This window comes from Maritalea mobilis, assembly GCF_019800885.1.
Classification (GTDB): domain Bacteria; phylum Pseudomonadota; class Alphaproteobacteria; order Rhodobacterales; family Rhodobacteraceae; genus Roseibacterium; species Roseibacterium beibuensis.
In genome coordinates, this window is sequence record NZ_JAHVKE010000005.1 from 55,786 (window position 1) to 111,013 (window position 55,228).

Consider the following 55,228-nt stretch of genomic DNA (forward strand, 5'->3'; position numbering starts at 1 on the left):
GTCATGGCGCAGGTCCAGATAGGCCAATGCGCAGGCGACCGCGATCTGGCCCATGTCGAGTGGGCCGCTGAGATGGCTTATCCATTGCCGCTCCAGCGCGTCGAGGGATCGGGCGATCTTGGCCCATTGCCCGTCCAGCCACGGCGCGAACCAGATGTCCTCGGGGCGGTGCCGCTTTTCGTAGGTGATGTTGACGGCGGCATCCATGATGCCGTCGGCCGTCGCCTCAAGCGTCAGGGTCTCCCACACGCGGGTCGGGGGGTAGAGCCCAGCCTGGTAGCGTGCATCAAGAAAGCGGGTGACGACGCGGCTGTCATAGATTGTCGGGCCATCGTCGCGGGTCAGTGCGGGGATCTTGCCCAACGGGTTGGCTGCATTCAGTACCTCCTCACCGCCAAGCGGCGACGCGGTCACCTCGACGAAGGGGACATCCTCGATGCCGGCTTCGATCATCATGACCCGCGCTTTGCGCACGAAGGGCGAGGCGGGCGAACCGAGAAGTTTCATCATGCGATGCGCTCAACCTTCAAGCGCCCCAGAAGGGTCGCATCCACGCGCACTCCGCTGCCATTGCGCCCCAAGCGGACGGCGCGCCGCCAGCGGGCAGATGCGTTCACCTGCTCCTCGGTCTTGCGCAGGGTCAGGCCCTCGGGCGTGGCGTCCATCTCGTCTTCGACCGGTTGGGCCAGGCGGCCCGGAGCGATGGCGCGGGTCGCAACGTAGGTGGCCAGGGCCACGGCGCCGTAGCGCAGGGCGATGGCCCCGATGGGGGCGAATTGCAGGGCCATGGTCATCCTCCCGTTTCGACCGTTTCGGCCTAGATGTAGGTGACCGGTGCGTCCTTGTCTATTTCCGGCACGCCGCCCTTCATCAGCCACGACAGTGTTTCGACCTCGTGCCCGATGGGCGAGTGCCGGATCGCCTCGGCGGCGCTTTCCCGCGCGCTGTCCGTCTTGTTCTGGTTCAGCTTCCAGGTGCCATCGACCTCCTCGATCTCGAACCGAAACGGCAGGATCTGCCGCATCATGCGTTCAAGCGTGTCCTCGGGCATCTTGCCGACGGTCCAGGGGCGTTTGGGCAAACGCTCTTCGAACTGGGCGGAGACCTTTTCGAGGTGGTCGCGCATCGTCTGGGGGTCGCTCGGGATGAGTTTCCCGCGCAGGTGGACCGCTACGTAATTCCAAGTCGGCACCTGTGCCGGGGCGCCGTACCAGTCGGGCGAGACGTAGCCATCCGGGCCCGAGACCGCGATAACGGCAGGCGTGGCTTCGGTCACGGCGCGCGCGATGGGGTTCGACCGCACGAGGTGCAGCTCGGCCTCCTTTCCGGCGTCGTCGAGGGCGAAGGGCACGTGACTGACCAGCGGCAGGGGATCGCCGTTCAGAACCAGCGTCCCGAAGCCGCGTTTTCGGGCGAGGTGCAGGTTCAGGAATTCCGGTTCCTGTCGAAAGGCGGGGTTTGGATGCATGGCGCGTCTCCTTGGCGGTCGATCAGACCCGGAGCTGTCGCCCATCCTGCCCGGTGATCCGCGCGGTGACGATCTGCCCCTCGGCCTGATCTACCGCAAAGGTCACCTCGGTGAACTGTTCCGTGCGCCCCATGCGCGGGTTTTCCATCAGGATGTGGTGTTCGCGACCTATCTGTTCGGACAGGTGCCGCGCGACTGCCGCATCACCGGCTTGGCGCAGACGCGCCGCGCGCGCCTTGATCGTGGCCCCGTCGAGTTGGGGCATCCTGGCCGCTGGCGTGCCTTGCCGCGCCGAGTAGGGGAAGACGTGCAGCCATGTCAGCCCGCATTCCTCGACCAGCTTCAGCGAGTTTTCGAAATGCGCCTCGGTCTCAGTCGGGAAACCGGCGATGATGTCGGCGCCATAGGTCATGTCGGGGCGCAGGCGGCGGGCCTCTTCGCAAAAGCGGATGGCATCGTCGCGCAGGTGGCGGCGCTTCATCCGTTTCAGGATCAGGTCGTCACCATGCTGAAGGCTCAGGTGCAGATGCGGCATCAGGCGCGGTTCGGTCGCGATGGCCTGCATCAGGTTTTCATCCGCCTCGATCGAGTCGATGGAGCTGATCCGCAGGCGGGGCAGGTCGGGCACCAGTTTCAGGATGCGCATGACCAGATCGCCGAGGCGCGGCGCCCCCGGCAGGTCGGCGCCCCAGCTTGTCAGGTCGACGCCCGTCAGCACCACCTCGTTATAGCCACGATCCACCAGCCGCTTGATCTGGTCGACCACGACACCGGCGGGCACGCTGCGCGAATTGCCCCGGCCATAGGGAATGATGCAAAAGGTGCATCGGTGATCGCAGCCGTTTTGCACCTGCACATAAGCGCGCGAGCGCGTGCCGAACCCGTCGATCAGGTGGCCCGCTGTTTCGGTCACCGACATGATGTCGTCGACCTGCACCTTTTCCGTCTCGCCGATGAAATCCGGCCCCATGCGCGCCCATGTCTCGGGCTGCATCTTTTCAGTGTTGCCGATCACCAGGTCGACCTCGGCCATGTCGCGGAAGGTCTCGGGCTCGGTCTGCGCCGCGCAGCCGGTGACGATCACCTTGGCGTTCGGGTTCTCGCGGCGCAGCTTGCGGATTTCCTGCCGGGCCTTGCGCACCGCCTCGGCGGTGACGGCGCAGGTGTTGACCACCACGGCGTTCTCGACCCCGGCGGCGGCCGACAGCTCGCGCATGGCTTCGGTCTCGTAGGCATTCAACCGACAGCCGAGCGTATGAAAAACGGGGGCGCGGCGGTCCATCACAGCCCCCTCAGGAACTCGGGCGTCAGCACGCCCGTAAAGACATGCGCCGTCGGCCCGGTCATCCAGACCCCGTCGTCGCGCCACTCGATCTGGATGTCCCCGCCGTCGAGTGTCAGCCGCACCGACCGCCCCGTCAGCCCGCGACGGGCGGCGGCGACGGCCACGGCGCAGGAGGATGACCCCGAGGCCAGCGTGATGCCGGTGCCCCGCTCCCACACCCGCATCCGCAGATGATCGGGGCCGATGACACTGGCGAATTGGACATTCGTGCGCTCGGGGTAGAGGGGATGGTGTTCGATCTCGGGGCCGCGCGTGGCAAGGTCCACCGCTTCGGCGTCTTCCACGAAGAAGGTGCAATGCGGGTTGCCCATGCCGGTGGCGACCGGGTCGCCCGCGATCGGGAGGTGCAGCGGGTCGACATCCTCGGCCAGCGGGATCTCGCGCCAGTCCAGAACCGGCGGCCCCATGTTGACCGAGGTCAGCCGCCCGCCTGCGTCCCGGGCGATCAGGATGCCGCGTTCGGTTTGCAGCGTGACCTTGGATGCGCCGGTTCGGTTCATCTCGTGACGCGCGATGCAGCGCGTGGCATTGCCGCAGGCCGCCGACAGAGACCCGTCCGCGTTGAAGAAGGTCAGCCGCAGGTCGGCAGCTTGGCCTTCCTCGATCACGGCCAGTTGGTCGAATCCGACGCCACGGTGACGATCTGCCAGCGCACGCGCCAAGGGCGCGGTGACGGCGGCATCGGTTTCCCGCGCGTCGATCACCACGAAGTCATTGCCAAGCCCGTGCATCTTCATGAAGGGCAGGCCGCTGGTCTGGCTCAGGTCGGACATGCGCGCGCGTATACAGGCCGTGCGGCGTGCTGGAAATCCCTTCTTCGAGAAAGTGCCGGATTTCCGCTTGACGCCCCGGGCCTCCCTGCGTAGGTAGCCCGCCTGAGTGGGCCCGTAGCTCAGTTGGTAGAGCAGTTGACTTTTAATCAATTGGTCACAGGTTCGAATCCTGTCGGGCTCACCATTTCCAACCCAAGATGAAATGCGTACCGACGCCTTACGGATCAGTCGTCATGCCGACGGTTCGGTGTGTCGATCCGGTGATGTGACCTAGGCGGCTGCATCGGTATCCCTCCCCTTGAACACATAGGCCTATGGTCTTGCATTTCGTGCAGGCCCAACGCTTGATGGCCTCAGGCTCTGAGGTTTCATGGCTTCGGTGGCCCCCTCAACCGACATGTGCCACAACCAAGCTAGGGAATCACGATCAGCCCCCTTGTTTGGCAGGCTGGTTCAAACTTGGAAGCAACGATGCAGCGCCGTTCCAAATCCAAGCCCCAGAGCAAGAAAAAGACGATGAAAGGCTCGGCGGACAGGGGGCACGCGACTCGTTTGCTCATAGCCGCGGTGAAAAACGAGGCGCCATTCCTCCTGGAGTGGGTCGCCTATCATCGTGCGCTTGGGTTCACTCGACTTGTCGTGTTCTCCAGCGAAAGCGACGATGGCTCCACCGGATTGCTCAACGCATTGGCCGCGAACGATATCATCGCGCATGTCGAGCACGCACCCGCGCCCGGCGTTGAGCGGCTGGCCGATGCGGCGCGCCTCGCGAATGAATCGGCCATCCTCGAAGGCGCCGATTGGGCGATGTGGCTGGATGCGGATGAGTTCCTGGTGATCTCCACAGGCAACGGCACGCTGGACGCCCTGATCGACATGCTTGCGGATCGCGACGGAATACTGGTTCCCCGCCGCATGATGGGCGATGGCGGCAACGACCGCTTTCCGGGGCACCTGGTTTCCGAGGATTTTGTCGACGCTGCCGCCGCTGATGGTGGCAGCAACCTGGAAGCCAAGACGCTTTTTCGTTGCTCGGACAAGATCGAGGGCTTCTCCCTTCACGGAACGCACCGCCCCAAGATTCGCGCGGGCATGGATGCGTCCGACCTTTCATTCGTGATGGCGAGCGGTAATGCGCTTGACCTGCGTCACCGCGCGCATCGGCGGTGGATGAGCGGCGAGGATTTCAGCCGAACCAGACAGGTTCAACCTGACGAACACGGTTACGCCCTGGCTCAGATCAACTGCTACGCCGTGCGAACGCCCGAGCATTTCGTCCTGAAACACAACCTCGCGCATGGGGTGGAGGCCGGCCAAACGGCACAGAGCCTCGATCAGACCGCCAGCGACCTGTATCGTGCACAGAATTACGCCGCGACGCAGGACCGCCGGATCCTGCGCCTTGCCGATGCGACGCGGGATGAGCTGGAGTATCTTCGGTCCCTGCCAGGCGTGGCCGAGGCCGAAGCTGAGGCTCGGACGCGTCTCGATGCCCGGCTTGCAGACATCCCTGCGCATGTCCTTGACGCCTGTAGGGCAACCCGCCCAGCCCGTGTCGAGCCGCGGCATTTCCCGTTGACCTTGCCAGACGAGGAAGCCGCGCTTTTGCGCGCGGAATACGCAAAAGCCGACACGATCCTGGAATATGGCAGCGGCGGGTCGAGTTTCGTGGCGCTCGAGGGTGATGCCAAGACGCTCTTCGCGGTCGAGTCCGACCGCGCCTGGGCGCTTGCGATCTACGACAGCCTGCAAGCCGCACATCCACATGCCGACTTCACGGTGCAGTATGTCGACATCGGGCAAACAAAGGCGTGGGGCAAACCCGCAGGTTGCGAAGGCTATGCGCAATATGCCCGGTACCCCGCCAGCGTCTGGGATCTGATCCAGTTCAAGCAACCTGACATTGTGCTTGTGGACGGGCGTTTCCGAGTTGCCTGCGTCCTCACGACTCTCTTTCGGACACGAAAGCCCGTTACGCTACTGTTCGATGACTATACCGGCAGGCCCTACTACCATTGGATCGAGAAATATGCGCGACCGTCCCAAATCGCGGGCCGCATGGCGCGCTTCGACCTGGAGCCGATGGCAATCCCTCCCCAGGATCTAACTCAAATCCTGTCGGCCTATGCCGACCCGCAGTGACAGCCAGGAGGCCCACGTCATGCCACCGGTGGCACAGGCACCACGCGGTGTCAGGAGGCTATCCAGCCGGGGCGATTGATCGGCGTGATGGAAACCTCTTGCTGAACCTCTGCTTGCGTCAAAGCCCCTTGTGTGTGAGCGTCAATGTGACGGGCAGAAAAGCGAGGAAAAGCGTTGCGGGTTGCTGCGGTTACCCATGTCAGGAAAGATGACTTCTTCCTCGATATCTGGGTGCGATATTACGGTCGGCTGCTTGGCCGCGAAAACCTGTACGTCATGCTCGATGGCGACGATTGGCAGACCGAGGTTGATCTCAGCGGTGTGAACGTCAGCCTCATGGAGGGCCGGTCTGGCCATCGCATTGCTGACAATGAACGCTTCATCAAGGCGCATTGGGATCTCCTGACGGCATTGAAGGGTCAGTACGATTTTTTCGTGCGCGGGGACTGCGATGAACTCGTCTGCGTTGATCCGCAGAGTGGACGCAGCTTTCACGAAGCCATCCAGGATGCCGCGGATGTCGGCTATCGATATACGAAGGGCATAGAGATCGTCGAAGTTCCGGGCGAGAAGCCGCTGGCCCCCTCGAAACCGTTGATGGCGCAGCGCTCCGTCGGGGCGATCAGCAAGCTCTATGTCAAACCGAACATCGTGAGCGGGCCAACCGAATTGACGATCGGCGGACATGTGGCAGTCGGAAAGCCGGTGGCGCTGTCGCACGACCTTCTGATGTTGCACATGGCCAACGCCTCGCTGCGTCATCTGGAGATGAAAGTCGGCGTTCGGACATCCGAGCAGGTGGGCGTCACCTTTACCAACCACACGTCGGGTCGCTTGAGCCTTACCCGCAATGTCGCGGCGTGCCGGGATATCGTTCCTTATGACGATGTTGCCGACAAGGTTTACACCGAGATCGGAAAGCGCGGCGATCGCGGCGCAACGCGCCCCCGCGATCTCAGGACCTACAACGCGATCTACGGGCACGATATCGAGAATCCTTGGGAAAACAGGATCATGGTGGTCAGCTTGCCCGACCGGTTTGACGATATCATTTGATTGGGCTAGCGGGCCGTCCTTCGCCGGCGCTGCGATGCAGATCAGTGCATCTTGGCCTGCACGCCCTTGAGGGCGGGGTAGAGCGCACGGAAGGCCGCGAGGCGCGGTTTCAAAGCGTCGCCGTGATCGCTCGAAGGCTCGAACCATCGACGGACATCGGGCTTGGTCATCACCTCGGATACCTGACCATCGCCAGCGGCCACCCAAGCCAGGCGCGCGGCCCCGAGGGCTGGGCCAAGGTCCGCCCCTTCGCTGCGCCCAAGTCGGCAGCCCGTGACATCGGCGATGGTCTGCATGAGGAAATCGCTTCTGGTGCCGCCACCGATGGCCAGCAACGCCTCGGGCGCTTGTCCGGAGTCGGACAGCGCGGCAATGGCGTCGGCGAAGGTAAAGGCGACGGCTTCGACCACGGCGCGCATCAGGCTGCCTTGCGACGTGGTTTCGCCGAGGCCTGCGAAGCCGCCGCGGATGTCCGTGTCGCCATGGGGTGTCCGCTCTCCGGTCAGGTAGGGCAGGAAGAGGGGGCCGGACGGCGCGGCCTCGGCCTCGGCAAGGAGGGTTTCGATCGGGCGTTGCAACAGGTTCGCGAGCCACGCCATCGGGCGCGCGCCGTTCAGCATGGCCGCCATCTGGAACCAGTAGCCGGGCATCGTGTGGGCATAGGCGTGGATGCGGCTTTCGGGGTTTGGCCGGTAATCGGGGGTCGTGAAGAAGAGCTGTCCCGACGTGCCGAGCGAGATGAACCCGTCCCCGGCCTCGACAGCGCCGATTCCGACCGCCCCTGCGGCGGCATCGCCAGCCCCTGCCGCGACGGGAATGCCAACCGGCAGGCCAAGCTCTGCGGCGGGGTCCGGCAACAGGTGGCCCGCGATCTCGGTGCCATGTTTCACCTCGGGCAGCCAGGACGGGTCGGTCGCGCTGATCTCGCACAGGCGGTCGGACCAGGCGCGCCGCTCCTCGTCGAACCAGGATGTGCCGGCCGCATCGGACGGATCGGTGACCATCTCTCCATGCAGGCGCAGGCCGATATAGTCCTTCGGAAGAAGGATATGCGCGATACGGGCATGAGCCTTTGGGTCGTGGCGAGAGAGCCAGAGCACCTTGGGCGCGGTGAAGCCCGCCATCGGAAGCACGCCGGAAAGCGCGCCCGCGTCGGGTTCCGCGGCCAGCATCACGGCGCATTCCTCGGTCGCGCGGGCGTCGTTCCAGAGGATGACCGGGCGCACCGGGCGCTTGTCCCTGTCCAACAGTACCGCCCCGTGCATCTGCCCGGATAGTCCGATGGCCTTCACCTGCGCGCGCAGGTCGGCGGACAGGCTGCCGACGGCTGTGCAGGTGGCGGCCCACCAATCGGCGCAGTTCTGCTCGCTGGCGCCGTCGAACGGGTGGGAAACAGACAAGGCCGTTGTTGCCGTTGCGGCGACCCGGCCATCGGGTTGCAAAGCGCAGACCTTTACCGCAGACGTCCCGAGATCGATACCGAGATACATTTCGTGTCCTCCCAAATTCGGACGGGTTCGCCAGTCTCGGGCTTGGTCCGCACCTTTCCATGGTAAAGTAAAACTTTACTCGCGTAAGGTTTGCGGGAATTCTGGTTCGGGACGCAAGGGGTATTCCGGAGCACCGTCGTTTCGACGACACAGGAGGTCCGCATGGGCGAACAGAAGATCAGGAACATGGAGGAGTTCGCGGCGCTCAGCGGCCTGTCCCGGCCGACCGTGTCGAAATACTTCAATGACCCTGACAGCGTCCGCCCGTCCACCCGCAAGCGAATCGAGCAGGCGCTGGAGCAATACGATTTTCGTCCGAACATCTACGCGGTGAACCAGAACAGGCGCCTGACCAAGAATATCGGGATCGTGGTGCCCTACCTTGCCGATCCGTTCTTTGCCGAGATTGCCCGGAATATCGAACAACTCTGCATCGACACAGGGTATCGGCCGATCCTGATGAGTTCGCATGGCCAGACCGACCAGGAGAATGACAACCTCGACACGCTCCGCGCGCTGAAGCCTGCCGGCGTGTTGCTTGCGCCCTTGGGGCGGATCTCGGACAAGGGCGTGATCGAACGCTTCTGCCGCGATGTGCCGACCGTCCTGTTCGACAGCAATATCGAAGGCATGGGAGAGGCGTTCATCGGTTCCGACAATGCCAGTTTCGTGGATCAGACCGTCGATTACCTGTGTCGCAGCGGGGAGCCGCCCTGCTTTTTCGAGATGCGCACACCTGCCAACCCGAACGCGAACAAGCGCCGGATCGCCTATCTCGAGGCGATGGCGCGGCACGGCGAATCGCCCGTCGTGGTCAGCGTCGAGGGCGATGGCTGGGGGTTCGAAGAGATCGGCCGGCGCGGTGCGCATAGCGCCATCGCGGCGGGTGATTTCAAGACGAACACGATTCTTTGCAGCAACGATCGCCTTGCGATCGGGGTGCTGTCGGCCTGCTATGAGCGCGAGTTGCGTGTCGGGCGCGGACCCGATTGCGACCTGCGCGTGGCCTCGCATGATGACCACCCGTTTTCCCGATTCACCTGCCCCGCGCTGACCACAGCGGCCCATGATTACAAGGCGGTAGCCGGGCGCAGTGTCGAAACCCTGTTCGAGATGATCGAGCATGGTGGCCGCTTCCGCGAGCGCACGGAAACGCTTTTCAAGCCTTACCTGGTCGTGCGGGCGTCGGCGTGATCCGGACCTAAAATTGACGCGCGTAAAAATTTTGTTGACCCGCGTATGATTTGAAAGCAGGGTGCACGCGTCACATCCAACCAGGGAGGATACGGATGTCTCTCAAGACCGTGCTTCGCGCGTCCGGTGCTGCTGCACTCTGCGCAATCGCCTCGGCCGCCACGGCCCAGGACACCACCATCACCATCGCGACCGTCAACAACGGCGACATGATCCGGATGCAGGGGTACACCGACCTCTTCACCGAGCAGACCGGCATCGCCGTCGAATGGGTCACGCTGGAGGAAAACGTCCTGCGTCAGCGCGTGACGACCGACATCACCACCAATGGTGGCCAGTTCGACATCATGACCATCGGCATGTACGAGACGCCGATCTGGGGCGCGAACGGGTGGCTTGTGCCGCTCGATGGCCTGTCCGACGAGTATGACGTCGACGACCTGCTGCCCGCGATGCGTGCCGGCCTCAGCCATGACGGCACGCTCTACGCCGCGCCGTTCTACGGCGAGTCGTCGATGATCATGTATCGCACCGACCTGATGGAAGCCGCGGGCCTTGAAATGCCCGATGCGCCGACCTGGCAGTTCATCCGCGAAGCTGCCGCCGCGATGGATGATCCCGAAAATGGCGTCAACGGTGTCTGTCTGCGCGGCAAGCCCGGCTGGGGCGAAGGCGGGGCCTTCATCACCGTGACTGGCAATTCCTTCGGCGCGCGCTGGTTCGACGAAGACTGGAACGCCCAGTTCGATCAGCCCGAATGGGCCGAGGCGCTGAACTTCTACGTCAACCTGATGAACGACTACGGCCCCGACGGCTACGAGAACAACGGCTTCAACGAGAACCTGTCGCTGTTCCAGCAGGGTCTGTGCGGCATGTGGATTGACGCCACCGTGGCCGCATCCTTCGTGACCAACCCCGAGGAATCGGAAGTGGCGGACAGCGTCGGCTTCGCACTGGCCCCGAACAGCGAAGGTGTCGAGCGTCGCTCGAACTGGCTGTGGGCCTGGGCACTGGCGATCCCCGCCGGCACGCAGCAGGCTGACGCCGCTCTGCAATTCATCGAGTGGGCCACCTCGCGCGAGTACATCGAGCTGGTTGCCGAGAACGAAGGCTGGGCGAACGTGCCGCCGGGTGCGCGCACCTCGCTCTATGAAACGCCCGAGTACCAGGACGTGCCCTTCGCACAGATGACGCTGGACTCGATCCTTGCGGCTGATCCGACCAACCCGACCGTCGACCCGGTTCCCTATGTCGGTATCCAGTTCGTCGCGATCCCCGAATTCGCCGGCATCGCCACCGAGGTGAGCCAGGAATTCGCCGCCGCCTATGCCGGTCAGCAGACCGTGGAAGAGGCGCTGGAGCGCGCGCAAGACATCACCAACGAGGCGATGGAAGCGGCCGGCTACCGCTAAGCCGACGCTCGCCCGAAAATCGGAAGGCGGCGCGCGCCGCCGCCTTCCACCCCCCTCCGATTTCCGCACAATCCGCTAATACCGGCTTGTCACGGGCGCTTGCGTCCGCATGCAGAGGATCTGTCTCATGGCGACCCAGCATTCCCGAACCGCAGCACGGATCATGATGACCCCGGCGGTCTTCCTGCTTCTGGTCTGGATGCTCGTGCCGCTGTCGATGACGCTGTGGTTCTCGTTCCGCCGTTTCCTGCCGCTTCGTGGTGGCGACCAGGGTTTCGTCTGGTTTGAAAACTACACCCGCTTCATCAGCTCCAGCTCGTTCTGGCCCGCGGTTCAGACCACCCTTGTCATCGTCGGTGGTGTCCTGCTGGTCTCCATCGTGTTCGGCATTCTCTTGGCGCTTCTTCTGGATCAGCCGATGTGGGGGCAGGGCGTTGTCCGCATCCTTGTGATCGCGCCTTTCTTCGTCATGCCCACGGTGTCGGCGCTGGTCTGGAAGAACATGTTCATGGATCCGACCAACGGCCTGTTCGCGCATCTCTGGCGGGCCTTCGGCGCCGACCCGGTCGTGTGGCTCAGCGATGTGCCAACCTTCTCGATCATCATGATCGTGTCGTGGCAATGGCTGCCCTTCGCCACCCTTATCCTTCTGACGGCGATCCAGTCGCTGGACAGTGAACAACTCGAGGCCGCCGAGATGGACGGCGCGGGGCCGCTGGCGCGGTTCGGTTTCATCACGCTGCCGCATCTCAGCCGCGCGATCACCATCGTGATCCTGATCCAGACGATCTTCCTCTTGTCGATCTTCGCCGAGATTTTCGTGACCACCGGTGGGGCCTTCGGCACCCGGACCCTGACCTACCTGATCTACCAACGCGTTCTCGAAAGCCAGAATGTCGGCTTGGGCAGCGCGGGCGGCGTCTACGCCATCATCCTCGCCAATATCGTCGCGCTCTTCCTGATGCGCATTGTCGGCAAGAACCTGGACCGTTGAGGAGGACCTGACCATGGCACGCGCCGTTACCACTCAACGCAAGGCCATCAACACGACCATCGCCTGGGCGATCGGCCTTCTGATCTTCTTTCCGATCCTCTGGACGATCCTGACCTCGTTCAAGACCGAAGGGGAGGCCGTCGCGAACCCGCCCGTCTTCCTGTTCTTCGACTGGACGCTGGAGAATTACGCGGTCGTGCAGGAACGCTCGAACTACATGCGCTTCTTGTGGAACTCGATCATCATCGCGGGCGGCTCCACCCTGTTGGGCATACTCGTCGCGGTTCCGGCGGCGTGGTCCATGGCCTTCGTCCCGTCGAAGCGGACCAAGGACATCCTGCTGTGGATGCTCTCGACCAAGATGTTGCCGGCGGTGGGTGTGCTTTACCCGATCTACCTGCTCTGCATCGAGTTGGGCGTTCTCGACAGCCGCGCGGCGCTGGTCGTGATCCTGATGCTCATCAATCTGCCGATCATCGTCTGGATGCTTTATACCTACTTCCGCGAGATCCCCGGCGAGATCCTGGAGGCCGCGCGGATGGACGGCGCGGGCCTGAAGGAGGAGCTTCTCTATATCCTGACGCCGATGGCCGTGCCCGGCATCGCCTCGACCCTCCTGCTGAATTTCATCCTCGCCTGGAACGAGGCGTTCTGGACCCTCAACCTCACGGCGGTCGACGCGGCCCCCCTGACGGCCTTCATCGCCAGCTATTCCAGCCCCGAGGGCCTGTTCTTCGCCAAGCTAAGCGCGGCTTCGACCATGGCCATCGCGCCGATCCTCATCCTTGGCTGGTTCAGCCAGAAACAACTCGTCCGCGGCCTGACCTTCGGCGCGGTGAAATAAGGAGACCTCTGCATGGGACGCATCACGCTCGACAAGGTCCGCAAGGCCTTCGGTGAGGTCGAAGTCATTCCGCCGCTGGACCTGACCATCGAAGACGGGGAGTTCGTGGTTTTCGTCGGCCCCTCGGGCTGCGGCAAGTCCACGCTCCTGCGATTGATCGCGGGGCTGGAGGATGTCTCCGGCGGACAGATCCGCATTGATGGGCAGGACGCCACGATGGTGCCGCCCGCCAAGCGTGGCCTTGCCATGGTGTTCCAGTCCTACGCGCTTTATCCGCATATGTCGGTGCGCAAGAACATCGCCTTCCCGCTGCGCATGGCCAAGCTGGACCCAGCCGAACAAAACCGGCGGGTCGAGGCCGCGGCAGAGGTTCTGAACCTCACCGACTACCTGGACCGGCGTCCGGGCCAGCTTTCGGGCGGTCAACGTCAGCGCGTCGCCATCGGCCGCGCCATCGTGCGGGAGCCTGCGGCCTTCCTCTTTGACGAGCCGCTGTCGAACCTCGACGCGGCGCTGCGTGTCGGCATGCGGCTGGAGATTTCCGAGCTTCACAAGCGCCTCAAGACCACGATGATCTACGTTACCCATGACCAGGTCGAAGCCATGACCATGGCCGACAAGATCGTGGTGCTGCGCGCCGGGCATATCGAGCAGGTGGGCAGCCCGCTGGAACTGTATCGTGAACCGCGCAACACATTCGTCGCCGGGTTTATCGGCAGCCCCAAGATGAACCTTCTGGAAGGGGCCGAGGCCGAGAAGCGGGGGGCGACCACTGTCGGCATCCGCCCCGAGCACATCACGCCGTCCGCGACCGAAGGCCAGTGGAAGGGCAGGGTCGGCGTGGCCGAGCACCTGGGCTCTGACACGTTCTTCCATGTCCATGTCGACGGCTGGCCCGAACCGATCACCGTGCGCGCCGGGGGCGAGGTCGACATGAACCACGGCGACACGATTTACCTCACGCCGGATGAAGAGCGGATGCACCGTTTCGACGCGCAGGGGCTGCGGATCGCATGAGCCGGCTTGAAGGAAAAACGGCACTGATCACCGGTGCGGCCCGCGGTATCGGGCGGGCCTTTGCCGAGGCCTATGTGCGCGAGGGGGCCAAGGTTTGCATCGCCGATATCGATATCGCCCGCGCACGGAAAACCGTGGGCGAGATCGGCCCGGCCGCCACCGCGATCGAGATGGATGTGACGCGACAGGAAAGCATCGACGCCGCCGTGGACGAGGCGATCGCGGCCATGGGCCATATCGACATCCTGATCAACAACGCCGCGATTTTCAGTGCCGCACCCATCGTCGAGATCACGCGCGAGGATTACCAGCGCGTGTTCGATATCAACGTCTCGGGCGTGCTGTTCACCATGCAGGCCGTCGCGCGGCACATGATCGACCGGGCCCAGGGCGGCAAGATCATCAACATGGCAAGCCAGGCCGGTCGCCGGGGGGAGCCGCTCGTCGCGGTCTATTGCGCCAGCAAGGCCGCGATCATCAGCCTGACGCAATCGGCCGGCCTGAACCTGATCGAGCACCGGATCAACGTGAACGCCATCGCGCCCGGCGTCGTGGATGGGGAGCATTGGGACGGCGTCGACGCCTTCTTTGCCAAGTACGAGGGCAAGGCCCCGGGGCAAAAGAAGAAAGAGGTCGGCGCAGGTGTCCCCTACGGGCGCATGGGGCGGGCAGAGGACCTGACCGGCATGGCTGTATTCCTCGCCACCCCCGAGGCCGATTACATCGTGGCGCAGTGCTACAACGTGGACGGCGGACAATGGATGAGCTGATGATTTCAAGCACTGCCCACCCCGTCCGGCTGTCCAACAGCACGCTGGCCGATCTGCCCGAGGGAATCGCGCGCCCGAGCTATGACCGCGCGGCCCTGACCCCGGGGATCGTTCATATCGGGCTGGGCAATTTCCATCGCGCGCACCAGGCGTGGTATTTGCACCGGCTGATGCAGCAAGGCGAGGCGCTGGATTGGGCGATCATCGGCGCAGGTGTCCGGCCCTATGACGCGGCGATGCGCGAACGGCTGATTGCGCAGGATTGCCTGACCACCCTGATCGAGCTCGCCCCCGACCACCGCTCGGCGGAGGTCACCGGCGCGATGATCGACTACCTGCCCATCGAAGAGGGCAATGGCCCGCTTATCGCGGCCATGTCCGACCCGTCTGTCCGCATCGTGGCGCTGACCGTGACCGAGGGCGGGTATTACACGGACCCGGCGACCGGCCTGTTCGACAGCCGCCATCCCGACATCCGGCACGATGCAGAGCACCCCGACCGCCCCCGCACGGCCTTCGGCGCGATGGTCGCGGCCCTGCGCGCAAGGCGAGAGGCGGGGATCGGCCCCTTTGCCGGCCTGTCTTGCGACAACCTGCGCGGCAATGGTGGCGTTCTGCAGCAGACCGTCGTGGGCCTTGCCCGGTTGAGCGATCCGGCCCTGGCCGACTGGATCGAGGCCGAGGCGAGCTTTCCGAACTCGATGGTCGATTGCATCGTCCCCGCGACCGGGCCGGCAGAATTGGCCCTTGCGCGCGAGATGGGCATAGAGGACGCCGCCCCCGTCACGCACGAGAATTTCCGCCAATGGGTGATCGAGGATGATTTCTGCGCCGGTCGCCCCGATTGGGACCGTGTCGGCGCCACCTTTACCGACGATGTGCATTCCTACGAGATGATGAAGATCCGCATCCTGAATGCGGGTCACCAGGTGTTGGCCAATGCGGGCGAACTGCTCTCGGTGCCGACCATCGCGGGATGCGCGGCGCATCCGGCCATCGCACCCTTTTTCCGAAAGGTGCAGACCGAGGAAATCGTGCCTTACGTCCACGCCGTCCCCGGCATGACGCCGACACAATACCTGGATCTGATCGAACGGCGTTTTTCCAACCCGGCCATCCGCGACACGACACGCCGCGTCGCGTTTGACGGATCGTCCCGCCACACCGGGTTTGTCCTGCCGATCCTTCGCGATGCGCTCGCCGCCGGTGGCCCCGTCCGAGGGCTGGCACTGGTCGAGGCGCTCTGGGCCCGCATGTGTGCCGGTACGCGGGAGGATGGGTCGGTGATCGAACCGAACGATCCGGCCTGGGCCACGCTTGTTGCCGCCGCGCAAGCCGCAAAGGACGATCCGCGCAGCTGGCTGCAGCAGGCCGACCTCTACGGCGATCTCGCGTCGCATGCGGGGTTTGCCGATGCGTTCGAGCAATGGCTTCGCAGGATCTGGCAAGACGGGACCGAGGCGGTTTTGCGCGAATACGCCCGGGCTTCGCGGTCGTCGTAACCGGGGGGCTGTCGCAGACCGGTCGCGGCGCGTCGCATGCGATGTGACCTGAGCCATCCGGCGCGCTAGGGTGCATCCCGAAAAGGGGTGCGCCATGTTTCTCAGCGTTTTCGACATCTTCAAGATCGGGGTCGGCCCCTCGTCGTCGCACACGATGGGGCCGATGACCGCCGCCGCGCGCTTCCTGTCCGATCTGCGCGGCGGGCGCGAGAAGGAACCGGGCGCGGGCGATTTGGCCGCTTTGGGCTGTTCATTGCACGGATCACTGGCCTTCACCGGCAAGGGCCATGCGACCGACCGCGCCGTGATCCTTGGCTTCGCGGGGTTCGAACCCCACACCCTCGACCCTGACCGCGCCGAAGAACTGGAGGCCGACATTCGCGCCAGCGGGCAGGTGGCGCCGCCCGGCCTGCCGCCCCTGCGGTTCGATCCCGAGAAAGACCTGGTGTTCGATTATGGCCCGCCCCTGCCAGGACACGCGAACGGCATGATCCTGCGGGCTTTCGACACCGCCGGGAACCTCTACATGGAGGAGACCTATTACTCCATCGGCGGCGGGTTCGTGATGACCGCGCGCGAACTGGCGCAGCAGGATCAGGGCGGGGCCGCCGCCCTGCATGCCGAGAAGGAAGAAGCGGGCTTTCCCTATCCGTTCGGGTCGGCGGCCGAGATGCTGGCGATGGGCCGCGCCTCGGGGAAAACGATCGCGCAGATGAAATGGGCGAACGAGGAACGCCTGACGCCGCGTGCGGCGCTTCGCGACGGGGTCGATGGGATCTGGGCCGCGATGGATGATTGCATCGACCGCGGCCTGCGGATGTCGGGCGAGTTGCCCGGCGGCCTGCGGGTCAAACGCCGGGCACGGGCCATCCACGAACAACTCAAGGCCGAAGCAGGGACGAACATCGCCCAACCCCACACGGTGAACGACTGGCTGTCGGTCTACGCCATGGCCGTGAACGAGGAGAATGCCGCCGGAGGGCGTGTCGTGACCTCGCCCACCAATGGGGCGGCGGGCGTCGTGCCAGCGGTGATGCGCTACTACCGCGATCATTGCATCGGCGCGACCGAGGAGGGGCGGCGCACCTTCCTGATGGTTGCCGCTGCGATTGGTGGCCTCATCAAGCATAACGCCAGCATTTCTGGCGCTGAGGTCGGTTGCCAGGGCGAGGTCGGCTCGGCCAGTGCCATGGCAGCGGCGGGTCTTTGCGCCGCCCTTGGCGGCACGGATGAACAGGTGGAAAACGCCGCCGAGATCGCGCTGGAACATCACCTTGGCATGACATGCGATCCGGTGGCGGGCCTTGTCCAGGTGCCCTGTATCGAGCGCAACGGGCTTGGCGCGATCAAGGCCGTGTCCGCGGCCTCCCTCGCCCTGCGCGGGGATGGCACGCATTTCATCCCGCTCGACAATTGTATCGAGGCGATGCGCCAGACCGGCATCGACATGTCCCACAAGTACAAGGAAACCAGTCAGGGCGGGTTGGCCGTGAACATCCCCGAATGCTGAGCGGTTTCAGCCCTGCGGCAGCAGCGCTTCCAAAGCCGGGTGGGGAAAGCTGCGCGGCACGGTGATCGCGAAAAAGCTTTCGATGATGTCCAACTCGAACGGCGCCGTTTGCAGCCGCCCGTCCCGTAATTCATCCGCGAAGACGACCGACGGCGCGATGGCGAGGCCGACCCCTTCGCGCGCCAGCAGGCGCACCATCGCCATGTCGTCCACCTCGGCCGCGATGCGGGGCTGGATGCCCAGTTGCGCGGTCAACGCCTCGAACCCGGTGCGGATCGAGCTTTCGGTGGGCACGATGAAGGGCTCACTGGTCAGCAGGGCGGCCAGCGTGTCGTGGTGCAAGCGGTCCGGCACGCCGTGGATGCCCACGGAGGTTTCCGCGATCCGCTGCGCGGTGAATTGCGCGCCGTAATCGCCAGGAGGCGGATCGGTCGTCAGAACCACGTCGAGCGCGAGCGCCTTCAAGGCGTCGAGCAGTGTCTGCACATTACCCGAGCGCAGGGCGAGGCGGACTTCCCCGGCCTCCAGCGCCGGGCGCAGGAACCCGAGCTGAAAGTTGCGCGACAGCGTCGACAGCGCCCCCACCCTCAGGGGCGCGGCGGCGCGCCCGGCATGGCGCAAGGTGGCCAGCAACTCCTCCCCGGTGCCAAAGATCCGGTCGGCATGATCCAGCGCGATCCGCCCCACCTCGGTCAGTTCCAGCCGACGGCCGACGCGGTCAAACAGCTTCTGCCCCAGTCGATCCTCCAACGCCTTGATCTGCGTGCTCAGCGCCGATTGCGACAGGTTCAGCCGCTCGGCCGTGCGGGTGAGGTTCCCGTCATGGGCAACCTCGCGGAAATAGCCAAGATGATGATAGTTCAGATCCTTCATGTTCTGAAAAATAGAACATTTTATCCTGAAAGATATATTTTTCTTCTTTTCATGCCATCGCTACCTCGACTCCAGTTATTCATTCCCGGAGGTGTCCTATGGAGTTCCTGTCCGATCTGCTGGCGACAATGGTCACGCAGCTGCAAAAGCCGACCCTGTCCTTTCTCATCGGCGGCATGGTCCTGGCCGCGCTTGGCAGCCAATTCAAAGTGCCCGACGCAATCTACAAGTTCATCGTCATGGTCCTGCTGCTGAAAGTCGGGCTGGAAGCCGGCATCTCGGTGCGAGAGGCGGATTTCGCCCAACTTCTAGTCCCCGCCATCGCCGCGATGGTCACCGGCATCGCCATCGTCCTGATCGGCGCGGTCACATTGGCGCGCGCCCGGGGCGTCTCACCGGTGGACGGCATCGCGACCTCGGGCCTGTTCGGGGCGGTCTCTGCCTCTACGCTCGCGGCGGGCATGGCGGTCATGCAGGATGGCGGCCTGCCGTATGAAGGGTTCATCGGCGCGCTTTATCCCTTCATGGATATCGCGGCGCTGGTCACGGCCATCGTGCTTGGGCGTCTGGCGACCGCGCGGACGGCGACCAGCGGCCAAGGGGGCGCAGCGACCATGACCCTGTCCTTCGGCGGGTCCAATGGCGGCGGGCAACCCGGTGTCGTAAAAGAGATCATCACCGACACGCTGCGCAGTTCCGCTGTCTCGGCCCTGCTGCTGGGATTGGTCCTTGGCATCGTGGCGCGGCCCGATGCGGTGGTCGAAAGCTTCTACGATCCGCTCTTCTCGGGCCTTCTGTCGCTCCTGATGCTGATCCTCGGGATGGAGGCGTGGAGCCGGTTGTCCGAGCTGCGCAAGGTCGCCCATGCCTATATCGCCTACGCGGTCGCCGCGCCCATCGTGCACGGCCTGATCGGTTTCGGCCTCGGGCTGGTCGCCCATTACCTGACCGGCTTCTCGGCGGGGGGCGTGGTCCTTCTGGCGGTCATGGCGGCCTCCAGTTCCGATATCTCGGGGCCGCCGACGATCCGCGGCGCGCTGCCCGAGGCCAACCCTTCGGCCTATATCGGGTCGTCCACCGGCATCGGGACCCCGGTCGCCATCCTCAGCATCCCGCTGTTCGTGGCCTTGGCCGATGCGGTGATCGGGTTCTGATCTGACGATTGTTTTCGGGGGCGGGTGCCACGCGCAGTCGCCCCCGTTTCCTGTTCAGCCGTCACGCACCGTGTCGCCCGGCTGAAACTCCGGCTCCAGCGTCACGATCTCGTCGGTCAATTCGCCGCTTGCGATCAACTCCGCCGCCTTGCGGCCGATCTCGTGCCGCTTGCTGTCCATGGTGGCGATGCGCATGGGCAAACCGTCCAGCACCTCGAAGGCGTTGAACCCGGCCAGCCCAATCTGATCGGGGATCGAATAGCCCTTTTCGAGGCAATAGATCAGGCCGCCCGCCGCGTTCATGTCGGTGTTGAAGTAGAGGAAATCGAGGTCGGGCGTCCGCGTCAGGATCTCCTCGGCCATGCCGCGCCCGGTGCCGAAGCCGGAGCTTCCCTCGTAGAAACACTCGTCCGCAAGCCCGAGGCCCGCTTCGGCCAGCCCCTCGCGGAACCCTTTCAGCCGTTTTTGCGCCCGGTGATCGGCGATGGAGGACGACCCGAGATAGCCGATCCGCCGATACCCGCGCGCCGCGATCTCGCGCGCCATGGCCCGCCCGGCCGCCTCGTGGCTGATGCCCACGGCCGCGGCAACCGGGTCGCCATCCACGTCCATGACCTCGACCACGGGAATTCCTGCATTCGCCATCATCGCGCGGGCGGCATCGGTATGCTCCAACCCCGACACGATCAGGCCAGAGGGACGCCAGCTCAGCATCTCGTAGATGACTTTCTCTTCCTGCTCGTGATCGTAACGGGATGTGCCGATCACCGGCTGGAGAGAGGTTTCTTCAAGCACCTCGCCGATTCCACCCAGGACATCGGGGAACACCATGTTCGACAGGGACGGGATCACGACCCCCACCAGGTTCACCCGGTTCGAGGCCAGCGCGCCCGCGATCTTGTTGGGCACGTAGCCCAGCTGGCGTGCCGCGGCGAAGACCCGTTCCCGGGTTTTCTCTGAGACATCCCCGCGTTGGCGCAGTACGCGACTGACCGTCATTTCCGACACGCCCGCCGCCTCGGCCACGTCGCGCAGGGTCATCTGCGGTTTTCCGTCGAAAGGGTTGCGTCCGCGCAAAGGGATCGTCCTGCCAGGGTAGCGCTATCATCCATTGATACGCGCCACTTGGCCCTGACCGCAACCCGGCTCGGGCAAGGTTGCGTGACGGATCGAAATGCCCGACAAGGGGGCATCGGCCCCGTGGCTCAACTGGATAGAGCAATCCCCTCCTAAGGGATAGGTTGCAGGTTCGAGTCCTGCCGGGGTCACCATCTCTTGCGCGAAACCTGATCAACCTTGACGTGTGTCAAGGCTGCGCCTCCGTGTCTGTCCGACCCTCTCCCGACAGGATCGGGAGGAAACGAGACATGACAGCAAAATCAGGGACCAGTGTGATCTGGTTCGACGATCTCGCGCGCGGGGATGTCGGCGTGGTCGGCGGCAAGAACGCGTCGCTTGGCGAGATGGTGCAGAACCTCTCCAGCGCAGGTATCCGCGTGCCGCCGGGTTTTGCCACCACGGCGGACGCCTTCTGGCGTTTCATCGACCACAACGATTTGCGCGCCGCGATCTCGGGCGCCATCGCCGAATGGGACGCCGAGCGGGCCAGCCTCCACGAAACGGGCGAGGCGATCCGATCCATGATCCTGCGCGGCACGTGGCCGGATGACATCCGCGAGGCGATCCTTTCGGCCTATGCCGCATTGTCCGAGCGCGCCGGGAAACCGGAGCTGTCGGTTGCCGTACGATCTTCGGCCACCGCCGAGGACCTGCCCGATGCCAGTTTTGCCGGCCAGCAGGAGACGTTTCTGAATGTACGGGGGAGCGCCGCGCTGCTCGACTCGTGTCGCAGGTGTTATGCCTCGCTCTTCACCGACCGTGCGCTCAGCTATCGTCGGGTTCAGGGCTTCGATCATCTCGCCGTCGCGCTTTCCGTGGGGGTGCAGCAGATGGTGCGCTCCGACACAGGGGGGGCGGGCGTGATGTTCTCCATCGACACCGAAACGGGCTTCGACAAGCTGGTTCTGATCAATGCCGCCTGGGGGCTTGGCGAGAATGTCGTGCAGGGCGCCGTGACCCCCGATGAATACGAAGTGTTCAAGCCGCTTCTCGACGATCCCGCGCTCTCGCCGGTCATCGAAAAGACCCTCGGCGCGAAAGAGATCAAGATGATCTATGCCGAGGATGACGAACACCCGACCGTCAATATCGACACGACACAGGACGAACGCGATCGCTTCGTTCTGTCTGACCCCGAGATCGTCGAACTCGCCCGCTACGCCGCGCGGATCGAGGCGCATTATGGCTGCCCGATGGACATGGAATGGGCCCGCGATGGCGACACGGGCGAGTTGTTCATCGTGCAGGCCCGTCCCGAAACGGTGCAATCCCGTGCCGACGAAAGCATGGTGCGAAGCTATCAGGTTCATGACGCTGGCCCCGTTCTGCTCGGCGGTCTGTCCATCGGTAACGGCGCGGCCGCCGGGCCGGTCTGCGTCATCCGCTCGGCCGAGCAGATCGACCGCTTCATCGACGGGGCGGTTCTTGTCACCGGCACCACCGACCCGGACTGGGTGCCGATCATGAAGCGCGCTTCGGCTATCGTGACCGACTCCGGCGGGCGCACCAGTCACGCCGCCATCGTCAGCCGCGAGTTGGGCTTGCCCGCCATCGTCGGCACCGGCACCGCGACCGCGCTTTTGACCGATGGGCAGGAGGTGACCGTCAATTGCGCCGAAGGGGCCGAGGGCACCGTCCATGAGGGCCAGGCCGAGATCACGGTCGAAGAGGTTCGGCAGGTCACCCCACCCGACACGAAAACACGGGTGATGCTGAACCTCGCCAACCCGGCCTCGGCCACCCGCTGGTGGCGCCTGCCTGCAGCGGGTGTGGGGCTTGCGCGGATGGAGTTTGTCATCGCCAACACGATCCGCGCGCATCCCATGGCGCTGCATGATCCTTCCGTGCTCGATAGCCAGACGCAGGCCCAGATCGCCACTGTCAGCCGCGGCTTCGACAGCCCGCGCGACTTCTTCGTTCAATCGCTCGCCCGCGGCCTTGCCCAGATCGCCGCCACCGTCTGGCCCGAGCCCGCTATCGTGCGGATGAGCGATTTCAAGACGAACGAATACGCCGCGCTCCTGGGCGGTGAGGGGTTCGAGCCACGGGAAGAAAACCCCATGATCGGCTTTCGAGGCGCGGCGCGGTACACGGCGCCGCAATACAAGCCCGGGTTCCTCATGGAATGCGCGGCCATCAAGCATCTGCGCGATGAGATGGGGTTCACCAATGTGATCGTCATGATCCCGTTCTGCCGGACGCCGGAGGAGGCTGATGGCGTTCTCACGGTCATGGAGGAAGCGGGGCTCAAGCGCGGCGAAAACGGCCTGCAAGTCTATGTGATGTGCGAGATTCCATCGAACGTGATCCTTGCAGAAGAATTTGCCAAACGGTTCGACGGGTTCTCGATCGGGTCGAACGACCTGACGCAGCTGACCCTCGGGGTCGACCGCGACTCCGGCGAATTGGCGCATCTCTTCCGTGAACGCGACCCGGCTGTCCTGTGGATGATCCGGCAGGTGATCGAACGCGCCCATGCGTCGGGTCGCAAGGTGGGGCTCTGCGGGCAGGCCCCGTCCAACGATCCCGAGTTCGCGCGTTTACTGGTCGAGGCCGGTATCGACACGATCTCGGTCACGCCGGACACGTTCTATCTGGTCAAGGAGAACGTTGCTGCAGCCGAGGCCGAGTGACGGGGTCGGGTCACGGCCCCACCCTTGTCTCAGGCGGGCGTCGCCTTTGGCACCGAGTCAATGCTGCTTCATCTTGGCAAGAAAACTCCGGGGGAGCGCGAGGGGGCAGCGCCCCCTCGCATCGGTCGACGCGCGAAGCGCGGCGAAACCCGTGTCCGGGTTAGTGCACCACCATCAGGCCTTCGCGGACCAGTCGCTTTACCAGAACCACCTTGCCGGCATCGTCGAGTTCCCCGGGCATGTCGGCGATGCGGAACGCGGGCGTGGTGATCGCGTATTCCAGCGCCTCGCGGGCGAAATCGGGCATGATGACCTCGGTGCCCTGCGCCACGAGGCGCACCTGTCCGTCCTCTTCCAGATGCGCGAGGTCGTAGATCACATGCGGCCGCGCGCCGACCTGGGCCTCCGCCGTCAGGCCGTCCAGCTTGGCCAGTTGCGCCATCTGCCCCTCGACCCGCGGCATGCGGTTCATCAGGAACTCCATCTTGAAGCTGGCCAGCAGCTTTGCCAGCGGCGCCTCTCCCAGACGCTTGACCAGCGCATCGAACGTGCCGGCATGGGCGCTTGCGTCGAAGCCTGCACTGGCAAAGCCCGGGGGCAGGGCCCGGCGAAACGCTGCATCGTCATGCGCCATGACCTGCACCGCCTCGACCATCAGGTCGGCCCAGGTATGCAGCATCAGGCCAGTGGTGATGTGCAGCGACGGTTCACCGGTCGCCACCGCGTCATGGGCCAGCCCGCGCGGCACATAAAGCATGTCGCCCGGATGCAAAAGAAAGCGGTCGGTCTCTTCCCCGATCTCCACGTCATGCGGATTGAAGGCCTGGCTGTTCAGCGGCAGCTCTACCGGAGTGTCGTAGATCCGCCACTCTTTCGTGCCTGACAGTTGCAGAACGACCACATCGTGATTGTCGTAATGCGCCTTGAACCCCTGGGTCTGGGCCTGCGTCATGTAGATATTCGTCTGGACACGACAGGACATGACCTGCTCCAGCGCGCGGCAGTAACGCGCCAGTTTCGGCAGGCGGTCGTGCAGGCCCGACAGGATCACGGTCGCCCCGTCATCGAAGAGCTGGTTCACCCGAACCGGATCGACAAGGCCGGATTCGTAGACGAAATCCTCGGGCGTGATGCTGCCGCCGGCCTTTGTAACGTTGATCTCGGGGTGGTGCAGACCCATCGTCGTGATGACCCGATCGATGTCTTCGTAGGTCAGCAGATCGCCGTAATACTCGGGGTCGTTGCGACGTACGACCATCGGCTTCTTTTCGAAATACTCGCCGAAGAAGGTTTCCGGTGTTTCCGGGGCGATCGTCCAATCGAAGCTGTAATCGTTTTGGGTCATGTGTGTTCCGTGACGTATGGTTATTGTTGGCACAAGTCAGACCACGCCGGCGGCATCGGATCAACGTCCATTCCCCTTGCGTAAGGCTTTCGTTGACGCGGCTGGAATGGGCCGCCTATGGTCGCGCCATTGATACAGCCAGACAGCGCGCACAGGAGTTTCCGCACCATGTCCAGCGACGAAGAAAAAAAGAAAACCCTCACCGACGACCAGATCACCACCGATCACAAGCCTCAGGCGACCGGTCGCCGTGGCTTTCTCGGCCTGATGGCTGCGGGTGGGGCCGCCGGTGTGACCGCATCGCTGGCGCCGACGCCCGCCGAGGCGCAAGGCACCGATGCCGACAACGGCAACTGGACCGACCGCGCCGGCTGCGGCCGCGGCTACGGCGGCGCCTATAGTGGCTATACCGATGCCGACAACGGCAACATCACCGATCGCGCTGGTTACGGTCGCGGCGCGCCCTACTGCTGATCTTTTTCGATAGCTGAGAATACGAAACGCGGCGCCGGGCGCCGCGTTTTCATGTCTGGCGAGATGCACCGGCCTCACATCATGCGTATGACGTCCTTGTCGATCGCCAGGACGTAGCCCTTTCTGGCGATGTTCTTGACCAGAAGCTCGCTGACGATCTGGTTGCCGAGCGTGTCACGCAGCCGCTTGATCCGCGTCGCCCCCGCCGCCTCGTCGACGTCCGACTCCCGCTTGCCGGACACCATCGCCTCGATCTGGGCGCCGGTCAGCACATCGTCATCCAGCCGCGCCTCGGCCAACACGCTCAACGTCTCCATCGCGGCCTGGGTCAGCTTGAATTCCAGGTTGTTGATCAGCACCACGCCTTCTTCCCGGCTTAGAATCAGGGAGGAGACCTGTATCCCCTGCCGCTCGATCTCGCCCATGCGGCGGTTGAGCGTGATGATCGTGATCAGGAACACAAGGCACGCAACCAGCAGGGCGGTGGCGAAGACGATCAGCACGAAGATTACCGCCCGGTAGCTGCCCAGAACCTTGGAAAAGGTCGTCCCGGTCAGCGCAAGTATTTCCAGCACGCGCGTGGCATCGGGGTCGCGCACGTCGCTTGCCACGAAAATTTCCTGCACGGCGGTGTTGAACGCGTCCGCATCGGGCAGGTTCACGAAGAGGAGCACGGCCGAGGTCACGAGAATCGCGATCACGGCCAGAATGCCCAGTTGCACCACGCGGGTGGTGGCGATCCGCGTCTCAGTAACGGAGGAAGAATTCTCCGGCATCGGCCCTCCTCGAGGCGAGCCCCGAGTCGTCGAAGACCGAGATCACCTGCATCAATGTCCAACCTCCCGATGCGATGCGGCTGGAAATCACGGGCGCGGCGGCGGCGACCGAACAGGCGCTATCGGGCAATTCGATCACACCGTAATGCAGTCTGAGCGGGTTATCCATATTCGCGCGATAGTCGGCGAAACAGCCCGCATGCAGCGGGGCTGCGAGGACCGCGAGCATCGCGGCCACGAGGGGGAGTTTCACAAGTCGTTTCATGTCTTTGTCTCTGGCTCGATATGGTTCTTTGCGTTCAAGTGCATCCGGACTCGCGTCTGCGCAGGTCCTTGCATCGGCAGCTCGGCCTGACAGATGCGCCCTGTGTCCCGTGTCATGCAATGACATCGCGGTTTTCGCGCGGCGTTATCCGATAACCAACCCGCGATATTGCTTGGCGATCACCAATGAAGGGACGCTTGCGTCATGGCCCCGAGCCGTGCCGCACCTGTCGCACGCATCCGGGGCGCTCAACGACCGTCAGGAGACCCAAGTGATGACCCCATCAATTTCCCGAATCCTGCCTGCGGCCGGTCTGTCATTGGCCTTGTTCTTCGGAGCGCTTGGTGCGTCGAGTTCACCTGCACGCGCAGATGCCGATGATGCTGCTGCCCTCATCGGCGGGTTGATCGCGCTCTACGCGCTTGGCCAGGCCCTCGATAATGACCACCGAGGTCAGGCGATCCCGGTGGACCGCATCTACAACTGGCCGCCGGGCGCGCCGCCGCGCAATGTCCAGCCCCCGCGCCGCCACGTTCTTGTGGCGCCCACCCGCTGTTTCATCCAGGGCCACGACCGCAACGGCGTGTACCGTGGCTATGTCCGTCGCTGCATGTTGAACAATGTGCGGCATCCCAACCTTCTGCCTGCTCATTGCCTGCGCGAGGTGCGGACGGACCGCGGCCGTCGCATGATCTATGGTGGCCGGTGCCTTGCCCAGAACGGCTGGGTCCGCGAGGCTGATCTGCGCCGCCACTGAGTATAGGGATCATCGAGCAGTCCGATCCTGGGCGGTGCGCTGAAAACGTGCCGCGCTTCCTTGTGCCGCGCGGGCCTGCATGGGATGACATCGCCATGAGTGAATTGCCTGATTTCAGCCGGGAGGCCGCCTTGGGTGGCCGCGTCGCCGGCGTGGACGAGGTCGGTCGCGGCCCGCTTGCCGGCCCGGTGACCGCTGCCGCCGTGGTTCTGGACCCCACCCACCTGCCGCCGGGCCTGAACGATTCCAAGAAACTGACCGCTGCGCGCCGTGCCGCTCTGGTCGAGGCGATTGAAACCCATGCCGAGGTCAGCCTCGGATGGGCCTCGGTCGAGGAAATCGACGCTATCAACATTCGGAATGCCGCCCTGCTCGCCATGCGCCGCGCGGTCGAGGGCCTGCCCAGCCCACCGACCCACGCGCTGATCGACGGAAATGCCATTCCCGATGGTTTGCCTTGCGCGGCCACCGCCGTGATCAAGGGCGATGCCCTGTCCCTGTCGATTTCCGCTTCCTCGATCATCGCCAAGATGGCCCGCGACGCGGTCATGACGCGCTTGGCCGAGGAATTTCCCGGCTACGGCTGGGAGAAGAACGCAGGTTATCCGACAAAACTGCATCTTCAGGGACTCCAAGATCTTGGGGTCACCCCGCATCATAGACGTTCCTTCCGACCGGTGCACAACATCTTGTGTGCCTAAATTTCGCTCAAGTCTCTGATTCAAAAAAATAAATTGACGGCGAATCGCGTTTCGGCGACTCTCTGCCCATACGAACGAAACGCCCGTCAGAGGCGTCGGAACGAGGCAGACGATGACCACGAAAACCAAGACACCGGCAGCCACGCTGCCGCTCAACACCATTTTGTCCGGCGATTGCATAGAGGCGATGCGCGCGCTCCCTGACGCGAGCGTGGACCTGATCTTTGCCGATCCGCCCTATAACCTGCAACTCAAGGGCACGCTGCACCGCCCGAACAATACCCAGGTCGATGCTTGCGACGACCACTGGGACCAGTTCGACAGTTTCCGCGCCTATGACGAGTTCACCAAGGCGTGGCTGGCCGAGGCCCGCCGCCTGCTGAAACCGAACGGTGCGCTGTGGGTCATTGGCAGCTACCACAACATCTTCCGCGTGGGCGCCGAGTTGCAGAACCAGGGCTTCTGGATCCTCAACGACGTGGTCTGGCGCAAATCGAACCCGATGCCGAATTTCCGCGGCAAGCGCCTGACCAATGCCCATGAGACGATGATCTGGGCCAGCCGTGACGAGGGCGCGAAATACACCTTCAACTACGAGGCCCTGAAGGAGCTGAACGAAGGCGTGCAGATGCGCTCGGACTGGGTGATCCCGATCTGCAATGGCGGCGAGCGGCTCAAGGACGACAAGGGCGACAAGGCCCACCCGACGCAAAAGCCCGAGGCGCTGCTGCATCGTATCCTGGTTGGGTGCACGAAGCCGGGCGACGTCGTGCTTGACCCGTTCTTCGGTACCGGCACCACCGGGGCCGTGGCCAAGATGCTGGGCCGCGACTGGATCGGGATCGAGCGCGAAGAGGCGTATCGCAAGGTCGCCGAAAAGCGCTTGTCCAAGATCCGCCGCTTCGACAAGACCGCGCTGGAGGTCACGCAGTCCAAGCGCGCCGAGCCGCGCGTGCCCTTCGGCCAGCTGGTCGAGCGCGGCATGCTGCGCCCCGGTGAAATGCTGGTCAGCCCCCGGGGGCATATGGCCAAGGTCCGCGCCGATGGCACGCTGATCGCCGATGATGTGAGGGGCTCGATCCACAAGGTCGGCGCCACGCTGGAAGGGGCGCCGTCCTGCAACGGCTGGACCTACTGGCATTTCCGTCGCGATGGAAAGACCGTCTCCATCGACGTGCTGCGCCAGCAGATCCGCGCCGAGATGGGCCGCTGATCAAGGGATAACACCGCCTGCCGGCTGATACCTCGCCGGCGGACACTTCGCCCCGCCACCCATTCGGTTGGCGGGGTCTTTTCGTTGCGATGTCACACAACGCGCTTATCTGAGTGGTGCAGGAGGTATCGTCATGCGTATTACGGTGATCGGAGCGACCCGCGGCATCGGCCGCAAGGTGATGGAAGAAGCGCTGTCGCGCGGGCACCAGGTGCGCGCCGTTGCGCGCAGCGCCGACAAGATCGAGATCGAGGACGAAAACCTCGAAAAACTGGTCGGCGATGCCACCAGCCCCGAGGATATGGCCCGCGCGGTCGAGGGCGCGGATGCCGTCATCCTTGCCATCGGGGTGCCGCATAGCATCAAGGCGCTGATGCCCACGACGCTGTTTTCCGATGCGACCCGCGCCATCCTTCCGGCGATGGAGGGGGCGGGCGTCAAGCGCCTGCTGACGGTGACGGGGTTCGGGGCCGGGGATAGCTACGCGAAACTCTCCTGGCCCGAAAAGGCGACCTTCAAGGCGATCCTGGGCCGCGCCTATGCCGACAAGGCCGTGCAGGAAGACCTGATCAAGGCGTCCACGCTCGACTGGACCATCGCGCGCCCCGGCATACTGACCGACAACAAGGGCACTGGCCGCTACCAAGTGCTGGTCGAGCCCGAGACATGGCGGCAGGGTGTGATCGCCCGTGCCGACGTGGCCCATTACCTTGTCGGCGCGGCCGAGAACGGGACCGAGATCCACAAGACCCCGGCCATCCAGCGTTAGGCCGTCGCGGGGCGCATGAACCCGTCGAAAAAGCTCTGCAAGGCGGCGTGTTCGTCCAGCGGCAGGACATGGCCGACATATTGGTCGGGCCGCACGATCACCAGCGCGCCCTGCTGACGGTCGATGCCCCGCAGGTCGAAGATATCCGGCCCGTCCTTCAGGTCGGGGCAGAAAACCTTCTCGTAGTCGCACAGCCCGAACCGTCCTTTGGCCGGGCGCAGCAACTCGGGCATCGCGCCGAAGTCCAGATCGCGGAACCCGTGCTGAAACAGCGCGCGCAGGTCGAACACGGCATCCAAATCCGCGCCCTCGGGCGTGTAGCGCAGGAGCGGGGAGGCTGGGTCATCCGTCAGCCGTGCGCAAAGGGCGGCAATAGCCGATCCCTCGTCCCCCCGGTCGCCTTTGGGCGCAAAGGCGAACAGCCGCCAGCGTCCATCGGCCTGCACCACATGGCCCAGGTGCATCGGCTTGCCATCGGCCAGCCGGATCACCGGCGCAGAGTGAAACCGCGTCCCGATCTCGAACCCCTCGGCCAGCCCCTGCCATGTATCCGCGCCGGTCAGGATGGACGGTGCGTATTTCACCGCGACCCCGGCCGTATACCGCCCCTGCTTGACGAAGGCGCGCTGGAAGTGGGGCGTGTCCCCGTCCTCCTCCCGCCGTTCGCTGATGATCCGCGCCCATTCCCGGTCGAAATCGATCAGGTCCTGCGCCACGCCCTGCCGTTCCTCGGAATAGCTGTGCAGCAGTTCCGGCTTGCACTGCCCGCGCAGCACAGCGGCCAGTTTCCAGCCGAGGTTGAACGTATCGCCCATCGACACGTTCATGCCTTGCCCCGCCTTGGGGCTGTGGGTGTGGCAGGCATCGCCCGCGATGAAGACGGTCGGCAGGCGGGCGGCGACCTCCTCCTCCGGGACATCGTCGAACTTGTCGGTCAGGCGCTGGCCGATCTGGTAGACGGACCACCAGACCACGTCTTTCACCTCGAGGGTGTAGGGATGAAAGATGCGCTTGGCGCTTTCGATCAGTTTCTCGATGGTGATGTTGCGGTCCGCGACGCGTTCACCCGGCTTGAGCTTTTCCTGCTCGATATAAAGCCGCACGAGGTAGCCGCCCTCGCGCGGGATGATAAGCACCGTGCCTTCGCTGTCGGACTGGATCAGGCTTTTCATCCGGATATCGGGGAAATCGGTCACCACCAGCACGTCCATCACGCCCCAGGCCTGGTTGGCCGAGTCGCCCTGAAGCTGTCGTCCGATCGCTTGCCGCACGCCGCTGCGCGCCCCGTCACACCCGACGACGTAGCGGGCGCGGACGGTTTCGCGGTCGCCGGTTGCCTCGTCTTCCAGCGTGGCGGTCGCGGGGTAGTCTTCAGCCGTTGGGTCGACCGTCAGATCAACCAGGTGCAACCCGTAATCCGGCGCCATCCTTGTGGGCGCGTTGCGCATCAGTTCGAGATACATGTCATGCACGCGCCCCTGGTTCAGGATGACATGGGGCATTTCGGAAAGGCCGTCTTCGACATCCTGCACCCGCCCTGCACGGACAATCTGGCTCGGGTCGCTGGCATCGGGTTTCCAGAAGGTCGTCTCGTTCACCCAATAGGCTTCACGCTTGACCCGATGGGCGAACCCGAACGCCTCGAACATCTCCATCGAGCGGCAGGAGACGCCGTCGGCCTGCCCCTTTTCCATCGGTCCCGATTTGCGCTCGACCAAACGCGTGGTGATCTCGGGGTATTGCGCCAGTTGCGCGGCGAGGGTCAGGCCAGCGGGGCCGCTGCCGACGATCAGCACGTCAACTTCGTCTGATTTGACCGAGCGGCCGGCTTCCTCCGCGATCTCCGGGTTGCCGGGCCGAAATCCGTTCAGGTGAAATTGCATGCTGTCCTCCCGTCCTGCGTCAAGGGATAAAGTATGTATACTTACTATCTGCGTCAATCAAAAAGATATGTATACTTACAATGGGCTTCGTGGCGCGCTAGACTGCGCATACCCTCACCTGCGGGAGCAAGCGCATGAAGCTTTATGGAATGCCCGGCCACCTGATCCGGCGGCTGCACCAACGCTCCACCCATATTTTCCAGGAGCGCGCGAAAGAGGTGGGTGTCGACCTGACCTCGGTTCAGTTTGCGGCGATGGACGCCCTGCGCACACATCCCGGCATCGACCAGGCACGCGTTGCCGCCCTGATCGCCTATGACCGCGCGACCATCGGCGGCGTGATCGAGCGGCTGGAGCGCAAGGGCCTGGTCGAGCGCAGCGTCAGCGAACAGGACCGCCGTGCGCGCGTGGTGCAGTTGACCGAAACGGGCCGAGCGCTCCTTGAGGAATTCACCCCAACCGTAAGCGCCATGCAGGAAGAAATCCTCGCCCATCTCGACGAAAGCGAACGGGCTCAGTTCAACGCCCTGCTGCGAAAGGCCCTCGATCTGGATGCCGAGGCCCCGGACTAGGCGTTCAGGCCGCCCCGCGCGGCGCCGGGTTCAGCCCCTTGTTGTAAGGGTGCCAATCCTCGATATCGGGATAGTATGTCCGCCGCCACGCCTTGACCCGCTTGTTCATGATCCGCTTCCAGAGCGGCGGAACCATGGCCGCCGCTGTCATCAGCGGATAACCAAAGGGCAGTTGTGGCGCCTCGTCCTCGGAATAGTTCTGCAACAGGGGAAAGCGGCGGTCAGGCTTGTAGTGGTGATCGGAATGCCGCTGCAAGTTGATGAACAGCCAGTTCGACGCCTTGTGAGCGGCATTCCAGCTATGGCGCGGCAGGACATGCTCGTATTTGCCATCGCCGAGATAGCGCCGGGTCAGGCCGTAATGCTCGACATAGTTGGTCAATTCCAACTGCCAGACGGCGATGAAAGCCTGGAACAGGAACAGGCCCAGCCCGCCCCATCCGCCAAGCGCGTAGGCAAGCGCCAGGCAGGCCGCTTGCAAGGCCCAGAATTTCCAGAAGGGATTGCTCGGATGATACCAGGGACGCCCCTTGCGTTTCAGCATCGCCGCCTCGGACCGGAAGGCCGAGCCGTAACCCTCGATCAGAACGCGCGGAAAGAAGCGGTGGAACCCCTCGTTATAGCGCGCGGTCACCGCGTCGCGCGGCGTGCCGACATAGCGGTGATGCACCAGCAGGTGTTCCGAGCGGAAATGCGAATACAGCACCGTCGCCAGCAGCAGGTCCGCCAGCCAGCGTTCCGACTTGGTCTTCTGGTGCATCAACTCGTGGCTATAGACGATCCCGATCGTGCCCGAGATGACGCCGACGCCGAAGAACAGCCCGAGTTTCTCGCCGGTGCTTAGATGGTCGGTGTGCTGCGCGTACCAGATCAAGCCGTAGATCACCGCGAATTGCAGCGGGAACCAGATCATCGTGATCAGGCGATACCAGAAGAGCTGATCCTCGGTCGTTTCGAGGTCCGCGTTTTCCAGGTTCAGCCCGGTGATCGCGTCGAGAAGCGTGAACAGCCACCACGTGCTGAGCGGCATCAGGATCAGCCACCAACCGCCCTGTGTCGCCAGGAAGATGATGAGGGGGATCAACAGGATCGACGCCCAGAAGGGCATGGCATTGCGAAAGGATTGCACTTGTTCAGCAGGGATCATGGCCATGGCTTCGTTCACCCAAGTCTGCCAAAGGCTCTGCCCATTCCGATGTCGCGTCAATGCGGCGCCGATGTCGCGGGCATGGCCGCTTTGGCGAGGTCGAAGGCTTTTCGCATGACCGTGGGCAGGCTTGCGGGCCGGAACGTGGTAAGCTCGTGGAAATTGCCCTGTTGCGGCACCGCGTTCAGCGGCGCGCGTGCGACCCGTAGCGACAAGCGCAAGTGGAAGTGGGTGAAAGTGTGCCGCACCTCCAGCCCCGGATCGTGCCACGCGGCATCCAGCGGCGGGGTGGCGGCGGGCTCGCCCTCCACCCAATCGCTGCCGGGCCAGCCCAGCATGCCCCCGAGCAGCCCTTTCTCGGGCCGCGTTTCCAGCAGCCACGCCCCATCCGCGCGCTGGACGAGATAGGCGATGCCGTGCCGCGTGGGCTTGGCCTTTTTCGGCGCCTTGGCCGGCAAACCTGCGGCGATCCCGGCCTTGCGGGCGGCGCAGGCCTCCATGACAGGGCAAATCCCGCAGGCGGGGCTTTTCGGGGTGCAGATCGTCGCGCCCAGGTCCATCAGCGCCTGCGCGTGGCAGCCGGGCCGATCCTCGGGCGTCAGCCGCGCGGCATGGCTTTTCAATTCGGGCTTGGCGGCGGGCAGGGGCGTTTCCACCGCGAAAAGCCGCGCCATCACCCGCTCGATATTGCCGTCCATCACGACCGCCGGCCGGTCAAAGGCGATCGAGGCAATGGCGGCGGCCGTGTAGGGGCCGATCCCCGGCAGGTCGCGCAGCCCGTCTTCGGTTTCGGGAAACCGCCCGTTCATATCCCCGGCCACGACCCGTGCGCATTTCAGAAGGTTGCGCGCCCGCGCGTAGTAGCCAAGGCCTGCCCACTCGCCCATCACGTCGGCATCTTCGGCCGCGGCCAGGTCGCCCACCGTCGGCCAAAGCGTCGTGAAGCGCAGGAAGTAGTCCTTCACGGCGGCCACGGTGGTCTGTTGCAGCATCACCTCGGACAGCCAGACGCCATAGGGATCGGGCAATTCCCCCCGCATCCGGGCCGCCGGACCCACTCGCCACGGCAGGTCGCGCGCATGGGCGTCGTACCAGTCCAGTAACGCGCGTTGTAACTCCTCGTCACGCAAGCTTTATCCCGCCCCTTGTCGGTCTGTTATTGGTTAGCATCCCGATGCGGCATAGATTGCCCGGGAATTCAGGAAGGCAACCCATGGCCCGCAAGGTAGTCACATCGCCCGAACCGCCCACCCGCCGCAAGCGCGGGTTCGAGCGCGCGGGCGCCTTGGTTTCGGGGCACCTCCGTGGCCCGGCCGAAAAGCGCGGCTTCGCCGAGGCGCGTCTCCTGACCCATTGGGCCGAGATCGTGGGCGCCGAGATCGCCGAGATCGCGCTGCCGGTGCGCATCACCTATGGGCGCGGCTTTGGTGGCACACTGGTCCTGTTGACCACCGGCGCCAATGCCCCCGTGCTGGAAATGCGCCGCGAAGAAGTCGTGGAGCGCGTGAACGCCTGCTACGGCTATCGCGCCGTCAGCCGGGTGCAGGTCACGCAAACCGCGCCGACCGGTTTCGCCGAAGGGCAGGTGGCCTTCGCCCCGAGAGCCAGGCCCGTCAAGGCCGCCCCCGATCCCGAGCGTCTGAAACAGGCGACAACGGGGCTGACCCATATCGAAGATGAGGGGCTGCGGAACGCGCTTGCAGCCCTTGCCCGGAACGTTTTAACCAACAAACGAACTTGAGGAGTGTTTCATGACCATCGACCGCAGAACCCTTCTGATCGCCGGCGCAGGCGCGGGTGCATTGGGCCTTGGCGGCTATAGTCTGTTGCAGGGGGGCAAGACACCGTCGCCCCTTTTGCCTGTCGGGATGGCCAATGCCCAGACCGAGGAAGCAGCCGCCGGTGACGCGCCCGAGATTGTGGACATGGTGCTGGGATCGGATGACGCTCCAATCACGATGTACGAATACGCGTCCTTCACCTGCCCGCATTGCGCGACCTTCCACGCCAACGTCAAGCCGCGCCTCGTCGAGGATTACATCGATACCGGCCTCGTGCGGTTCGTTTATCGCGAAGTCTATTTCGACCGTCCGGGCCTCTGGGCCGGCATGGTCGCCCGCTGCGGCGGCGAGATGCGCTATTTCGGGATCGTCGATCTGATCTACGAACGTCAGCGCCAGTGGGTTCAGGGCAGCCCGGCCGAGATCGTCGAAAGCCTGCGCGCCATCGGCCGTACGGCAGGCCTGTCGAATGACGAACTCGACGCCTGCCTGACCGATGCCGACATGGCCCGCGCGATGCTGGCCAATTACGAGGCACAGATGGATGTGCATCCGATCGAGGGCACGCCGTCGGTCGTCCTCAATGACGAGGTCTTGGGCAACATGAGCTACGAAGACCTCGCCGGCCATCTCGACGCCGCCCTCGAAGAGGCGCAGGCCGACGGATGACGGCACCGCTCAAGGGCGTCCGGGTTCTTGAACTCGCCCGCATCCTGGCCGGCCCCTGGGCCGGTCAGACGCTCTCTGATCTGGGTGCCGAGGTCATCAAGGTCGAGGCCCCCCAAGGCGACGATACCCGGCGGTGGGGGCCACCCTTCATCGAGCGGGACGAAGATACCTCCGCCTCCTATTTCCACTCCTGCAACCGCGGCAAGAAATCGATCATCGTCGATTTCCGCACCGAGGACGGACAGGCGCGCATCCGCGACCTCGCCCGTGAGGCGGATGTGGTGATCGAGAATTTCAAGCTGGGCGGGCTGGTGAAATACGGGCTGGACTATGACAGCCTGCGGGCGATCAACCCCGGCCTGATCTATTGCTCCATCACCGGGTTCGGGCAGACGGGGCCTTACGCGCACCGCGCCGGGTATGACTACATCATCCAGGGCATGAGCGGTGTCATGTCCGTGACCGGCGATCCGTCGGGCCAGCCGCAAAAGGTCGGCATCGCGGTGACCGACATCCTGACGGGCCTGTATTCCGTCAATGCCATCCTCGCCGCGCTGCATCTGCGCCGAGAAACCGGCGAGGGGCAGCATATCGACATGGGTCTGCTCGACGTTGCCACCGCCTTCATGGCGAACCAGGCGATGAACTACCTGACCACGGGCACCCCGCCGCAGCGCATCGGCAACGCGCATCAGAACCTGACGCCCTACCAGGTGTTCGATTGCGCCGATGGCTGGATCATCATCGCCACGGGCAATGACGCGCAGTACCAGCGGCTTTGCCATCTGCTCGACCTTGGCGACATGGCCGACGCGCCCGAGTTCCTGACCAATGCCGACCGCATTGCCAATCGCGACGAGATGACCCGGCGGCTGACCGAGGCGACGCTGAAACGTTCCAAGGCCGATTTGCTGGCCGCCTGCGAGGCGCAGGGCGTGCCGGCGGGTCCGATCAACGATCTGGGCGAGGTGTTCGCCGATCCGCAGGTGCAGGCGCGGGGCATGCAGATCGAACTGGATGGCGTGCCGGGCGTGCGCCCGCCTTTCCGGTTTTCGAATGCCGACCTTGCCCTCGACCGCCCCGCGCCGAAATTGGGCGAAGACGACGACATCACCGGCTGGAGTTGAGGTTTCGCGCCTGACTGTCAGGTCGGAAACAGGCGATCTAACTGCGCGTCGATGGGGGCCCAATCCTCCAGCTCCAAGCGCACCGGAACCGTCATCACCTTGGGGCGCAACTCGGGCGGCAGGCGCACCGCGTCTTTCTCTGTGGTCACCACCTGCGCGCCCAGTTGTTTCGCCTCGCGCAGCATCCGGGCCATCAGCGTATCGGTCAGCGGCTGGTGATCGTCCAAGGCATGAACGGCGCGCAGGTCGGCACCGAGGGCCTTGAGCGTTTGAAAGAATTTCTCGGGATGCCCGATCCCGGCAAAGGCCAGCACTGGGATGCCGCTCAGTGGCAGGCCCGTCGGCAGGGGCGCAAGATGCCCCTTGGTGTGGGGCAGCTTGATCTTGTCACCCCACTCCTTCGCGAATTTCTCCTGCGCGGTGTCTGGCCCGATCGACAGAAGCAGGTCGGCGCGTGCGAGGCCTCCCTCCACCGGTTCGCGCAGGGGGCCTGCCGGGATCACCCGCCCGTTGCCGAAGCCCCGATGCGCATCCACCACCACGATCGAGAGGTCGTGGAACAGCGCGGGGTTCTGAAACCCGTCGTCGAGGATGATCGCCTCTGCCCCGGCCTCGACGGCAGCCCTGGCCCCCGCCAAGCGATCCTTGGCCACCCAAGTGGGCAGAAAGGCCGCCAGCAACAGCGCCTCGTCGCCCGTCTGGTCCGCCGTATGGGAGAGTTCCTTGACCTGCACGGGGCCTTCGAGGCTTCCGCCATAGCCGCGCGTGACGGCGTTGGCCTTGATCCCCCGCGCCGACAGGTGCATCGCAAGCGCCATCGCGGTCGGCGTCTTGCCCGTTCCACCCGCGTTGATGTTGCCGACGCAGATCACCGGAACACCAACCTTTTCGCGCGGCCCTTGCGACAGGCGTCGCCGCGTCCCCGCGGCATAGATCGCCCCCAGGGGCCCCAGCAGCGTGGACAGGACACCGGGATCGCGATGCCAGAACAGCGGTGGCCGCATCAGTCCGCGCGCTCCGTCGCCTTGTCCAGATGCTCCAGCACGAGGTCGACGGCCTTGTCGGTGATCTCGGACCCGGCCGAGACGACCTCCCACGCGGCATGGGCCATCGCGGCGGCGCGATCCGGGTTCAACAGGTCGTTCACGGCAATGGCCAGTTTGTCGGGGCCGGAAATCAGCCAGGCGGCCTTTGCCTCGGTCAGGCGTTGGTAGATATCGACGAAATTCGTGACATAGGGCCCATGCAGGATGGCCGAGCCAAGCGCCGCAGGTTCGAATGGGTTGTGCCCGCCCACGGGAGTCATCGACCCGCCGACAAAACTGATCGGGGCGATCCTGTACCACAGGCCCAACTCCCCGATCGTGTCGGCGAGGTACACATTGGCCTCGTCATCGGGCAATTCGTCTGCCGTGCGCCGGTTGAACCGCCAGCCATCCGCCTGGATCATCTGCGCGATCTCGTCACCGCGCTGCGGATGGCGCGGCACGATGATCAGAAGCAGGCGCGGGTTGGCCTTGAGCGCGATGCGATGTGCATCCAGCGCGATCCGCTCTTCGCCGGGATGGGTGGACGCGGCCAGCCAGACGGGGCGCCCGCCGAGATGCTCGGCGATGGCGCGGCGTTCATCCTCGTCGCAGGGCAGGGCGGCAGCCCCTTCCTTCAGGGTGCCCGTCACCTCCATCCGCAAGGGCGGCAGGCCAAGGCGGCGCAGGTACATCTCGGTCAGGTCGTCCTGCACAAGGGCATGGTCGAAGCGGCGCAGCAGGGATTTTGCCATGCCACGCAGGAACCGCCACTTGTCATGGCTGGCCTTCGACATGCGCGCGTTGATCATCAGCATCGGAATGCCGCGCGCATGCGTTTCGCAGATCAGGGTGGGCCAAAGCTCCGACTCGGTCCACACGGCGACATCGGGACGCCAGTGGTCAAGGAACCCGGTCACGAAGCGGCGCGCGTCGAGGGGAATATACTGGTGGATTGCCCGCTCGGGCAGGCGTTCGGCCATCACGCCGGCCGAGGTCACCGTGCCGGTCGTGACGAGGACCGAAAGATCCTCGCGTTCCTCCAGCAGGCGGCGGATCAGTTCCAGGATGGCCAGCGACTCGCCCACCGAGGCGGCGTGAAACCACACCAGCTTTCCCTCTGGGCGCGGCTCACGCGGTTCCCCCCGGCGTTCGTAGAGGCGGTCACGATCCTCTTTCCCGGCCTCCAGCCGCTCGCGCAGTTTGCGCTCGGCGAAGGGGGCCGCGCCGCGGCCTGACCATGCCAGATAGAGGGCAAGTGCCGGTGAGACCCCCATGCGCGCGCTCAGCCACCCAGTTCCTCGGTCGGGGACACTTCGATTTCCTCGTCCCGCAGCCGGTGAATATGGGCGATGAAATAGCGCATATGCGCGTTGTCGACGGTGCGCTGCGCCTCGGCCTTCCAGGCGTCATAGGCGCTGGCATAGTCGGGATACATTCCGACGATATGGATATCATCGGTATTCACGAATTCCGTCCGTTGCGGATCGACGAGTTCGCCGCCGAAAACGAGATGAAGACGTTGGGGCATTGAGAACCTCGGGTCTGGGTCGGGATTTGGCCTGCACCCTACGCGCAGACCGGTGAGCGTCAAGCGCGACGCGGCTGCTCACTTACCTTTGGCGGCGCTTCAACAGGGCCGCGTGCAGCTTGGGCGGCGCGGTCAGCACGCCTTTGACCTGCGGGTGGCGCTGGTTGAAGCGCAGGGGCTGGCCTTGCCCGTCGGTTGCCGTGCCGCCCGCCTCCTCGATCAGGATGGCGCCTGCGGCGATGTCCCATTCCCAGGTCGGGCGAAAGGTGGCCATGCCGTCGAAATGTCCTTCGGCCACCAGGGCCATGCGATAGGCGAGCGACGGGCGATAGACACGTTTGACGGGTGGGATACCCCCCGGCCAGTGATTTTCGCGCATCATCGGTTTCGTGGCCAGAAGCTGCGCTTCGGCCTCAACCCGGGCGCCGGAGACGTGAATGGGTTGGCCATTCAGCGTCGCGCCACACCCCAAGGCGGCAGCGTAAAGCTTGTCCTTCTCGGGCAGGAAGACCACGCCCGCGATGATCCGTCCCTGCTCGGCCACGGCCAGCGCGTGGGCATAGCTGTCTTGCCCCTCGATGAAGGCGCGCGTGCCGTCGATCGGGTCGAGGATGAACACCCGGTCGTCATCCAGACGCTCGGCATCGTCCTCGGTTTCTTCGGATAGCCAGCCGTAGTTCGGGCGCGCCGCCAACAGATCGGTCCGCAGCACGCGGTCGATGGCGATATCGGCCTCGGTGACGGGGCTCTCATCGCCCTTCTGCCAGATCTCGGGGTCGCGGCGGAAATGGGTTTGCGCGATGGCTCCCGCCGTTTTCGCCGCCTCGATCAGCAGGGCAAGGTCGTCGGCCGGGTCATGCGCCTGCAAGGGTCATCCCCTCGACAAGAAGCGAGGGCACCACGCGGCTGAGATGCGTGCGCGCGTCATTGGCGGGCCGGATCGACAACAGCATGTCGCGCAGGTTGCCCGCGACGGTGCATTCATTGACCGGGTAGGCGATCTCGCCCCCCTCGATCCAGAACCCCGACGCCCCGCGTGAATAGTCGCCGGTCGTGGCGTTGATGGAGGACCCGATGAGCGATGTAATCAGCAGGCCCGTGCCGATCTCGGCCATCATGTCCTGAAGGCCCTGGTCGCCCTGGGTCAGGGTGACGTTGCCAACCGAGGGCGAGGGCGGGCCACCGGTGCCGCGCGAGGCATTGCCGGTCGACGGCAGACCCAGCTTGCGCCCGGTGGCGAGGTCAAGGGTCCACCCCGTCAGCATGCCGTTCTCGACGATGGCGCGGCGCTTGGTCGGCAAACCCTCGGCGTCGAAGGGGCGAGACCCCGAGGTGCGCGGGCGATGCGGCTCTTCTACAAGATCAAGGCCCGCCGGCAAAACCTGCTCGCCCAAAAGGTCCCGCGCCCAACTGGCGCCGCGCACGATCGCGCTGCCATTGGTTGCGGCCAGCAGATGCCCGATCAGGCCCGAGGAAATCCGTTCGTCATAGATAACCGGATAAGCGCCGGTCTTGGGCTTGCGCGCGCCGGCTCGGGCGACGGCCCGTTCGCCGGCGATCCGCCCGATCTCTTCCGGTGTCATCAGGTCGGCGGCGTGGTTGCGCCCGTCGCCGAAATAGTCCCGCTCCATGCCCAGGCCTTCGCCGGTGATGGCGACGCAGGACAGGCCGAAATCGCTGCGGCCATAACCACCGGAAAACCCGTTGCTGGCGGCAAGGTGGATACGGCGGCGCGAATAGCCGGCATTGGCCGATTGCACCTGGCTGACGCCTTCGATGGCCAGTGCCGCGGCCTCGGCCCGCAGCGCGGCGTCTTCCAGCGCGGCAGGGTCCGGGTCGTCGGTCGGGTCCAGCATGTCGAGCCCCGCGCCATCCCGCACCTCGCTCAGCTGCTCGGGATCGGCAAGGCCGATGGTGGGGTCCTCGGGGGCCAGCCGCGCCATGGTGACGGCGCGCTCGGCCATCTCGGCCAAGGTTTCCGCCCGCGTGTCCGAGGCCGAGACGCTGGCCTGCCGCGGGCCGACCATGACCCGCAGACCGATTTCGATCCCCTCGGCGCGGTCGGCTTGCTCCAGCGCGCCGTTCATCACCCCGATGGAGAGCGACGTGCCATCGACGACCAGCGCATCGGCGGCCTCGGCCCCGGCTTTCCTGGCGGCGTCCAGCATGGCCTCGGCCAAGGTGGCAAGCGACGTGTCGGTCATCGGGTGTCCTTCGCGCGGGAAAACAACTCTGTTGGACCTAGGGCCGACGGGCCCAAGGCGCAAGCGCAAGCGACCGCGCAAGGGGGCGCGGCCGCTTTCCCGTCATAGGAGGCGTGATTACTGCAGCGGGATGCCATTCGCGGTGATCCCGCCGCCTTCGGCAAACTCGACCGTGGTTTCCAGCGTGTCGGGCGTGGCACCGGGCCGGGTGAACATGCCCGCGAACCCGCGCGCCATGGCGGCCTGCTCGTTCGGAACCAGCCCCGCGCTGACGAGCCGGTCCAGCAGGGTCATGCCGCCCGACAGGTTCAGATCGACGCTGCCCACCGGCATCGGCATCATCTGCCCTTCGGCAAAGGTCAGATCGCCCGTGCCCGTCAGTTCCGCGCCGCCAAGGCTGACCTGCAACTCGTTCACGGTCAGCGCGCGCAACTCGCCCGGGGGCACCTCGCTTTCCATCGCTTCTGGCGACAGCAGGTCCATCAACAACCTGATCTGCGCGGTGGCGTCCAGGATGACGGTCGCGGGATCGCGCGGCAACTGGCCCGCCGGGTCGAAGATCGACCACAAGCTGTCGGCCACCGTTACGCCGTCGTAGGCGATGCGCAGCGCGGCGTCCTCGGGCGTGTCTGAGGCCGCAAGCGGCGCGGTCAGGCCAAGCTCGCCCGATGCGGCAGAGACCGCGACCGGAAAGGGCATCTCGCTGCCCGCGATGCGCGTTTCCATGTCGCGCACGGCAATGTCGTAGCTGATTTCCTCGGTGGTGAGCGCCGTCGCAAGCCGTCCGCCCGCGTTGGAATAGAACAGGTCGAAGCTGTCTCCGCGATCCTCGAACGCGAATTCGAGCATGAAGCGCCCATACTCCACGGCCCCGGCGATATCGAACCCTTCGGGCAGGGCCTCCATCGTGCTGGCTTGGCTGGCCATGGTCAGCGCCGTGACCGACCCGCTGCCGGTCGTGCTCATGTCGCCCATGGTGAAGCTGATCTTCAGCGATCCATCGATATCCCGTGGCGGGGTGACATCGAGCACGCCTTCAAGACTGCCAAGCGTTCCCTCCGAGGTGAAGGTCTGCGCTTCGGCGCTGTCGCCCGAGAGGCGATATACCGTGGCCAGATCGGTGCCCGTGATCGTCATGTCGATGATTGGAACGTCATCCTCGTCTTCCGCCTGAATATCGACCAGCGCCATGATCAGCGTGTCTGCCGCGTAGTCGTAGACGCGGGCATCCCCCTCGTCCGAGGCGGTGATCGCCAGCCCCTCATGCGCCAGGTCGAACGTCAGCGTCACCAGCGGCCCGCCTTCGTATTCCGGGAAACGGGTGGTGAGGGTGTAGGCCTGCGGCATCCCGATCTGGACCGTTCCGTCCGGCGTGTTCGTCAGGGTGATCTCATCCGTGCGGCCCGAGCTTTCCACGCCTTCCTGCGTCATGGTCGACACGAAATTCGTCAGCACGAGGCCGGTCTCGGTTTCCGTCACCTCTGCGCTGATCTGTTGCCCGGAGGCAGAGGCGGTGGCCTGCCATTCCGCCCAAAGCTCGGCGGCGGTGACATCGGCAAAGGCAGGCGAAGAAAGGCAAAGGGCGAGAACGGAAAGGCTGCAGCTAACGCGGAAAATCTGTGACATGGGGCTCCATCCGGGGCTGAAATTCTGCTGGCAGTCTTCGGACCACGTCCTTTTGGGTCAAGGGCGGAAACCCTGACCTTCGTCCGAGCGCGCCTTTTGGCTGGCCCTGAGCGTCGCTGGAAGTTAGCCCTTGGTGGACGGAGCTTCACGACTTGAGGGAGAGGGCGATGACCGAGGATCTGAAAGGCAAGACCGCTGCCATCACGGGGGCGAGCCGCGGTATCGGGGCCGCTGCCGCACGCGAATTCGCGGCGCGCGGGGCAAACGTGATCCTGATGGCGCGCGACAGGGACTCGATCGCGGGGTTGTCGGGCGAGCTGGGAAAGCAGGCCTTGGCGGTGCCCTGCGACGTCTCCCGCTTCTGGGAGGTCGAATCGGCCCTTGCGGCGGGGGCGGACGAGTTCGGCAGCCTCGACATCCTGATCAACAATGCCGGCATGATCGAGCCAGTGGCCCATCTCGGCACCGTCGATCCCGACGCATGGGCGCAGGTGATCGACGTGAACCTCAAGGGGGTCTTTCACGGCATCCGCGCCGCCTTGCCGCTGATGCTGGTCGAAGGGGGCGGCACCATCATCACCATCAGTTCCGGCGCCGCCCATAACCCGCTTGAGGGGTGGAGCCATTATTGCAGTTCCAAGGCCGGGGCGGCGATGCTGACCGACTGCCTGCACCTCGAATACGCGGCCAAGGGCATCCGCGCGATGGGCCTGTCCCCGGGCACGGTGGCGACCCAGATGCAAAAGGAAATCAAGGCCTCCGGCGTCAATCCGGTCAGCCAGTTGGAGTGGACCGATCACATCCCGCCGGAATGGCCGGCAAAGGCACTGGCGTGGATGTGCAGCAGCGACTCAGATGAATTCCTCGGGACAGAGATTTCCCTGCGCGATGAAACCATCCGCGCGCGCTTGGGGCTGGTCGCATGATCGAGGTCAGCCGCGACGGCGGCCTTTGGACGGTCACCCTGAACCGGCCCGACAAGGCCAATTCGTTGACTGCCACCATGCTCGAACGGCTGGTCGAGATCGCGGAGGAGGCCGCGTCTGACGAGGCCTTGCGCGCGCTGATCCTGACCGGGGCGGGCGACAAGGTGTTTTCCGCTGGCGCCGATCTGGACGAGGCGCGGGCCGGTCTGGCCACCTCACCGCTTTGGGAGCAGGTCTCAAGCGGGATCGCGGCCTTGCCCTGTCTGACCATCGCGGCATTGAACGGAACGCTGGCCGGTGGCGCCTTTGGAATGGCGCTGGCCTGCGATTTGCGGATCGCCGTGCCGGAGGCGAAGTTTTTCTACCCCGTGGCGCGCCTGGGCTTTCTGCCGCAGCCATCCGATCCGGGCCGTTTGCGGGATCTGGTCGGCCCGGCGCGGGCCAAGCTGTTGCTTCTGGGCGGCCAGAAACTCCCTGCGGACGAGGCCTTGTCTTTCGGCCTGGTCGACCGGCTGGTGCCGCGCGAGGGGGTGTTGGACGCGGCCCGCGAGATCGCGGAGGCCTCCGTTCAGGGCAACCCGGACGTGCTGCGCCGCATCAAGGCGATGTGCGACGCGTGAGGCCCTCAGCGCCGTTTCCAGCCGCGCCGCGCGCCGGGGGTCTTGGAATGGAAATCGGGCGGGCGCTTGCCGACCCATGCGATGAATTTCGCAAGGCGAGGATGCGCGCGCAGCGCCTCGATCGTGTTGTAGTTGCGGGCCAGATCGGCCTCGGACAGGGTCGCGTGAATCTCGTTATGGCAGATCTGGTGCAGCAGAACGGTCGGCCCGCCCTTGCCACCGCGCAGGCGGGGGATCAGGTGGTGCAGGCTTTGCTTGGCGTCCGGCGGAATGGGCCGTTCGCACAGGGGGCAGATCGGGGTGTCGTCCATGGCGCATGAGGATGGCACGCCGGGGCCGGACGGCAAGGTGGAACAGCTTGATGCCCTTGTGATCGGGGCCGGACCGGCGGGGCTGATGGCGGCCGAGGAACTGGCGCGGGGCGGGCGCGACGTGGTGGTGGTCGAGGCCAAGCCAAGCGCGGCGCGCAAATTCCTGATGGCGGGGAAATCGGGGCTGAACCTGACCAAGGACGAGCCATTCGAGGCGTTCGTTTCGGCCTATGGCGACGCGGCGGAGTGGTTGCGACCGATGCTGGAGGAGACGGGGCCGGAGGCGGTGAAACGCTGGGCCGAGGGGCTGGGGCAACCGCTGTTCACCGGGTCGTCCGGGCGCGTCTTTCCCGAGGTGATGAAGGCCTCCCCGTTGGTGCGGGCATGGTTGGGGCGTATCCCGGCGACGCTGCGACTCGGCTGGCGCTGGACCGGGTGGACGGGGCAGGCCTGGCGGTTCGAGACGCCGGAGGGCCAATCTTTGTTGGCTGCGCGCGTCGTGGTTCTGGCGCTTGGCGGGGCGTCGTGGCGGCGGTTGGGATCGGACGGGGCTTGGGCCGCGTGGATGGCTGAAAAGGGGATCGAGGTCGCGCCGTTCAAGCCTGCGAACATGGGGTTCGTGGTGGATTGGTCGGACCACATGCGCCCGCATTTCGGCGCGCCGGTGAAGGCTATCCGTCTGATTGCAGGCGAAAAATCTGTTCGGGGGGAGGCGGTTGTCTCGGCCCGCGGGATCGAGGGGGGCGGGGTCTATGCCGTGTCCGCTGCGGTGCGGGACGGGGCAGAGTTCGCCCTGGACCTGACGCCTGACCTGAGCGAGGACGAGGTCGCCGCGCGCCTTGCGAAAAAGCCGAAGAAACAGACCCTGTCGCGATACCTTGGCAAGGCGCTGGGCCTTGATCCGGTCAAGCGTTCGCTGTTGCAGGAATGGGGCAGGCCCCTGCCGGAAGGTCAGGAATTGGCGCGCCTTATCAAGCGTTTGCCGGTGAGGCATCAAGGCCCGCGCCCGATGGATGAGGCGATTTCCACGGCGGGCGGCATCCCCCGCGCCGAGGTGGACGAGGCCCTGATGCTGCGCAAGCTGCCGGGGGTGTTCGTCGCCGGTGAGATGCTGGATTGGGAGGCGCCGACGGGCGGCTACCTGATCACCGGGTGCCTTGCGACGGGGCGCTGGGCAGGGCGGCACGCGGCGCGCTGGCAGGGCTGAACCCGAGAGTCACACCCCGTACACATCCTGTACACACCCCGTACATACGCGGTGGCCTATGCCTCGAGCGCGCGCTGAAACGCCGGACGGTCCCGCATCATCGCGGCATGCGCCCGGATGCGCGGGTCGGAGACCGGGAATTTCGCGCTGACCGCCCAGCCCATGCAATGGGCCAGCAGGATGTCGGGGATCGTCATCGTCTCGCCCATCAGGAACGGCCCGTCTTCGGCCATGCGGTGGGCGAACCCCTCTTGCGAGCGCTCGAATTCCCACTTGAGCGACTCTTTCACCTCGGGGGTGCGCTTCTCTTCGGGCAGGACGAAACTGTGCCGCGCAGCGGTCCAGAGGACGGCGTCGAACTCGTCGTTGATGGCGTGGGTCAGGCTGTCTTGCCGCGCGCGTTCGATCGTGCCGGCGGGGTGGGTGAACTGGCCGTGCTTGTCGGCGAGATAGGTCATGATGGCGACCGAGTCGGTGATCGGTACACCCTCGGCGATCAGGACGGGGATCTTGCCGGCAGGGCTGAAGCGCGTCACCTCGTCCGAGCGCGGGGCGGCGGGGACATGCTCGTAGGGCAGGCCCATTTCCTCGAGCAGCCAGAGCACGCGCAGCGCGCGGCTTTTGACGCTGCCGATCACCTTGTAGTCGTCGGACATGACCCCCTCTCCCTTTTGGTCGTTCAGCGCCCGCGCCGGTTGGGCAGCATGGCCAGCCGGATCAGCGCGCGTTCCATCACTGCCATCTGAGGCGCGGCGGTCGAGGAGCGCAAGGTCAGATCGGTTTCCACCAAAAGCGACAGGGCCTGTTCCAGTTGCGGGCGGCCCCACCGGTTGAGCTGCCGCATCAGCCGGTCGCGGCGTGGGCCGAAGACCGGCGGGCGCTGCGCGGCCAATCCGGCGGCGGCACCCTTGGGGTGGCAGGCGGCGGCATGCAGCGCCCTGAAATGGCGCAAGGCGGAAATGCACAGCGTGACGGGGGCCACGCCCTGGGCGCTGAGGCGTTTCAGGATCGGGCCGATCGCGCCCGAATCGGCCTCGGCGGCGGCGTGCAGGATGTCGTCGAGCTCCGCCTCGCGCGAGAGGGGGGCCACGGCGTCGAGGTCGGCGGGGCTGACCGGGGTGTCGTCGCCGCGCTTGTAAAGGCCCAGCTTGTCGATCATCTGCCGGAAATCGCCGGGGGCCAGGGCGCGGGCCAGCGCGTCGAGGTCATTGGCGGCCTCGCGGTCGACCTGCCCGACCTCGGCGGCGCGCAGCATCTCCTCGATCTCGGCGCGGCCGGGGGGATCATCGTAGATCGCGGCGCAATAGGCGGTTTTCGCCCCTTCGAACAGTTTGCGAAGGGCGGATTTCGCGGTTAGGCGCGCGGCCGTGGCGATGATCTGGGCATCGCCTTGCGCCCAATCGGCCAGCGCATCCTTGAACACGGGGGCCAGCCCGTCGGTCGCGCCCTCGACCAGCACGGCGCGGGGGCCGGGAAAGAACCCCACCGCCTTCACGGCATCCAGAAGGGCGGCGTGATCCGAGCGCAGGTCGGCGGCGGCGATGCGGGTCAGGCGCATTTCCTCCTCGGCGTTGGGACCGAGAAGGTTGGCCAGCAGATCCTGCCGTTTCTGGCCGACGCGCACCGGGTCTTCGCCGTAGATCAGGCACCCGGCGGCGGAAGTGTCGGGACGTTTGAAATAGGCCGATGCGTCGCGCGGGGCGAGCTTCATGACCAGTTGCCGGCGCCCGAGATCAGGCGGGCCACGATCTGGTCGGCCAGGGCGACCATCAAGCGGTCCTCGGCATCGCGCTCGGCCGCCGAGGTCGATACCGGCGAGGCAGAGGTCGCGTAGGCGGTGAAGGTCGACACCTCGCCCGTCTGCACCTGAATGCCGGTCGCCACCTCGGTCACGGTGTAGGAGACCGTGCCGTAGATGTTCACGCGGTTGATCTCGTCCGCGTCCGAAATGGCGAGGTTGCTGCGCGACGTTTCGATGGCATAGCTCAGCCGGTAGGGGGCGCTGCCCGTGCGGCCCAGGCGATCCTCGAGGCGCGAGACGAGTTCGAAGTCCAGCCGTGTGTCGGGTTCGGCAAGCGCGAGGCGATCGCGAATCTCCAACCCCGGGCCGCCCGGTGCATAGACCGGGGTGAACCCGCAGGCCGCCAGCGGCAGCGCGCCCAGAAGGGCAAGGAAGCTGCGACGATCAGACGACGACATTGACGATACGGCCCGGCACGACGATCACCTTTTTCGGGGCCCCGCCATCGAGGGCCTTTTGCACAGCGTCATCCGCCAGCGCGATCTTTTCAACCTCTTCCTTGGAAAGATCCTTGGCGACCGTGATTTCCGAGCGGCGCTTGCCGTTCACCTGGATCGGCAGGGTGACGGTATCCTCGACCAGCATCGCCTCGTCCGCGACGGGCCAGGGCGCGTTGGCGATCAGGCCCTCGCCGCCCAGCAGGGACCAGATTTCCTCGGCCAGGTGCGGGGTCATCGGCGACATCAGTTGCGCGAGCGTTTTCGCAGCGGTCTTGCGCGCCTCGGCCCCGGCCCTGGATTTGGCCAGCGTGTTGGTGAAGGCATAGAGTTTCGCGATCGCCGCGTTGAAGCCGAAGGATTCGACGCCGTTCGTCACATCCTGGATGGTCTTGTGCATCTCGCGCAGCAGCGCCTCATCCTCGGCCCCGGCGGGCGTGGTCGCCTCGGCGATCTCGCTGGCAAGGCGCCAGACGCGGGCGAGGTGCTTGTTCGCGGCCTCGGCGCCCGAGGCGGTCCATTCCACGTCCCGTTCCGGGGGCGAATCGGACAGCACGAACCAGCGCGCGGTGTCGGCCCCGTATTGCGAGATGATCGCGACCGGATCGACGACGTTCTTCTTGGATTTCGACATCTTGGCCGAGGGGATGATCTCGGCCTCGGTGCCGTCGGAAAGGAAGGCCTTGCCGTCGCGCAGGTCCACATCCTCGGGGAAGTGGTAGACAGGGCGGCCGTTTTCATCGCGGGTCTGGTAGATCGCGTGGGTCACCATGCCTTGCGTGAAGAGCGCGTTGAACGGCTCTTTCGATTTCTCGGGCAGGTGGCCGGTGATGTGCATCGCGCGGGCGAAGAAGCGCGAGTAGAGCAGGTGGAGAATCGCGTGCTCGATGCCGCCGATATACTGGTCGACATTCATCCAGTACTCGGCCTCGGCCATGTCTGTGGGCGTTTCGGCGCGGGGTGCGGTGAAACGGGCGAAATACCACGACGAATCGACGAAGGTGTCCATCGTGTCGGTTTCGCGCTTGGCCGGGGCGCCACAGGAGGGGCAGGCGCAGTCGCGCCATGTCGGGTGCCGGTCCAGCGGGTTGCCCGGAATGTCGAAGCTGACGTCCTTGGGCAGTTCGACGGGCAGGTTCTCTTTCTTCTCGGGGACGACGCCGCAGGTCTCGCAATGGACCACGGGAATCGGGCAGCCCCAGTAGCGCTGGCGCGACAGGCCCCAGTCGCGCAGGCGGAATTTCGTCACGCCGTGGCCCACGCCCTTCGATTCGCAGAACGCGATGGCGGCGTCGATGGCGGCCTCGCCGGTGGCTTCCTCGTCCCAGTTGAAGGGCAGGGTCCAGCGCACCTTGTCGGACTTGGGCGGAACGAAGGCCTCGCCGCCGTCTTCGGGCAGGGTGTGATCGCCCGAGAGCGGCACGAAGGTGGAGGTGACGGGCAGCCCGTATTTGCGCGCGAAATCGAGGTCGCGCTGGTCATGCGCCGGGCAGCCGAAAATCGCGCCGGTGCCGTAATCCATGAGGATGAAATTGGCGATATAGATCGGCAATTCCCAAGAGGTATCAAAGGGATGGCGGCATTTCAGGCCGGTGTCGAAGCCCAGCTTCTCGGCCTTTTCCAAGGCTTCCTCGGTCGTGCCGCCGCGCCGCGCCTCGGCGCAGAAGGCCGCGACCTTCGGGTCATGCGCCTCAAGCTCTTTGGCGATGGGGTGGTCGGGCGAGATGCCGATGAAGGACGCACCCAGCAGCGTGTCGGGACGGGTCGTATAGACCTCGACCCGGTCATGGCCGTGGGTCGGCTCGACCATGCCGAAGGCGAATTCCAGACCGCGCGAGCGCCCGATCCAGTTGGCCTGCATCAGTTTCACCTTGGCGGGCCAGTCATCGAGGCCATCCAGCGCCTCCAGCAATTCCTCGGAGAAATCGCTGATCTTGAAGAACCATTGCGTCAGTTCGCGGCGCTCGACCTCGGCGCCCGAGCGCCAGCCCTTGCCGTCGATCACCTGTTCATTGGCCAGAACGGTCATGTCGACCGGGTCCCAGTTCACGGTGGCGTTCTTGCGGTCGATCAGCCCGGCCTTGAGGAAATCGATGAACAGCGCCTGCTGCTGGCCGTAATATTCCGGGTCGCAGGTGGCAAACTCGCGGCTCCAATCGATGGACAGGCCAAGCGGCTTCATCTGGCCGCGCATCGTGTCGATGTTCTGGTAGGTCCAGTCGGCGGGGTGGCCGCCATTGTCCATCGCGGCGTTCTCGGCGGGCATGCCGAACGCGTCCCAGCCCATCGGGTGCAGCACGTTATGGCCGGTCGACAGCTTGTAGCGCGCGATCACGTCGCCCATCGTGTAGTTGCGCACATGCCCGATATGGATGCGGCCCGACGGGTAGGGGAACATTTCCAGCACGTAATACTTGGGCTTGTCCTCGCTGCGCTGGGCAAGGAACGTCCCGGCCTCGTCCCAGGCTTTCTGCCATTTGGGTTCCAGCGTCGCGGGGTCGTAGCGGGACATTGCGGTCTCCAGTCGGGTGAAACGAAAAACGCCGGGCGATCAGGCCCGGCGCGTGTTTATGCGGCGTTTGCCGCATGGTCCAGAGGTGCGCGGGGTCAGAGGCCGCCGTCGCGGATGCGAATCTGCCGCGCACGCGTCAGGATGGCGTCTTCGATCTGGCGCGCGGTGTCGCGGCTGACCGGCCCGCCGCGGGTCTGAAGCGCGACCCGCAGGCTGCGCGCCTCAAGCGCGGGGTCGGTGATGTAGACGGTCGCGCGATAGGCGGTGCCGCCGCCCGGCGGCGTGCCGTATCCATAGGCGATGATTCCCGTGAACGGGTCCGCCGCCTCGATCGGCATGAAATCGAGGATTTCCAGGGCCGCGGTCCAGAGGTAGCGATTCACCTCGACCGAGGTGTTGGGATCGTCGCCGCCGCTGAAGAGATCGAAGATCGTTTCGCGGTTTTCGTCGAGGATCAGGCCTTCTTCACGCAGCTGTTCATTCTGCCGTTCGCGGTTGGCCCCACCGCCGATGCACCCCGTCAAAAGCAGGGAAATCGCCAGAATCGTTCCGATACGCCCAATGTGCTGCCGCTGCATGTTCATCGCTTTCCGTGTTCCAACAACTCGCGCCCTTATGCGTGCGCCCCTTGCTACAGAAGCCCCCCTTTCGCGGCAAGCCCAAGCAGGAAAAGGCCCGGCAGGAGGGGTGTGGCATGTCTGCACCACGAGTCCGACAAGATCAGGAGGGGCGGTGTCGCTTTCTTGCAATCAAGGGGGGGACAGGCGAGAGAGAGGCATACTCAATGCGGATATCCGTTTTGAGGTGCACCTTGAATATGAACACGAGGGAAACAACCATGAAAAAGGTTCTCTTCGCTACGACCGCACTCGTTGCGACCGCTGGCGTGGCTTCGGCCGAAGTTGCCATCTCCGGTGGCGCAGAAATGGGTCTTCAGGGCGGCGATCTGTACGGTCCGGCTGACGACGCAGCTCAGTTCCTGACGTCTGTCGATGTCCGCTTCACCATGACCGGTGAAACCGATGGTGGCCTGCAGTTCGGCGCAACCGTCGACGCAGACGACATCGCCGACATGGGCCTGCAGGGCAACGATCCGGTCGACAACGTCAACGGCCAGTTCGCTGACTACACCGTCTTCATCTCGGGCGATTTCGGCACCTTCACCATCGGTGACACCGACGGCGCCTACGACCGCGTCCTGACCGAGAACTTCGGCAACCCGGGCTCGATCGGTGACGAAGAAACCGGTCACAACGGTTACAACGGTGGCAACAACTTCGACGGTTTCTACGACGGTCAGATCGCACGTTACGACTACTCGTTCGACGCTTTCAGCGTTGCCGTGTCGGTCGAAATCAGCGACTTCAGCGACGAATACGTCTTCCAGCTCGGTGGTGCGTATGAGTTCGACTTCTCCGGCGGTTCGGCCGAAGTCGGCCTGGCTTACGCCTACGACTCGTTCACCGAAGACACCCTGATCGGTATGACCGCTGGCGTCATGCTCGACTCGGGCTTCGAAGGCGGCATCATGCTGGAGCAGTTCAACGACGAGTTCTTCAACGGCACCTTCGACGGCACCTACGTTGGCCTGTCGGCTGGCTACTCGGTTGACGCGATCTCGGTCGGCGTGAACTACGGTGTGTATGACTCCGACTTCTTCGGTGAATCGGCTGGCTTCGGCCTGGCTGCTGCCTACGACCTGGGTGGCGGTGCTGCCATCCACTTCGGCTACGGCACCAACACCGAAGGTGCGGGTGATGGCGACTCCGGCTACTCGTTCGGTCTGGCCATGTCGTTCTGATCCATCCGGATCACTCGATACGGAAAGAGCGGGCCCTTGTGCCCGCTCTTTTTGTGCCGGCCGCCTGAATGCCGGCGTTTCAAAGCCAAAGCAATTTCGGGGACTGACATGAAGCTGACCGCCGCCCTTTCCGCCGCCATGCTGACCTGTGCCGCCTCCGTCGCGAGTGCGCAAAGCCTCGATCTGGGCGTGACGACCGATTACGACACGGGTGGGGTCGGTCTGGTTGCCGAGTATCACGGCGCGCCCGCCTTTTCGTCTGGCAACTGGTCGGGCGCATGGGGCGCCGCGGGCCGTGCCGATGCCGATGGCGACGCCTGGTTCGGCGCGGGTTTCGCGCTGAACTACGACCTTTCGGAGACCCTGTTCGTCGAGGCGAGCTTCATGCCCGGCTACTATGTCGAAGGGGACACCGTCCTTGGCGGCAACCTGCATTTCCGCTCTCTTCTCGGGCTGGGGTGGAACGTGTCCGACCGGGGCGCCATGATCCTGAGCATCGATCACCTGTCGAATGGCGGGCTCGACGATGTGAACCCGGGCTCCGAGGCCATCGCGCTGCGCTACCGCCTGCGGTTCTGACCGAAGGCTTGCGGTCGCGGTCGCTTTATGGCCAAAAGCCCCCATGGCGCTGAGCGATATCCAATCCCGACTTGATACTGCCGTGGCCGATGCGGGCCGCGCGCCCGGCTCTGTCACGCTGATCGCCGTCAGCAAGGTGCAGCCGCCCGAGCGGGTGGAGGCGGTCCTGGGGGAAGGTCACCGCATCTTCGGCGAGAATCGCGTGCAGGAGGCGCAGGGCCGCTGGCCCCAGTTCCAAGCGCGCTATGACGGGATCGAGCTGCACCTGATCGGGCCGCTTCAGACCAACAAGGCGCGGCAGGCGGTCGAGATGTTCGACGCCATCCACACGCTGGACCGCCCGAAACTGGCCAATACCTTTGCGCGCCTGGCACAGGAACGCGGCACCTGCCCCGACCTGTTCATCCAGGTGAACACGGGCGAGGAACCGCAGAAAGCGGGGTGCCTGCCCGCCGAGGCCGACGCGTTCATCGCCGAGGCGCGCAAGATGGACCTTCCCGTAAAGGGCCTGATGTGCATCCCCCCGGTCGAGGAAGAAGCGAGCCTGCATTTCGCGCTGCTGGCCAAGATCGCAGAGCGCAATGGGCTGGATGGCCTGTCGATGGGCATGTCGGCGGATTTCGAGAAAGCGGTGAAATTCGGCGCGACCCATGTTCGCGTCGGTTCGGCCATTTTCGGAGAGCGCGTCTACGCGTAGGGCGGGACTGGTCCCGCCGCCCCCTTATCCGGCCAGGCTTTCCGGAACGATCAACCGCGTCTGAAAGCCGACACGCTCCACGATCCAGCGCAGATGCACGGGGTTGAGGCCGATGCATCCCTCGGTCGGGCGGCCCGGCGCGCGCCAGCGGTGGATGAAAATCGCCGATCCCCGCCCTTTCTCGGCACGGGGCCAGTTCCAGTCGGTCAGAAGCACCAGATCATAGAGCGGATCGGCCCGGCACAGCGATTCGTGGCTGAACGGATGCGGTGCGCGCACCATCAGGTTGTAGTCGTCATCGCGGACATCGTCCGACCAGAGGTCGCGCGGCCCGACCGGCACCGCCCAGTCGCAGGGCCGCGCCATCCGGTCCGGGCGGTACAGGCACCCGACAATACGATGCGTGCCCACCGGCGTGGCCCCATCGCCTTCGCGCTTGTCAGACCGGACGCCGCCGCGCCCGATGGTGCAGGGAAAGACATGCCCCATGAAACGAAGGCCCATGGGGGTCAGGACCATGTCGGTTGGTGTCACGCTTGAAACTCCGTTCCTCAGACGCCGGAAACGATGCGCAGATCGGTATCCGCAATCGCCTCGCGGATCGCCTTGGCCGAGGTGTAGCCGGCGGACTCGTAAAACCGCCGCGCCGTTTCCACATCGTCGAATTCGACAAGAACAGAGATCCCACCGACCGAGCCTTCGCGGTTGTCCGGCGACGGATCGCGGGCCAGCACCCGCCCGCCATATTCGGCGATCACCGGCGCCGAGGCTTCGGCAAATCGTTTCATTCCGTCCATGTCATCGGTCCGGATATTCGCCACGATATAGCCCTTCGGCATGTCTCGATCCTCCCTATTGATTGGAGAAAGCCTAACACAGGCGGCAAGACACGCCTAAAGCAGATGCCCTGATTTCCTGGCCTTGGTCTGAAGGTAGTGGGCATTGTGGCGATTCGTGCCGGTGACCAGCGGCACGCGTTCGGTCACGGTGATGCCCTCGCCTTCCATCATCTCGACCTTGCGGGGATTGTTCGTCATCAGCCGCACCGCGCCGAACCCCATGCGCCGCAGGATATCGGCCCCGATCCGGAAATCGCGTTCGTCATCCTCGAAGCCGAGCCGGTGGTTCGCCTCGACCGTGTCGAACCCCTGATCCTGCAGGGAATAGGCGCGCATC

56 protein-coding genes and 2 tRNA genes (2 of these 58 running past the window's edge) are annotated in these 55,228 nt (G+C 64.9%); 29 read left to right on the forward strand and 29 right to left on the reverse strand.

Going from position 1 to position 55,228, the window contains the following annotated elements; translation table 11 throughout:
- The 5 genes in view from KUV65_RS16195 to dapF are tightly spaced (at most 29 nt apart) and all read right to left on the reverse strand, a layout consistent with a single transcriptional unit that may run on beyond the window.
- Positions 1-510 carry the 5' portion of a glutathione S-transferase gene (locus KUV65_RS16195; RefSeq protein WP_222191775.1) on the reverse strand. 90 nt of this gene lie to the left of the window's left edge, so only the first 510 of its 600 coding nucleotides appear in the window; it begins with the start codon at positions 508-510; the stop codon falls past the left edge of the window.
- A complete protein-coding gene (locus KUV65_RS16200; RefSeq protein WP_222191776.1) occupies positions 507-788 on the reverse strand; it encodes a hypothetical protein in 282 nt (93 codons plus the stop codon). The genes KUV65_RS16195 and KUV65_RS16200 overlap by 4 nt, the downstream gene beginning before the upstream one ends.
- Positions 789-817: 29 nt before the next feature.
- Positions 818-1,468, reverse strand: a complete 651-nt coding sequence (locus KUV65_RS16205) for an FMN-binding negative transcriptional regulator (protein WP_222191777.1) — start codon at positions 1,466-1,468, stop codon at positions 818-820.
- Positions 1,469-1,490: 22 nt separating this feature from the next.
- On the reverse strand, positions 1,491-2,750 hold the full coding sequence (gene mtaB, locus KUV65_RS16210) for a tRNA (N(6)-L-threonylcarbamoyladenosine(37)-C(2))-methylthiotransferase MtaB (RefSeq protein ID WP_222191778.1): 1,260 nt from the start codon (positions 2,748-2,750) through the stop codon (positions 1,491-1,493).
- Complete coding sequence (gene dapF / locus KUV65_RS16215) at positions 2,750-3,586, reverse strand: diaminopimelate epimerase (protein WP_222191779.1); 837 nt, start codon at positions 3,584-3,586, stop codon at positions 2,750-2,752. The genes mtaB and dapF overlap by 1 nt, the downstream gene beginning before the upstream one ends.
- Positions 3,587-3,694: 108 nt before the next feature.
- Here dapF and KUV65_RS16220 point away from each other — a divergent pair.
- The 3 genes from KUV65_RS16220 to KUV65_RS16230 all read left to right on the forward strand — a co-directional run bounded on the left by KUV65_RS16220 (position 3,695) and on the right by KUV65_RS16230 (position 6,784).
- Positions 3,695-3,770 (forward strand) — tRNA-Lys (locus KUV65_RS16220).
- A gap of 275 nt (positions 3,771-4,045) precedes the next feature.
- Entirely contained in the window at positions 4,046-5,728 is a 1,683-nt protein-coding gene (locus KUV65_RS16225) for a glycosyltransferase family 2 protein (protein WP_222191780.1), read from the forward strand.
- 174 nt (positions 5,729-5,902) lie between these two features.
- Entirely contained in the window at positions 5,903-6,784 is an 882-nt protein-coding gene (locus tag KUV65_RS16230; protein ID WP_222191781.1) for a glycosyltransferase family 2 protein, read from the forward strand.
- A 41-nt stretch (positions 6,785-6,825) separates the two neighbouring features.
- On the opposite strand, the gene xylB is transcribed toward KUV65_RS16230, so the two are convergent.
- Positions 6,826-8,274 (reverse strand): xylulokinase, encoded by a 1,449-nt coding sequence (gene xylB / locus KUV65_RS16235; RefSeq protein WP_222191782.1) that lies wholly within the window; start codon positions 8,272-8,274, stop codon positions 6,826-6,828.
- Between the two features lie 162 nt (positions 8,275-8,436).
- Here xylB and KUV65_RS16240 point away from each other — a divergent pair, with 162 nt between their 5' ends.
- The 8 genes from KUV65_RS16240 (at position 8,437) to KUV65_RS16275 (ending at position 17,517) form a co-directional block, all read left to right on the forward strand.
- Positions 8,437-9,468, forward strand: a complete 1,032-nt coding sequence (locus KUV65_RS16240; protein ID WP_222191783.1) for a LacI family DNA-binding transcriptional regulator — start codon at positions 8,437-8,439, stop codon at positions 9,466-9,468.
- 95 nt (positions 9,469-9,563) lie between these two features.
- The gene (locus KUV65_RS16245; protein ID WP_222191784.1) at positions 9,564-10,880 is read left to right on the forward strand and encodes an ABC transporter substrate-binding protein; all 1,317 of its coding nucleotides are present in this window, start codon (positions 9,564-9,566) and stop codon (positions 10,878-10,880) included.
- Between the two features lie 127 nt (positions 10,881-11,007).
- On the forward strand, positions 11,008-11,874 hold the full coding sequence (locus KUV65_RS16250) for a carbohydrate ABC transporter permease (protein ID WP_222191916.1): 867 nt from the start codon (positions 11,008-11,010) through the stop codon (positions 11,872-11,874).
- Between the two features lie 13 nt (positions 11,875-11,887).
- Positions 11,888-12,718 (forward strand): carbohydrate ABC transporter permease, encoded by an 831-nt coding sequence (locus KUV65_RS16255; RefSeq protein WP_222191785.1) that lies wholly within the window; start codon positions 11,888-11,890, stop codon positions 12,716-12,718.
- A gap of 12 nt (positions 12,719-12,730) precedes the next feature.
- Positions 12,731-13,735, forward strand: a complete 1,005-nt coding sequence (locus KUV65_RS16260; RefSeq protein ID WP_222191786.1) for an ABC transporter ATP-binding protein — start codon at positions 12,731-12,733, stop codon at positions 13,733-13,735.
- A complete protein-coding gene (locus KUV65_RS16265; protein WP_222191787.1) occupies positions 13,732-14,505 on the forward strand; it encodes an L-iditol 2-dehydrogenase in 774 nt (257 codons plus the stop codon). The genes KUV65_RS16260 and KUV65_RS16265 overlap by 4 nt, the downstream gene beginning before the upstream one ends.
- On the forward strand, positions 14,505-16,007 hold the full coding sequence (locus KUV65_RS16270) for a mannitol dehydrogenase family protein (RefSeq protein WP_261331848.1): 1,503 nt from the start codon (positions 14,505-14,507) through the stop codon (positions 16,005-16,007). The genes KUV65_RS16265 and KUV65_RS16270 overlap by 1 nt, the downstream gene beginning before the upstream one ends.
- A 94-nt stretch (positions 16,008-16,101) precedes the next feature.
- Positions 16,102-17,517 (forward strand): L-serine ammonia-lyase, encoded by a 1,416-nt coding sequence (locus KUV65_RS16275; protein ID WP_222191789.1) that lies wholly within the window; start codon positions 16,102-16,104, stop codon positions 17,515-17,517.
- Between the two features lie 6 nt (positions 17,518-17,523).
- Here the strand turns inward: KUV65_RS16275 and KUV65_RS16280 are convergent, their stop codons facing one another.
- Complete coding sequence (locus KUV65_RS16280) at positions 17,524-18,390, reverse strand: LysR family transcriptional regulator (protein ID WP_222191790.1); 867 nt, start codon at positions 18,388-18,390, stop codon at positions 17,524-17,526.
- A gap of 98 nt (positions 18,391-18,488) precedes the next feature.
- On the opposite strand from KUV65_RS16280, the gene KUV65_RS16285 reads away from it, so the two are divergent.
- The gene (locus KUV65_RS16285) at positions 18,489-19,544 is read left to right on the forward strand and encodes a sodium-dependent bicarbonate transport family permease (RefSeq protein WP_222191791.1); all 1,056 of its coding nucleotides are present in this window, start codon (positions 18,489-18,491) and stop codon (positions 19,542-19,544) included.
- Positions 19,545-19,598: 54 nt separating this feature from the next.
- Here the strand turns inward: KUV65_RS16285 and KUV65_RS16290 are convergent, their stop codons facing one another.
- Entirely contained in the window at positions 19,599-20,585 is a 987-nt protein-coding gene (locus KUV65_RS16290; RefSeq protein ID WP_222191792.1) for a LacI family DNA-binding transcriptional regulator, read from the reverse strand.
- Between the two features lie 153 nt (positions 20,586-20,738).
- On the opposite strand from KUV65_RS16290, the gene KUV65_RS16295 reads away from it, so the two are divergent.
- Positions 20,739-20,815, forward strand: a tRNA-Arg gene (locus KUV65_RS16295).
- Positions 20,816-20,911: 96 nt separating this feature from the next.
- A complete protein-coding gene (ppsA, locus tag KUV65_RS16300) occupies positions 20,912-23,296 on the forward strand; it encodes a phosphoenolpyruvate synthase (RefSeq protein WP_222191793.1) in 2,385 nt (794 codons plus the stop codon).
- 160 nt (positions 23,297-23,456) lie between these two features.
- On the opposite strand, the gene KUV65_RS16305 is transcribed toward ppsA, so the two are convergent.
- Entirely contained in the window at positions 23,457-24,641 is a 1,185-nt protein-coding gene (locus tag KUV65_RS16305; protein ID WP_222191794.1) for a cupin domain-containing protein, read from the reverse strand.
- Between the two features lie 168 nt (positions 24,642-24,809).
- Here KUV65_RS16305 and KUV65_RS16310 point away from each other — a divergent pair, with 168 nt between their 5' ends.
- Positions 24,810-25,115 carry a twin-arginine translocation signal domain-containing protein gene (locus KUV65_RS16310; protein ID WP_222191795.1) on the forward strand — a complete coding sequence of 102 codons (306 nt, stop codon included), beginning with the start codon at positions 24,810-24,812 and terminating at the stop codon, positions 25,113-25,115.
- 74 nt (positions 25,116-25,189) lie between these two features.
- Here KUV65_RS16310 and KUV65_RS16315 read toward each other — a convergent pair whose 3' ends face one another.
- Both KUV65_RS16315 and KUV65_RS16320 read right to left on the reverse strand, forming a co-directional pair.
- Complete coding sequence (locus KUV65_RS16315; protein WP_222191796.1) at positions 25,190-25,891, reverse strand: winged helix-turn-helix domain-containing protein; 702 nt, start codon at positions 25,889-25,891, stop codon at positions 25,190-25,192.
- Positions 25,863-26,156, reverse strand: a complete 294-nt coding sequence (locus KUV65_RS16320) for a hypothetical protein (protein WP_222191797.1) — start codon at positions 26,154-26,156, stop codon at positions 25,863-25,865. Before KUV65_RS16320 ends, KUV65_RS16315 begins: the two co-directional genes overlap by 29 nt.
- A gap of 274 nt (positions 26,157-26,430) precedes the next feature.
- On the opposite strand from KUV65_RS16320, the gene KUV65_RS16325 reads away from it, so the two are divergent.
- The 4 genes from KUV65_RS16325 to KUV65_RS16340 all read left to right on the forward strand — a co-directional run bounded on the left by KUV65_RS16325 (position 26,431) and on the right by KUV65_RS16340 (position 29,596).
- Entirely contained in the window at positions 26,431-26,913 is a 483-nt protein-coding gene (locus KUV65_RS16325) for a hypothetical protein (protein ID WP_222191798.1), read from the forward strand.
- A gap of 95 nt (positions 26,914-27,008) precedes the next feature.
- Positions 27,009-27,614 carry a ribonuclease HII gene (locus tag KUV65_RS16330; RefSeq protein ID WP_222191799.1) on the forward strand — a complete coding sequence of 202 codons (606 nt, stop codon included), beginning with the start codon at positions 27,009-27,011 and terminating at the stop codon, positions 27,612-27,614.
- 112 nt (positions 27,615-27,726) lie between these two features.
- On the forward strand, positions 27,727-28,827 hold the full coding sequence (locus tag KUV65_RS16335; RefSeq protein ID WP_222191800.1) for a site-specific DNA-methyltransferase: 1,101 nt from the start codon (positions 27,727-27,729) through the stop codon (positions 28,825-28,827).
- A 133-nt stretch (positions 28,828-28,960) separates the two neighbouring features.
- The gene (locus tag KUV65_RS16340; protein WP_222191801.1) at positions 28,961-29,596 is read left to right on the forward strand and encodes an NAD(P)-dependent oxidoreductase; all 636 of its coding nucleotides are present in this window, start codon (positions 28,961-28,963) and stop codon (positions 29,594-29,596) included.
- On the opposite strand, the gene KUV65_RS16345 is transcribed toward KUV65_RS16340, so the two are convergent.
- Entirely contained in the window at positions 29,593-31,479 is a 1,887-nt protein-coding gene (locus tag KUV65_RS16345; protein WP_222191802.1) for an FAD-binding monooxygenase, read from the reverse strand. The genes KUV65_RS16340 and KUV65_RS16345 overlap by 4 nt on opposite strands.
- A gap of 134 nt (positions 31,480-31,613) precedes the next feature.
- On the opposite strand from KUV65_RS16345, the gene KUV65_RS16350 reads away from it, so the two are divergent.
- Entirely contained in the window at positions 31,614-32,051 is a 438-nt protein-coding gene (locus KUV65_RS16350) for a MarR family winged helix-turn-helix transcriptional regulator (RefSeq protein ID WP_222191803.1), read from the forward strand.
- A gap of 4 nt (positions 32,052-32,055) precedes the next feature.
- Here the strand turns inward: KUV65_RS16350 and KUV65_RS16355 are convergent, their stop codons facing one another.
- Positions 32,056-33,198 carry an alkane 1-monooxygenase gene (locus KUV65_RS16355; protein ID WP_222191804.1) on the reverse strand — a complete coding sequence of 381 codons (1,143 nt, stop codon included), beginning with the start codon at positions 33,196-33,198 and terminating at the stop codon, positions 32,056-32,058.
- Positions 33,199-33,254: 56 nt separating this feature from the next.
- A complete protein-coding gene (gene mutY, locus KUV65_RS16360; RefSeq protein WP_222191805.1) occupies positions 33,255-34,328 on the reverse strand; it encodes an A/G-specific adenine glycosylase in 1,074 nt (357 codons plus the stop codon).
- Between the two features lie 83 nt (positions 34,329-34,411).
- Here mutY and KUV65_RS16365 point away from each other — a divergent pair, with 83 nt between their 5' ends.
- The 3 genes from KUV65_RS16365 to KUV65_RS16375 are packed head-to-tail and all read left to right on the forward strand — an operon-like array spanning position 34,412 to position 36,775.
- Positions 34,412-34,939 carry a DUF721 domain-containing protein gene (locus KUV65_RS16365; RefSeq protein WP_222191806.1) on the forward strand — a complete coding sequence of 176 codons (528 nt, stop codon included), beginning with the start codon at positions 34,412-34,414 and terminating at the stop codon, positions 34,937-34,939.
- A 10-nt stretch (positions 34,940-34,949) separates the two neighbouring features.
- Complete coding sequence (locus KUV65_RS16370; protein ID WP_222191807.1) at positions 34,950-35,648, forward strand: DsbA family protein; 699 nt, start codon at positions 34,950-34,952, stop codon at positions 35,646-35,648.
- On the forward strand, positions 35,645-36,775 hold the full coding sequence (locus KUV65_RS16375) for a CaiB/BaiF CoA transferase family protein (protein ID WP_222191808.1): 1,131 nt from the start codon (positions 35,645-35,647) through the stop codon (positions 36,773-36,775). Before KUV65_RS16370 ends, KUV65_RS16375 begins: the two co-directional genes overlap by 4 nt.
- Positions 36,776-36,792: 17 nt before the next feature.
- On the opposite strand, the gene lpxK is transcribed toward KUV65_RS16375, so the two are convergent.
- The 6 genes from lpxK to KUV65_RS16405 form a co-directional block, all read right to left on the reverse strand.
- Positions 36,793-37,779 carry a tetraacyldisaccharide 4'-kinase gene (lpxK, locus tag KUV65_RS16380; protein WP_222191809.1) on the reverse strand — a complete coding sequence of 329 codons (987 nt, stop codon included), beginning with the start codon at positions 37,777-37,779 and terminating at the stop codon, positions 36,793-36,795.
- Positions 37,779-39,077: a 3-deoxy-D-manno-octulosonic acid transferase gene (locus KUV65_RS16385; protein WP_222191810.1), complete on the reverse strand. Its 1,299-nt coding sequence runs from the start codon at positions 39,075-39,077 to the stop codon at positions 37,779-37,781. Before KUV65_RS16385 ends, lpxK begins: the two co-directional genes overlap by 1 nt.
- An 8-nt stretch (positions 39,078-39,085) precedes the next feature.
- Positions 39,086-39,331: a DUF4170 domain-containing protein gene (locus KUV65_RS16390; protein ID WP_222191811.1), complete on the reverse strand. Its 246-nt coding sequence runs from the start codon at positions 39,329-39,331 to the stop codon at positions 39,086-39,088.
- Positions 39,332-39,413: 82 nt separating this feature from the next.
- Positions 39,414-40,199 (reverse strand): 3'(2'),5'-bisphosphate nucleotidase CysQ, encoded by a 786-nt coding sequence (locus tag KUV65_RS16395; RefSeq protein WP_222191812.1) that lies wholly within the window; start codon positions 40,197-40,199, stop codon positions 39,414-39,416.
- Positions 40,186-41,535: a TldD/PmbA family protein gene (locus KUV65_RS16400; RefSeq protein WP_222191813.1), complete on the reverse strand. Its 1,350-nt coding sequence runs from the start codon at positions 41,533-41,535 to the stop codon at positions 40,186-40,188. Before KUV65_RS16400 ends, KUV65_RS16395 begins: the two co-directional genes overlap by 14 nt.
- A gap of 117 nt (positions 41,536-41,652) precedes the next feature.
- Positions 41,653-43,161, reverse strand: coding sequence for a DUF2125 domain-containing protein (locus KUV65_RS16405; RefSeq protein WP_222191814.1), 1,509 nt, complete (start codon positions 43,159-43,161; stop codon positions 41,653-41,655).
- A 167-nt stretch (positions 43,162-43,328) separates the two neighbouring features.
- Here KUV65_RS16405 and KUV65_RS16410 point away from each other — a divergent pair, with 167 nt between their 5' ends.
- Positions 43,329-44,087, forward strand: coding sequence for an SDR family oxidoreductase (locus KUV65_RS16410; RefSeq protein ID WP_222191815.1), 759 nt, complete (start codon positions 43,329-43,331; stop codon positions 44,085-44,087).
- On the forward strand, positions 44,084-44,707 hold the full coding sequence (locus tag KUV65_RS16415) for an enoyl-CoA hydratase/isomerase family protein (protein WP_222191816.1): 624 nt from the start codon (positions 44,084-44,086) through the stop codon (positions 44,705-44,707). Before KUV65_RS16410 ends, KUV65_RS16415 begins: the two co-directional genes overlap by 4 nt.
- 5 nt (positions 44,708-44,712) lie before the next feature.
- Here the strand turns inward: KUV65_RS16415 and KUV65_RS16420 are convergent, their stop codons facing one another.
- On the reverse strand, positions 44,713-45,018 hold the full coding sequence (locus tag KUV65_RS16420) for an HNH endonuclease (protein WP_222191817.1): 306 nt from the start codon (positions 45,016-45,018) through the stop codon (positions 44,713-44,715).
- Between KUV65_RS16420 and KUV65_RS16425 the strand changes: the two genes are divergently transcribed.
- Positions 45,017-46,225 carry a TIGR03862 family flavoprotein gene (locus KUV65_RS16425; protein WP_222191818.1) on the forward strand — a complete coding sequence of 403 codons (1,209 nt, stop codon included), beginning with the start codon at positions 45,017-45,019 and terminating at the stop codon, positions 46,223-46,225. The genes KUV65_RS16420 and KUV65_RS16425 overlap by 2 nt on opposite strands.
- A 56-nt stretch (positions 46,226-46,281) precedes the next feature.
- Here KUV65_RS16425 and KUV65_RS16430 read toward each other — a convergent pair whose 3' ends face one another.
- The 5 genes from KUV65_RS16430 to KUV65_RS16450 form a co-directional block, all read right to left on the reverse strand.
- Positions 46,282-46,881 carry a glutathione S-transferase family protein gene (locus KUV65_RS16430; protein WP_222191819.1) on the reverse strand — a complete coding sequence of 200 codons (600 nt, stop codon included), beginning with the start codon at positions 46,879-46,881 and terminating at the stop codon, positions 46,282-46,284.
- Between the two features lie 23 nt (positions 46,882-46,904).
- The gene (gene holA / locus KUV65_RS16435) at positions 46,905-47,936 is read right to left on the reverse strand and encodes a DNA polymerase III subunit delta (RefSeq protein WP_222191820.1); all 1,032 of its coding nucleotides are present in this window, start codon (positions 47,934-47,936) and stop codon (positions 46,905-46,907) included.
- Positions 47,933-48,424 carry an LPS assembly lipoprotein LptE gene (lptE, locus tag KUV65_RS16440; protein WP_222191821.1) on the reverse strand — a complete coding sequence of 164 codons (492 nt, stop codon included), beginning with the start codon at positions 48,422-48,424 and terminating at the stop codon, positions 47,933-47,935. Before lptE ends, holA begins: the two co-directional genes overlap by 4 nt.
- Complete coding sequence (gene leuS / locus KUV65_RS16445; protein ID WP_222191822.1) at positions 48,411-50,975, reverse strand: leucine--tRNA ligase; 2,565 nt, start codon at positions 50,973-50,975, stop codon at positions 48,411-48,413. The genes lptE and leuS overlap by 14 nt, the downstream gene beginning before the upstream one ends.
- A gap of 95 nt (positions 50,976-51,070) precedes the next feature.
- The gene (locus tag KUV65_RS16450; RefSeq protein WP_222191823.1) at positions 51,071-51,553 is read right to left on the reverse strand and encodes a DUF3576 domain-containing protein; all 483 of its coding nucleotides are present in this window, start codon (positions 51,551-51,553) and stop codon (positions 51,071-51,073) included.
- Positions 51,554-51,813: 260 nt separating this feature from the next.
- Between KUV65_RS16450 and KUV65_RS16455 the strand changes: the two genes are divergently transcribed.
- The 3 genes from KUV65_RS16455 to KUV65_RS16465 all read left to right on the forward strand — a co-directional run bounded on the left by KUV65_RS16455 (position 51,814) and on the right by KUV65_RS16465 (position 54,052).
- Positions 51,814-52,776 carry a porin gene (locus KUV65_RS16455; RefSeq protein WP_222191824.1) on the forward strand — a complete coding sequence of 321 codons (963 nt, stop codon included), beginning with the start codon at positions 51,814-51,816 and terminating at the stop codon, positions 52,774-52,776.
- Between the two features lie 108 nt (positions 52,777-52,884).
- Complete coding sequence (locus KUV65_RS16460; RefSeq protein ID WP_222191825.1) at positions 52,885-53,355, forward strand: acyloxyacyl hydrolase; 471 nt, start codon at positions 52,885-52,887, stop codon at positions 53,353-53,355.
- A gap of 43 nt (positions 53,356-53,398) precedes the next feature.
- A complete protein-coding gene (locus KUV65_RS16465; RefSeq protein WP_222191826.1) occupies positions 53,399-54,052 on the forward strand; it encodes a YggS family pyridoxal phosphate-dependent enzyme in 654 nt (217 codons plus the stop codon).
- Positions 54,053-54,076: 24 nt separating this feature from the next.
- Here the strand turns inward: KUV65_RS16465 and KUV65_RS16470 are convergent, their stop codons facing one another.
- The 3 genes in view from KUV65_RS16470 to ribA are tightly spaced (at most 54 nt apart) and all read right to left on the reverse strand, a layout consistent with a single transcriptional unit that may run on beyond the window.
- A complete protein-coding gene (locus KUV65_RS16470; RefSeq protein WP_222191827.1) occupies positions 54,077-54,586 on the reverse strand; it encodes a L,D-transpeptidase family protein in 510 nt (169 codons plus the stop codon).
- 17 nt (positions 54,587-54,603) lie between these two features.
- Entirely contained in the window at positions 54,604-54,891 is a 288-nt protein-coding gene (locus tag KUV65_RS16475) for a DUF1330 domain-containing protein (protein ID WP_222191828.1), read from the reverse strand.
- 54 nt (positions 54,892-54,945) lie between these two features.
- Positions 54,946-55,228 carry the 3' portion of a GTP cyclohydrolase II gene (gene ribA, locus KUV65_RS18225; protein ID WP_222191829.1) on the reverse strand. It continues 809 nt past the right edge of the window, so only the last 283 of its 1,092 coding nucleotides appear in the window; its start codon lies off the right edge, out of view; the stop codon is at positions 54,946-54,948.

Coding starts and splice junctions, on each gene's coding strand:
- KUV65_RS16200 (WP_222191776.1), bottom strand. CDS start 788: ATGGCCCTGCAATTCGCCCCCATCGGGGCCATCGCCCTGCGCTACGGC.
- KUV65_RS16205 (WP_222191777.1), bottom strand. CDS start 1,468: ATGCATCCAAACCCCGCCTTTCGACAGGAACCGGAATTCCTGAACCTG.
- mtaB (WP_222191778.1), bottom strand. CDS start 2,750: ATGGACCGCCGCGCCCCCGTTTTTCATACGCTCGGCTGTCGGTTGAAT.
- dapF (WP_222191779.1), bottom strand. CDS start 3,586: ATGTCCGACCTGAGCCAGACCAGCGGCCTGCCCTTCATGAAGATGCAC.
- xylB (WP_222191782.1), bottom strand. CDS start 8,274: ATGTATCTCGGTATCGATCTCGGGACGTCTGCGGTAAAGGTCTGCGCT.
- KUV65_RS16240 (WP_222191783.1), top strand. CDS start 8,437: ATGGGCGAACAGAAGATCAGGAACATGGAGGAGTTCGCGGCGCTCAGC.
- KUV65_RS16245 (WP_222191784.1), top strand. CDS start 9,564: ATGTCTCTCAAGACCGTGCTTCGCGCGTCCGGTGCTGCTGCACTCTGC.
- KUV65_RS16250 (WP_222191916.1), top strand. CDS start 11,008: ATGGCGACCCAGCATTCCCGAACCGCAGCACGGATCATGATGACCCCG.
- KUV65_RS16255 (WP_222191785.1), top strand. CDS start 11,888: ATGGCACGCGCCGTTACCACTCAACGCAAGGCCATCAACACGACCATC.
- KUV65_RS16260 (WP_222191786.1), top strand. CDS start 12,731: ATGGGACGCATCACGCTCGACAAGGTCCGCAAGGCCTTCGGTGAGGTC.
- KUV65_RS16265 (WP_222191787.1), top strand. CDS start 13,732: ATGAGCCGGCTTGAAGGAAAAACGGCACTGATCACCGGTGCGGCCCGC.
- KUV65_RS16270 (WP_261331848.1), top strand. CDS start 14,505: ATGATTTCAAGCACTGCCCACCCCGTCCGGCTGTCCAACAGCACGCTG.
- KUV65_RS16275 (WP_222191789.1), top strand. CDS start 16,102: ATGTTTCTCAGCGTTTTCGACATCTTCAAGATCGGGGTCGGCCCCTCG.
- KUV65_RS16280 (WP_222191790.1), bottom strand. CDS start 18,390: ATGAAGGATCTGAACTATCATCATCTTGGCTATTTCCGCGAGGTTGCC.
- KUV65_RS16285 (WP_222191791.1), top strand. CDS start 18,489: ATGGAGTTCCTGTCCGATCTGCTGGCGACAATGGTCACGCAGCTGCAA.
- KUV65_RS16290 (WP_222191792.1), bottom strand. CDS start 20,585: ATGACCCTGCGCGACGTGGCCGAGGCGGCGGGCGTGTCGGAAATGACG.
- ppsA (WP_222191793.1), top strand. CDS start 20,912: ATGACAGCAAAATCAGGGACCAGTGTGATCTGGTTCGACGATCTCGCG.
- KUV65_RS16305 (WP_222191794.1), bottom strand. CDS start 24,641: ATGACCCAAAACGATTACAGCTTCGATTGGACGATCGCCCCGGAAACA.
- KUV65_RS16310 (WP_222191795.1), top strand. CDS start 24,810: ATGTCCAGCGACGAAGAAAAAAAGAAAACCCTCACCGACGACCAGATC.
- KUV65_RS16315 (WP_222191796.1), bottom strand. CDS start 25,891: ATGCCGGAGAATTCTTCCTCCGTTACTGAGACGCGGATCGCCACCACC.
- KUV65_RS16320 (WP_222191797.1), bottom strand. CDS start 26,156: ATGAAACGACTTGTGAAACTCCCCCTCGTGGCCGCGATGCTCGCGGTC.
- KUV65_RS16325 (WP_222191798.1), top strand. CDS start 26,431: ATGACCCCATCAATTTCCCGAATCCTGCCTGCGGCCGGTCTGTCATTG.
- KUV65_RS16330 (WP_222191799.1), top strand. CDS start 27,009: ATGAGTGAATTGCCTGATTTCAGCCGGGAGGCCGCCTTGGGTGGCCGC.
- KUV65_RS16335 (WP_222191800.1), top strand. CDS start 27,727: ATGACCACGAAAACCAAGACACCGGCAGCCACGCTGCCGCTCAACACC.
- KUV65_RS16340 (WP_222191801.1), top strand. CDS start 28,961: ATGCGTATTACGGTGATCGGAGCGACCCGCGGCATCGGCCGCAAGGTG.
- KUV65_RS16345 (WP_222191802.1), bottom strand. CDS start 31,479: ATGCAATTTCACCTGAACGGATTTCGGCCCGGCAACCCGGAGATCGCG.
- KUV65_RS16350 (WP_222191803.1), top strand. CDS start 31,614: ATGAAGCTTTATGGAATGCCCGGCCACCTGATCCGGCGGCTGCACCAA.
- KUV65_RS16355 (WP_222191804.1), bottom strand. CDS start 33,198: ATGATCCCTGCTGAACAAGTGCAATCCTTTCGCAATGCCATGCCCTTC.
- KUV65_RS16365 (WP_222191806.1), top strand. CDS start 34,412: ATGGCCCGCAAGGTAGTCACATCGCCCGAACCGCCCACCCGCCGCAAG.
- KUV65_RS16370 (WP_222191807.1), top strand. CDS start 34,950: ATGACCATCGACCGCAGAACCCTTCTGATCGCCGGCGCAGGCGCGGGT.
- KUV65_RS16375 (WP_222191808.1), top strand. CDS start 35,645: ATGACGGCACCGCTCAAGGGCGTCCGGGTTCTTGAACTCGCCCGCATC.
- lpxK (WP_222191809.1), bottom strand. CDS start 37,779: ATGCGGCCACCGCTGTTCTGGCATCGCGATCCCGGTGTCCTGTCCACG.
- KUV65_RS16385 (WP_222191810.1), bottom strand. CDS start 39,077: ATGGGGGTCTCACCGGCACTTGCCCTCTATCTGGCATGGTCAGGCCGC.
- KUV65_RS16390 (WP_222191811.1), bottom strand. CDS start 39,331: ATGCCCCAACGTCTTCATCTCGTTTTCGGCGGCGAACTCGTCGATCCG.
- KUV65_RS16400 (WP_222191813.1), bottom strand. CDS start 41,535: ATGACCGACACGTCGCTTGCCACCTTGGCCGAGGCCATGCTGGACGCC.
- KUV65_RS16405 (WP_222191814.1), bottom strand. CDS start 43,161: ATGTCACAGATTTTCCGCGTTAGCTGCAGCCTTTCCGTTCTCGCCCTT.
- KUV65_RS16410 (WP_222191815.1), top strand. CDS start 43,329: ATGACCGAGGATCTGAAAGGCAAGACCGCTGCCATCACGGGGGCGAGC.
- KUV65_RS16415 (WP_222191816.1), top strand. CDS start 44,084: ATGATCGAGGTCAGCCGCGACGGCGGCCTTTGGACGGTCACCCTGAAC.
- KUV65_RS16425 (WP_222191818.1), top strand. CDS start 45,017: ATGGCGCATGAGGATGGCACGCCGGGGCCGGACGGCAAGGTGGAACAG.
- KUV65_RS16420 (WP_222191817.1), bottom strand. CDS start 45,018: ATGGACGACACCCCGATCTGCCCCCTGTGCGAACGGCCCATTCCGCCG.
- KUV65_RS16430 (WP_222191819.1), bottom strand. CDS start 46,881: ATGTCCGACGACTACAAGGTGATCGGCAGCGTCAAAAGCCGCGCGCTG.
- holA (WP_222191820.1), bottom strand. CDS start 47,936: ATGAAGCTCGCCCCGCGCGACGCATCGGCCTATTTCAAACGTCCCGAC.
- lptE (WP_222191821.1), bottom strand. CDS start 48,424: ATGTCGTCGTCTGATCGTCGCAGCTTCCTTGCCCTTCTGGGCGCGCTG.
- leuS (WP_222191822.1), bottom strand. CDS start 50,975: ATGTCCCGCTACGACCCCGCGACGCTGGAACCCAAATGGCAGAAAGCC.
- KUV65_RS16450 (WP_222191823.1), bottom strand. CDS start 51,553: ATGCAGCGGCAGCACATTGGGCGTATCGGAACGATTCTGGCGATTTCC.
- KUV65_RS16455 (WP_222191824.1), top strand. CDS start 51,814: ATGAAAAAGGTTCTCTTCGCTACGACCGCACTCGTTGCGACCGCTGGC.
- KUV65_RS16460 (WP_222191825.1), top strand. CDS start 52,885: ATGAAGCTGACCGCCGCCCTTTCCGCCGCCATGCTGACCTGTGCCGCC.
- KUV65_RS16465 (WP_222191826.1), top strand. CDS start 53,399: ATGGCGCTGAGCGATATCCAATCCCGACTTGATACTGCCGTGGCCGAT.
- KUV65_RS16475 (WP_222191828.1), bottom strand. CDS start 54,891: ATGCCGAAGGGCTATATCGTGGCGAATATCCGGACCGATGACATGGAC.